This is a genomic window from Pseudomonas fuscovaginae SE-1 (assembly GCF_000364705.1).
Taxonomy (GTDB): domain Bacteria; phylum Pseudomonadota; class Gammaproteobacteria; order Pseudomonadales; family Pseudomonadaceae; genus Aquipseudomonas; species Aquipseudomonas fuscovaginae_A.
Map to the genome: position 1 here is coordinate 1 of NZ_AQOH01000146.1, position 45568 is coordinate 45568.

At 63.2% G+C, this 45568-nt stretch carries 42 protein-coding genes, 1 tRNA gene and 1 pseudogene; 22 read left to right on the forward strand and 22 right to left on the reverse strand.

Going from position 1 to position 45568, the window contains the following annotated elements; genetic code table 11:
* Positions 1 to 122 precede the first annotated feature (122 nt).
* Both hemH and K675_RS0115040 read right to left on the reverse strand, forming a co-directional pair.
* Positions 123 to 1154, reverse strand: a complete 1032-nt coding sequence (gene hemH / locus K675_RS0115035; RefSeq protein ID WP_017904331.1) for a ferrochelatase — start codon at positions 1152 to 1154, stop codon at positions 123 to 125.
* 13 nt (positions 1155 to 1167) lie between these two features.
* Positions 1168 to 2070: a TIGR01777 family oxidoreductase gene (locus K675_RS0115040; RefSeq protein WP_026145214.1), complete on the reverse strand. Its 903-nt coding sequence runs from the start codon at positions 2068 to 2070 to the stop codon at positions 1168 to 1170.
* Between the two features lie 189 nt (positions 2071 to 2259).
* Here K675_RS0115040 and K675_RS0115045 point away from each other — a divergent pair, with 189 nt between their 5' ends.
* The 10 genes from K675_RS0115045 (at position 2260) to K675_RS0115090 (ending at position 11439) form a co-directional block, all read left to right on the forward strand.
* On the forward strand, positions 2260 to 3246 hold the full coding sequence (locus tag K675_RS0115045; RefSeq protein ID WP_017904333.1) for an NAD(P)/FAD-dependent oxidoreductase: 987 nt from the start codon (positions 2260 to 2262) through the stop codon (positions 3244 to 3246).
* Positions 3243 to 3461, forward strand: coding sequence for a TIGR02450 family Trp-rich protein (locus K675_RS0115050; RefSeq protein WP_017904334.1), 219 nt, complete (start codon positions 3243 to 3245; stop codon positions 3459 to 3461). Before K675_RS0115045 ends, K675_RS0115050 begins: the two co-directional genes overlap by 4 nt.
* Before the next feature lie 113 nt (positions 3462 to 3574).
* A complete protein-coding gene (locus K675_RS0115055) occupies positions 3575 to 4543 on the forward strand; it encodes a YbgA family protein (protein WP_026145215.1) in 969 nt (322 codons plus the stop codon).
* 2 nt (positions 4544 to 4545) lie between these two features.
* Positions 4546 to 5481 (forward strand): MerR family transcriptional regulator, encoded by a 936-nt coding sequence (locus K675_RS0115060; protein WP_017904336.1) that lies wholly within the window; start codon positions 4546 to 4548, stop codon positions 5479 to 5481.
* Between the two features lie 25 nt (positions 5482 to 5506).
* Positions 5507 to 6952, forward strand: coding sequence for a deoxyribodipyrimidine photo-lyase (gene phrB / locus K675_RS0115065; protein WP_017904337.1), 1446 nt, complete (start codon positions 5507 to 5509; stop codon positions 6950 to 6952).
* The gene (locus K675_RS0115070; protein ID WP_017904338.1) at positions 6945 to 7367 is read left to right on the forward strand and encodes a nuclear transport factor 2 family protein; all 423 of its coding nucleotides are present in this window, start codon (positions 6945 to 6947) and stop codon (positions 7365 to 7367) included. The genes phrB and K675_RS0115070 overlap by 8 nt, the downstream gene beginning before the upstream one ends.
* Positions 7364 to 8146: an SDR family NAD(P)-dependent oxidoreductase gene (locus K675_RS0115075; RefSeq protein WP_017904339.1), complete on the forward strand. Its 783-nt coding sequence runs from the start codon at positions 7364 to 7366 to the stop codon at positions 8144 to 8146. The genes K675_RS0115070 and K675_RS0115075 overlap by 4 nt, the downstream gene beginning before the upstream one ends.
* Positions 8143 to 9384, forward strand: coding sequence for an NAD(P)/FAD-dependent oxidoreductase (locus K675_RS0115080; RefSeq protein WP_017904340.1), 1242 nt, complete (start codon positions 8143 to 8145; stop codon positions 9382 to 9384). The genes K675_RS0115075 and K675_RS0115080 overlap by 4 nt, the downstream gene beginning before the upstream one ends.
* Complete coding sequence (locus K675_RS0115085; protein WP_017904341.1) at positions 9381 to 10181, forward strand: DUF1365 domain-containing protein; 801 nt, start codon at positions 9381 to 9383, stop codon at positions 10179 to 10181. The genes K675_RS0115080 and K675_RS0115085 overlap by 4 nt, the downstream gene beginning before the upstream one ends.
* Positions 10168 to 11439: an SAM-dependent methyltransferase gene (locus K675_RS0115090; RefSeq protein ID WP_026145216.1), complete on the forward strand. Its 1272-nt coding sequence runs from the start codon at positions 10168 to 10170 to the stop codon at positions 11437 to 11439. Before K675_RS0115085 ends, K675_RS0115090 begins: the two co-directional genes overlap by 14 nt.
* An 11-nt stretch (positions 11440 to 11450) precedes the next feature.
* On the opposite strand, the gene K675_RS0115095 is transcribed toward K675_RS0115090, so the two are convergent.
* From K675_RS0115095 to hemA, 6 genes are all read right to left on the reverse strand, one after another.
* On the reverse strand, positions 11451 to 11969 hold the full coding sequence (locus K675_RS0115095) for an acyloxyacyl hydrolase (RefSeq protein WP_017904343.1): 519 nt from the start codon (positions 11967 to 11969) through the stop codon (positions 11451 to 11453).
* Between the two features lie 108 nt (positions 11970 to 12077).
* Positions 12078 to 12869 carry a glutamate racemase gene (murI, locus tag K675_RS0115100; protein WP_017904344.1) on the reverse strand — a complete coding sequence of 264 codons (792 nt, stop codon included), beginning with the start codon at positions 12867 to 12869 and terminating at the stop codon, positions 12078 to 12080.
* The gene (locus K675_RS0115105; RefSeq protein WP_017904345.1) at positions 12862 to 13617 is read right to left on the reverse strand and encodes a molybdopterin-synthase adenylyltransferase MoeB; all 756 of its coding nucleotides are present in this window, start codon (positions 13615 to 13617) and stop codon (positions 12862 to 12864) included. The genes murI and K675_RS0115105 overlap by 8 nt, the downstream gene beginning before the upstream one ends.
* Entirely contained in the window at positions 13611 to 14441 is an 831-nt protein-coding gene (gene prmC / locus K675_RS0115110; RefSeq protein ID WP_017904346.1) for a peptide chain release factor N(5)-glutamine methyltransferase, read from the reverse strand. Before prmC ends, K675_RS0115105 begins: the two co-directional genes overlap by 7 nt.
* Complete coding sequence (gene prfA / locus K675_RS0115115) at positions 14442 to 15524, reverse strand: peptide chain release factor 1 (protein ID WP_017904347.1); 1083 nt, start codon at positions 15522 to 15524, stop codon at positions 14442 to 14444.
* A complete protein-coding gene (gene hemA, locus K675_RS0115120) occupies positions 15521 to 16810 on the reverse strand; it encodes a glutamyl-tRNA reductase (RefSeq protein ID WP_017904348.1) in 1290 nt (429 codons plus the stop codon). Before hemA ends, prfA begins: the two co-directional genes overlap by 4 nt.
* A 187-nt stretch (positions 16811 to 16997) precedes the next feature.
* On the opposite strand from hemA, the gene K675_RS0115125 reads away from it, so the two are divergent.
* The 8 genes from K675_RS0115125 (at position 16998) to ychF (ending at position 23905) form a co-directional block, all read left to right on the forward strand.
* Positions 16998 to 18722, forward strand: coding sequence for a tetratricopeptide repeat protein (locus tag K675_RS0115125; protein WP_026145217.1), 1725 nt, complete (start codon positions 16998 to 17000; stop codon positions 18720 to 18722).
* A 4-nt stretch (positions 18723 to 18726) separates the two neighbouring features.
* Complete coding sequence (lolB, locus tag K675_RS0115130) at positions 18727 to 19344, forward strand: lipoprotein insertase outer membrane protein LolB (protein WP_017904350.1); 618 nt, start codon at positions 18727 to 18729, stop codon at positions 19342 to 19344.
* 1 nt (position 19345) lies between these two features.
* On the forward strand, positions 19346 to 20209 hold the full coding sequence (gene ispE, locus K675_RS0115135; protein ID WP_017904351.1) for a 4-(cytidine 5'-diphospho)-2-C-methyl-D-erythritol kinase: 864 nt from the start codon (positions 19346 to 19348) through the stop codon (positions 20207 to 20209).
* A gap of 23 nt (positions 20210 to 20232) precedes the next feature.
* A tRNA-Gln gene (locus K675_RS0115140) sits at positions 20233 to 20307 on the forward strand.
* 46 nt (positions 20308 to 20353) lie between these two features.
* Positions 20354 to 21295, forward strand: coding sequence for a ribose-phosphate pyrophosphokinase (locus K675_RS0115145; RefSeq protein WP_003171603.1), 942 nt, complete (start codon positions 20354 to 20356; stop codon positions 21293 to 21295).
* A 136-nt stretch (positions 21296 to 21431) separates the two neighbouring features.
* Complete coding sequence (locus K675_RS0115150; protein WP_017904352.1) at positions 21432 to 22031, forward strand: 50S ribosomal protein L25/general stress protein Ctc; 600 nt, start codon at positions 21432 to 21434, stop codon at positions 22029 to 22031.
* A gap of 165 nt (positions 22032 to 22196) precedes the next feature.
* The gene (gene pth, locus K675_RS0115155) at positions 22197 to 22781 is read left to right on the forward strand and encodes an aminoacyl-tRNA hydrolase (RefSeq protein ID WP_017904353.1); all 585 of its coding nucleotides are present in this window, start codon (positions 22197 to 22199) and stop codon (positions 22779 to 22781) included.
* Positions 22782 to 22804: 23 nt separating this feature from the next.
* A complete protein-coding gene (ychF, locus tag K675_RS0115160) occupies positions 22805 to 23905 on the forward strand; it encodes a redox-regulated ATPase YchF (RefSeq protein WP_017904354.1) in 1101 nt (366 codons plus the stop codon).
* Between the two features lie 135 nt (positions 23906 to 24040).
* Here ychF and K675_RS0115165 read toward each other — a convergent pair whose 3' ends face one another.
* Positions 24041 to 24823 (reverse strand): SDR family NAD(P)-dependent oxidoreductase, encoded by a 783-nt coding sequence (locus K675_RS0115165; RefSeq protein WP_026145218.1) that lies wholly within the window; start codon positions 24821 to 24823, stop codon positions 24041 to 24043.
* Positions 24824 to 25033: 210 nt separating this feature from the next.
* Between K675_RS0115165 and K675_RS0115170 the strand changes: the two genes are divergently transcribed.
* Positions 25034 to 26182 (forward strand): aldose epimerase family protein, encoded by a 1149-nt coding sequence (locus K675_RS0115170; protein WP_026145219.1) that lies wholly within the window; start codon positions 25034 to 25036, stop codon positions 26180 to 26182.
* A gap of 170 nt (positions 26183 to 26352) precedes the next feature.
* Here the strand turns inward: K675_RS0115170 and araH are convergent, their stop codons facing one another.
* From araH to araD1, 5 genes are all read right to left on the reverse strand, one after another.
* The gene (gene araH / locus K675_RS0115175) at positions 26353 to 27321 is read right to left on the reverse strand and encodes an L-arabinose ABC transporter permease AraH (protein ID WP_017904357.1); all 969 of its coding nucleotides are present in this window, start codon (positions 27319 to 27321) and stop codon (positions 26353 to 26355) included.
* 9 nt (positions 27322 to 27330) lie between these two features.
* Entirely contained in the window at positions 27331 to 28875 is a 1545-nt protein-coding gene (gene araG, locus K675_RS0115180; RefSeq protein WP_017904358.1) for an L-arabinose ABC transporter ATP-binding protein AraG, read from the reverse strand.
* Positions 28876 to 28936: 61 nt separating this feature from the next.
* Entirely contained in the window at positions 28937 to 29941 is a 1005-nt protein-coding gene (locus K675_RS0115185) for a substrate-binding domain-containing protein (RefSeq protein ID WP_017904359.1), read from the reverse strand.
* 58 nt (positions 29942 to 29999) lie between these two features.
* Positions 30000 to 30875, reverse strand: a complete 876-nt coding sequence (locus tag K675_RS0115190; RefSeq protein ID WP_017904360.1) for an SMP-30/gluconolactonase/LRE family protein — start codon at positions 30873 to 30875, stop codon at positions 30000 to 30002.
* A 174-nt stretch (positions 30876 to 31049) separates the two neighbouring features.
* Positions 31050 to 32042: an AraD1 family protein gene (araD1, locus tag K675_RS0115195; RefSeq protein ID WP_017904361.1), complete on the reverse strand. Its 993-nt coding sequence runs from the start codon at positions 32040 to 32042 to the stop codon at positions 31050 to 31052.
* 193 nt (positions 32043 to 32235) lie between these two features.
* Between araD1 and K675_RS0115205 the strand changes: the two genes are divergently transcribed.
* Entirely contained in the window at positions 32236 to 33972 is a 1737-nt protein-coding gene (locus K675_RS0115205; protein ID WP_017904362.1) for an IlvD/Edd family dehydratase, read from the forward strand.
* A gap of 110 nt (positions 33973 to 34082) precedes the next feature.
* On the forward strand, positions 34083 to 34820 hold the full coding sequence (locus K675_RS0115210) for a FadR/GntR family transcriptional regulator (protein ID WP_017904363.1): 738 nt from the start codon (positions 34083 to 34085) through the stop codon (positions 34818 to 34820).
* Positions 34821 to 34823: 3 nt separating this feature from the next.
* Here the strand turns inward: K675_RS0115210 and K675_RS0115215 are convergent, their stop codons facing one another.
* The 8 genes and pseudogenes from K675_RS0115215 to K675_RS0115245 form a co-directional block, all read right to left on the reverse strand.
* A complete protein-coding gene (locus K675_RS0115215; RefSeq protein WP_017904364.1) occupies positions 34824 to 35627 on the reverse strand; it encodes an IclR family transcriptional regulator in 804 nt (267 codons plus the stop codon).
* Between the two features lie 62 nt (positions 35628 to 35689).
* Positions 35690 to 37000 carry an MFS transporter gene (locus tag K675_RS0115220; protein WP_017904365.1) on the reverse strand — a complete coding sequence of 437 codons (1311 nt, stop codon included), beginning with the start codon at positions 36998 to 37000 and terminating at the stop codon, positions 35690 to 35692.
* 91 nt (positions 37001 to 37091) lie between these two features.
* Entirely contained in the window at positions 37092 to 38240 is a 1149-nt protein-coding gene (gene dgoD / locus K675_RS0115225; RefSeq protein WP_017904366.1) for a galactonate dehydratase, read from the reverse strand.
* A 48-nt stretch (positions 38241 to 38288) separates the two neighbouring features.
* Entirely contained in the window at positions 38289 to 38909 is a 621-nt protein-coding gene (locus K675_RS0115230) for a 2-dehydro-3-deoxy-6-phosphogalactonate aldolase (RefSeq protein ID WP_017904367.1), read from the reverse strand.
* A gap of 14 nt (positions 38910 to 38923) precedes the next feature.
* On the reverse strand, positions 38924 to 39919 hold the full coding sequence (locus tag K675_RS0115235) for a 2-dehydro-3-deoxygalactonokinase (protein WP_017904368.1): 996 nt from the start codon (positions 39917 to 39919) through the stop codon (positions 38924 to 38926).
* Positions 39920 to 40232: 313 nt separating this feature from the next.
* Positions 40233 to 41000 carry a methyl-accepting chemotaxis protein gene (locus tag K675_RS34180; RefSeq protein WP_416773561.1) on the reverse strand — a complete coding sequence of 256 codons (768 nt, stop codon included), beginning with the start codon at positions 40998 to 41000 and terminating at the stop codon, positions 40233 to 40235.
* An 87-nt stretch (positions 41001 to 41087) separates the two neighbouring features.
* Positions 41088 to 42188 (reverse strand): annotated as a pseudogene (locus tag K675_RS34185) (cache domain-containing protein); the annotation flags it as partial.
* 204 nt (positions 42189 to 42392) lie between these two features.
* The gene (locus K675_RS0115245; protein WP_017904370.1) at positions 42393 to 43610 is read right to left on the reverse strand and encodes an MFS transporter; all 1218 of its coding nucleotides are present in this window, start codon (positions 43608 to 43610) and stop codon (positions 42393 to 42395) included.
* 1182 nt (positions 43611 to 44792) lie between these two features.
* Here K675_RS0115245 and K675_RS34190 point away from each other — a divergent pair.
* Positions 44793 to 45568, forward strand: a 776-nt coding sequence (locus K675_RS34190; RefSeq protein WP_420066341.1) for a methyl-accepting chemotaxis protein, incomplete at its 3' end; no start/stop codon positions are given.

Consider the following 45568-nt stretch of genomic DNA (forward strand, 5'->3'; position numbering starts at 1 on the left):
AAAATCAGACATCTCGTTCTACCTGACACAGCGCGCTTGCTGGTTTTAGGGGCGCTTCGCGCCCCAGCGCGGGCAAGCCCGCTCGCCACAAAAGCCCGTCTACCAAAAAGATGCGCCAGTCGTTAAGCCTTTACGGCCAATGGCGCCCGCTCACAGAGCGTGTTCAGCGCCACCGCCCACCGCGGGTCGTCGTTCAGGCACGGCACCAGTACCAACTCCTCGCCTCCCGCCTCGATGAACTGCTCGCGCCCACGATCCCCGATCTCCTCCAGAGTCTCGATGCAGTCGGCGACGAATGCCGGGCACATCACCAGCAGTTTCTTCACACCGGCCTTGGCCAACTCATCCAGGCGCGCCTCGGTGTAGGGCTCGATCCACTTCGCCCGCCCGAGCCGGGACTGGAACGATACCGACCACTGCCCCTGCGCCAAGCCCATGTGCTCGGCAAACGCCTGCGCCGTGCGCAGGCACTGGGCGCGGTAGCAGGTGGCGAGCACCGCTGGCGAAGCGTTACGGCAGCAGTCGGCGTCCTTGAGGCAGTGACTGCCCGTGGGGTCGAGCTTGGTCAGGTGGCGTTCCGGCAAGCCGTGGAAGCTCAGCAGCAAATGATCGAACCCCTGCTCCAAGTGCGGCCTGGCACTGGCGACCAACGCCTCGATGTATTCCGGCTGGTCGTAGAACGGTTGCAGGATGGAAAACTGCACGTCCAGCTTGCGCTCCCGGACCACCCGCCGCGCCTCTTCGATCACCGTGGTCACCGTACTGTCGGCAAACTGCGGATACAACGGCGCCAGCGTCACCTGGCGAATGCCCCGGGCAGCCAGCCGGGTCAGCGTCGATTCGAGTGACGGCTCGCCATAACGCATCGCCAGTTCCACCGGCCCATGCTGCCACTGCTCGGTCATGCGTTGTTGCAGACGTCGGCTCAACACCACCAGCGGCGAGCCCTCGTCCCACCAGATCGAGGCATAGGCATGAGCCGACTGCTCGGGCCGCTTGAGCAAAATCAGCGACACCAGCAGGCGCCGGATCGGCCAGGGCAGATCGATCACATACGGATCCATCAGAAACTGATTGAGATAGCGGCGCACGTCGGGCACCGAGGTGGAAGCCGGCGAGCCCAGGTTGACCAGTAGCAACGCGTGATCGGTCATGCAATGTCCTATATCAGAGGCGGCCCGACAGATCGTCGAGGGCCGCGGGCAGATCGGTAAACTGAAACTCGAATCCCGCCGCCAGCAAGCGCTTGGGCACAGCACGCTGGCCACCCAGCAACAACTGCGACAACTCGCCAAGGCCGAGCTTCAGGGCCGGCGCCGGCAACGGGATCAGGGCCGGGCGACGCAACACCCGGCCCAGGGCCCTGGCGAAGTCGCGATTGCGCACAGGCCTGGGCGCGCAGGCATTATAAGGACCGCTGGCATCGCTGCGGTGCAGAAGAAAATCAATCAGGGCGATTTGATCGCGCCAATGAATCCACGGCATCCACTGCCGACCGTTGCCGATCGGGCCGCCCAGGCATAGTTTGAACGGCAGCAGCAGGCGCGACAAAAAGCCGCCCTCGGCGGCCAGCACCAGGCCGGTTCGCAACAGCACCACGCGCATGCCCAGGGCCTGGGCGCGCTGCGCGGTCTCCTCCCAGGCGATGCACAACTGGCTGGCAAAATCCTCGCTGACCGGCGGCGAATCCTCCGTGAGCTCACGCTCACCACCATCGCCATACCAGCCCACCGCCGAACCGGACAGCAACACCGCCGGGCGTTGCTCGAGACCTTCGAGCCAGGCCAGCAGGGTTTCGGTCAACTGGATCCGGCTGTTCCACAGCAACGCCTTGCGTCGGTGCGTCCAGGGCCGCTCGGCAATCGGCGCACCAGCCAGGTTGACCACCGCGTCCAGCGGCTCGCCGGCCAGTTCCTCCAGGTGCCGCACACCCCGCACCTGCGCTCCGCACAAGCGGGCAACCTCCTCGGGACGGCGACTCCACACCGTCAGCCGATGCCCTTGCGCCGACCAGTGCTTGCACAACCGACGCCCGATCAAACCAGTACCGCCTGTCAGCAATATGTGCATGAGAGCGTCCTCGCGTAACGTTTCGCCAAGAGCGTTAGTCTACTTTTATAGGCAGGGCTCTTTTTCTTCTCGACTGTTTTAACAATAGGACAGCTTCAGACGACAGGGTGGTCGTGACTTATACCTAAAAATAAGATTGTACAGGTTTTACCGACGGCGTAGTCTGTGCAAACAGGTAACGAGGTCCCTATGACTGTACCTATCGCAATAATCGGTGCCGGTATCGCCGGCCTCTCGGCCGCCCGCGCGTTACACGATGCCGGGCATGCCATCGAGTTGTTCGACAAGAGCCGCGGCAGTGGCGGACGCATGTCGAGCAAGCGCAGCGACGCCGGTTCGCTGGACATGGGCGCCCAATACTTCACTGCCCGCGACCGGCGTTTCGTCAACGAAGTGCAGCGCTGGCAAGGCCATGGCTGGGTCGCCGAATGGGCGCCCAAGCTCTACACCTGGCAGAACGGCCAACTCAACCTGTCGCCGGACGAGCAGACCCGCTGGGTCGGCACCCCGCGCATGAGCGCCATCACCCGTGGCCTGCTCGGCGACCTGCACAGCCATTTCAGTTGCCGGATCACCGAAGTCTTCCGCGGCGAACGGCACTGGCACCTGCAGGATGCCGAAGGCGGTACCCACGGCCCGTTCAGCCATGTCGTGATCGCCACGCCGGCGCCCCAGGCCACCGCGCTGCTTGCTGCCGCACCAAAACTCGCCGGTGCCGCCGCCGGCGTGCAGATGGAGCCGACCTGGGCCGTCGCCCTGGCTTTCGAGAGCGCGCTGGAGACGCCGATGCAAGGCTGCTTCGTGCAGGACAGCCCACTCGACTGGCTGGCCCGCAACCGTAGCAAGCCGGGGCGCGACAACCGCCTCGACACCTGGGTGCTGCACGCCACCAGCAGTTGGAGCAAGCAACACCTGGACCTGTCCAAGGAGGCGGTGATCGAGCACCTGCACGGGGCCTTCGCCGAACTGCTGCACATCACCATGCCCGCCCCGGCCTTCACCCTCGCCCACCGCTGGCTCTATGCCCGACCGGCCGGCACCCGCGAATGGGGAGCACTCGCCGACGCCGACCTGGGCCTGTACGTATGCGGCGACTGGTGCATGTCCGGCCGGGTCGAAGGCGCCTGGCTCAGTGGCCAGGAAGCCGCTCGCCGACTGCTGGAACACCTGGCATGAACCGCATCAATCCGCGCAAGCTGCTGCTGTCGAAATGGACGGCAGCCCACCCGCAGAACCGGGAAAAACATTTTCTGGTTACCGAGTTGCTCCATGATGAAACCGGCACCCTGCTGCTGGAGCTCGAACTGCAGGCGGTACTGACTCGACGCAACCAGCGCATTCCCTGGCAGAACCTGCAGGACGCCGAACGATGGCGCATGGGTTGGCGATAAGCCGACCCGGGCAATCCTGTACAAATAATTTGACTTGTACAAGATAAAACCTATGATGAAATCTGGTTGTACAAGGATCAATCCTTGTACAAGTAAATCATCGAGGTTCCGCAATGTTCACGCCCAGCCCCTCTCGCCCCAAGCCAAGGATCGCCATCAGCGCCTGCCTGATGGGTGATGAAGTGCGCTACAACGGCGGACACAAGGAGTCGCGGTTGTGCAGCCGGATTCTCAGCGAACATTTCGATTTCGTTCCGGTCTGTCCGGAGATGGCGATCGGCCTCGGAACGCCCCGCGAACCGATCCGCCTGGTCGGTGACCCGGCGCAGCCCAGAGCGATAGGCACCGTTCACCCGGACAACGACGTCAGCCAGGCGCTGCGCGACTACGGCACACGCATGGCCGGCGAACTGACCGACATCTGCGGCTACATCTTCATGCAGAAATCTCCGTCCTGCGGGCTGGAACGGGTCAAGGTCTACCAGGATCGCGGACGTCCCGCCGAACACGCCGGTCGTGGCCTGTACGCCGCCGCCTTCTGCGCCCGCCACCCCGACCTGCCGGTCGAAGAAGAGGGGCGCCTGAACGACCCGGTCCTGCGCGAGAACTTCCTGACCAGAGTGCTGGCCTATGCCGACTGGCAGCAACTGCTCGCCGCCGGCCTGAACCGCCGTGCCCTGACCGACTTTCATTCACGGCACAAGTACCTGCTGATGGCCCACAACCCGGTGCAATACAAGGTGTTGGGACACCTGCTGGGCAGCATGGGCAAATCCGATGCGAACGAAATCGGCCCGCGCTACTTCAGCCAACTCATGGCGGCCCTGAAGAAATGCGCCACCCGCCGTACCCATACCAATGTCCTGCAACATCTGAGCGGCTATCTGAAACACTGCATCAGTGCCGAGGACAAGCAGGAAATGCAGCAGGTCATCAGCCAGTACCGCCTAGGCATCGTCCCGCTGGTGGTGCCGCTGACCCTGCTCAGGCATCACTTCCGCCAGTACCCCGATCCCTACGTGGGCTTGCAGGTCTACCTGCAACCCCATCCGGAAAACCTCAGCCTGCGCAACTCGATCTGATCATGTCAAATTCCATTCCCGAGGACGATGAGTCCTCTCCCGATTACGTCAGCGCCCTGGCCGCCGGCTGGCTGCCGATTCGCGAAGTTGCCCGGCAGACCGGCGTCAACGCCGTTACCCTGCGCGCCTGGGAGCGCCGCTATGGCCTGATCGTGCCCCATCGCACGGCCAAGGGGCATCGACTGTTCTCGGCCGAGCATGTGCAACGTATCCAGGCGATCCTGACCTGGTTGAACCGCGGCGTGGCGGTGCGCCAGGTCAAGCAGTTGCTCGACGCCCCGCAACCGCCCGTCGAAACACCGGAAAACGACTGGCACCGTCTGCACCAGGATCTGGTCCAGGCCATCGGCCGCCTGGACGAACGCCAGGTCGACGACCGCTTCAATCAGGCAATGTCGTTGTACCCACCGCGGACCGTCTGCGAACAACTGCTGATCCCGCTGCTGGCCGAACTCGAACAGCGTTGGCAGGGCCAGTTCGGTGGGCAGATGGAACGGGTGTTCTTTTATTCCTGGCTGCGCAGCAAGCTGGGCGCACGGATCTACCACAACAACCGCCAACTGAGGGGCAAGCCACTGTTACTGGTCAACCAGTCGGACCTGCCGCTCGAACCCCACCTGTGGCTGACCGCCTGGCTGGCGAGCAGCGCCGACTGCCCGGTGGAAGTCTTCGACTGGCCGGTGCCGCCCGGCGAGCTGGCATTGGCCGTCGAACAGCTCAAGGCCCGCGCGCTACTGCTGTACTCCAGCAAGGCCCTGAATCTGGCGGCACTGCCCAGGCTGATCAGCGGCATCGAACAACCCGTACTGATCGCCGGCACCTCGGTGTGCATCCACGTCAGCGAACTGTCCGCCTGCACCGACGAACATCCCGGTCTGAGCCTCGCCCAGGACCCACTGTCGGCCTGCCAGAACCTCACCCGACTCGGCCTGCTCTGATGCTCCGCGCCCCCAAGGAATGACCATGCAATTGTTCTGGCTGCGCACCGATCTGCGACTGCATGACAACACCGCTCTCAGCGCCGCCGCGAGCAGCGGACCAACGGTAGCGGTGTACCTGCTCACCCCCGGGCAATGGCTGGCCCATGACGACGCGCCGTGCAAGGTCGACTTCTGGCTGCGCAACCTGCGGGAGCTGGGCCAGGCGCTGGCGACGCTGAACATCCCGCTGCTGGTTCGCCACGCGGATACCTGGGATCAGGCCCCCGCCGTCCTGCTCGAACTGTGTCAGTCGCTGGGCGTCGATGCCATCCACGTAAACGAGGAGTACGGCGTACACGAAACCCGCCGCGACCGCGCCGTGGCCAAGGCCGTCGGAGCCTACGGCATTGCCTTCCACAGCCACCTCGACCAGTTGTTCTTCCGCCCGGGCAGCGTCCTGACCCGCACCGGCGGCTACTTCCAGGTCTTCAGCCAGTTCCGCAAGGTCTGCTACAGCCGCCTGCATGGCGCCCTGCCGGCGCTGGTCGCGACACCTGCACCGCAGGCGCCGCTGCCACTGGACAGCGATCCGATCCCCAGCGCGATCGACGGCTTCGCCTGCCCGCCCCAGACCCTGCGCGACCTCTGGCCGGCCGGAGAGAACGAAGCCCGGCGACGCCTGGACACCTTTGCCGACCAGCAGATCGACTACTACCAGAGCGAACGTGACTTCCCGGCCAAGCCCGGCACCAGCCAGCTCTCCGCCTACCTCGCCGCCGGCGTGGTGTCGCCGCGCCAATGCCTGCACGCCGCCCTGCTGAGCAACCAGGGGGAGTTCGACAGCGGCAATACCGGCGTTGTCACCTGGATCAGCGAACTGCTCTGGCGCGAGTTCTACAAACATATCCTGGCCGGCTATCCGCGGGTTTCACGCCATCGTGCGTTCCGTCCGGAGACCGAGGCCGTGGCCTGGCGCCATGCACCGCAGGACCTGGAGGCCTGGCAACAGGGCCGTACCGGCCTGCCGATCATCGATGCCGCCATGCGCCAACTGCTCGAAACCGGCTGGATGCACAACCGCCTGCGCATGGTGGTGGCGATGTTCCTGACCAAGAACCTGCTGATCGACTGGCGCGAAGGCGAGCGCTTCTTCATGCGCCACCTGATCGACGGTGATCTGGCGGCCAATAACGGCGGCTGGCAGTGGAGTGCCTCCACGGGCACCGACTCGGCCCCCTACTTCCGCATCTTCAACCCGATCAGCCAGTCGCAGAAGTTCGACAGCGAAGGCCTGTTCATCAAGCACTGGCTGCCGGAACTGGCCGGCCTGAACAAAAGAGATGTGCACAACCCGGCCGCCCTCGGCGGCCTGTTCGGCGTGGCCGGTTATCCACAGCCGATCGTCGACCTGGCGAGCAGCCGCGACCGCGCCCTGGCGGCCTTCAAGAACCTGCCATCGCGCCTTGAAGCGGGAGACGCGCATGAGTGAATTCCTGCATGACTTCGCCCGGCGCTTCTGCGCCCTGGACAAGCACAACCTGGTACTGCTCGATGAACTGTACAGCGAGGACGTGCAATTCACCGACCCGCTGCATCAGGTGAGCGGCCTACCGGCGCTGCGGAGTTACTTCGCCGATCTGTATAGCAACATCAGCGAGCTGGCGTTCGACTTCCACGCTTTCGACACGGTTCGTGAAGGCGAAGGCTATCTGCGCTGGAACATGGGCTATCGCCACCCCAGGCTGGCCAAGGGCCGGCTGATTCAGGTCGAGGGCTGTTCCCATCTGCTCTGGAGCGAAAAGGTCTACCGCCATCGGGACTATTTCGATGCCGGCGCCCTGCTCTACGACCACCTGCCGGTACTCGGCTGGGCCACCGCATGGCTGAAAAGGAGAATGACATGAGCACGAAGCTCCCCCGGCGCATCTGGCTGACGGGCGCCAGCAGCGGTATCGGTGCCGCCATGGCCGAGGTACTGCTGCGCGACGGCGCACGACTGGCCGTCAGCGCACGCAACGAGCAGGTCCTCGACGAGCTCGGCGCGCGTTATCCCGGGCAGGTGCTGACAGTGCCCGGCGATCTGACCGACAGCCAGCAGGTCCGCGAGATCGGTGAGCGCATCAGCCAGGCCTGGGGCGCCCTCGACAGCGTGATTCTCAATGCCGGCACCTGTGAGTACATCGATGCCCGGGAGTTCGACGCCTCGGTGATCGAGCGCGTGGTGCGTACCAACCTGCTTGCCAGCAGCTACTGCATCGAAACCGCCCTGCCATTGCTGCGCGCCGGAACCCGCCCCCACCTGGTCGGTATCGCCAGCGCGGTGACCTTCCTGCCGCTGCCCCGCGCCGAAGCCTACGGAGCCTCGAAAGCCGGGATGCGCTACCTGTTCGAATCGTTGCGCATCGACCTGGCCCACGAGGGAATCGACGTCACCATTGTCAGCCCCGGCTTCGTCGACACGCCACTGACCCGCAAGAACGACTTCCCCATGCCACTGAGCTGGCCGGCCGACAAGGCCGCCGAGCATATCTGCGAGAGGCTGCCCAGGCGGCCGCTGGAAATCGCCTTTCCGGCCCTGTTCATGGCCGGGCTCTGGCCGTTGTCGCGACTGCCCAAACGCCTGCAACTGGCAATCGGCAAGCGCATGGCGCGCAACGGCCAGAAGACTGGAGACCGTCCATGAAAATCGCCCTGATCGGCAGCGGCATCTCCGGCCTGACCTGCGCCTACCTGCTCAAGCGCAGGCACTCGATCACGCTGTTCGAGGCCGCCGACTGGATCGGCGGCCATACCCACACGGTCGACGTCACGGTCGACGGCCAACGCCACGCCATCGACACCGGCTTCATCGTCTTCAACGACTGGACCTACCCGAACTTCATCCGCCTGCTCGACCAGCTCGGCGTCAGCCACAAGCCCACCGAAATGAGCTTCTCGGTACATGACCCGGCGACCCGCCTGGAGTACAACGGCAACAACCTCAACAGCCTGTTCGCCCAGCGCGGCAACCTGCTGTCACCCAGGTTCTGGGGCATGTTGCGCGATATCCTGCGCTTCAACCGCCAGGCCCTGGCCGACCTCGAACAGCAGCGCATCGCCGCCGATACCACCCTCGGTGCCTACCTGCGCAACGGCCGCTACGGCGAACGCTTCATCCAGCACTACATCGTACCGATGGGCGCGGCGATCTGGTCGATGTCACTGGCGGACATGCTCGGTTTCCCGCTGCAGTTCTTCATTCGCTTCTTCAAGAACCATGGCCTGCTGTCGGTCAACGACCGTCCGCAGTGGCGGGTGATCGAAGGTGGTTCGAGCAGCTATGTCGCACCGCTGACGGCCAGCTTCCGCGAGAACATCCGCCTGAACTGTCCGGTAACCCGGGTCGAGCGCGACGAGCAGGGCGTCGTCATCCACAGCGCCGCCGGCAGCGAACGCTTCGACAAGGTGGTGTTCGCCTGCCATAGCGATCAGGCCCTCAGACTGCTGGCCGAGCCGAGCGCGGTCGAACGGCAGATCCTCGGTGCCCTGCCCTACGCCGACAACGAGGTGGTGCTGCACACCGACACCCGCCTGCTGCCGCAGCGCCCACTGGCCTGGGCCAGTTGGAACTATCGCCTCGGCGGCCAGCGCCAGGCGGCAGTGACCTACAACATGAACATTCTCCAGGGCATCGCCAGCGACACAACCTTCTGCGTCAGCCTCAACCAGAGCGCCGATATCGACCCTCGCAAAATCCTGGCCCGCTACACCTACGCCCACCCGCAATACAACCTGGCCGCCATCGCCGCGCAGCAGCGCTGGGAGGAATTACATGGCGATCGTCATACCTATTATTGCGGTGCCTACTGGGCCAACGGTTTCCACGAAGATGGGGTGAACAGCGCCCTGCGGGTCGCCGAAGCCTTCGGTGAGCGGCTATGAACAGCGCGCTGTACAGCGGCTGGATCAGCCATCGGCGCTTTGCCCCGCGACACCATGCCTTCCGTTACCGGATCGGCCTGCTGTACCTGGATCTCGCCGAACAGGACAGCGTCCTCGGTTTGTCGCCCCTGGCCGGCCGCAGTCGCTTCGCGCCCTTCGACTGGCGCGAGACCGACCACCTGTGCGCCTTCACCCGCCAGGGCATGCCGCTGATCGAAGCGGTGCGCCAACAGGTCGCCCTCGCCCTGGGACAGGCTCCGCAAGGCGCCGTGCGCCTGCTGACCCAACCGCGCAGTTGGGGCCTGTCGTTCAACCCGGTGAGCTTCTTCTATTGCTTCGACCGTGATGATCGCCTGGCGGCGATTCTCTGCGAAGTCACCAATACCCCCTGGGGCGAACGCTACCACTACGTACTCGCGGCCAGCGGCGAGGGCCACCAGCATGTCACGGCGACGAAATCCTTCCATGTCTCGCCGTTCCTGCCCCGCGACCTGCAATACCGCATGAGTTTCAGCCAGCCCGCCGAACGACTCGGGGTGCACATGTCCGACTGGCAGGGCGACCTGAAACTGTTCGACGCCACGCTCGACCTGCAACGCGAGCCCCTGAACCGTGCCAGCCTGCATCGTCACCTCTGGCGTTTCCCCTGGATGAGCGCCAAGACCTGCCTGTCGATCTACTGGCAGGCGCTGCGCCTGCTGCTCAAGCGTACGCCCATTTTCTCCCACCAGGCTGCCGAGGGCACCTTCGGCATCGCCACCGCGCCAAACAAGGAACAACCCCATGAAAAGTTCTAGCCTGGTGACCAGGAGCAATCTATTGAGCGCCAACCGCCTGAGCACCGGCCTGTTGCGCCGCGGCGTGCTGCGCCTGTTGAACTCGTTGCGTCACGGCCAACTGCTGCTGGTCGAGAACGGCGAACGCCAGTTGTTCGGCACACCCGGCCACGGCCTGCTGGGAGAGATCCACATCCAGGACCCGGCGGTCTGGGGCCTGGTCGCCGGCAACGGCTCGATCGGGGCCGGCGAGGCCTTCATCCATGGCTACTGGACCAGCCCGGACCTGACCGCGGTGATCCGTGTGTTCGTCAGCAACCTCGATGTGCTCGACGCCATGGAAGGCGGCCTGGCTCGCCTCGGGCGGCCTTTCATCCAGGCGCTGCACTGGTTCAATCGCAACACCCGCAAAGGTTCGCGCAAGAACATCGCGGCCCACTACGACCTGGGCAACGACCTGTTCGAACAGTTTCTCGATCCGACCATGATGTATTCGGCGGCGCAGTTCGCAAGCCCCGAAGACAGCCTGGAACAGGCCCAGCTGAACAAGCTGGAGCGCATCTGCCAGAAACTGGCACTGAAGCCGGACGACCACCTGCTGGAAATCGGCACCGGCTGGGGCAGCATGGCCATCCATGCCGCCCAACACTATGGCTGCAAGGTCACCACGACCACACTGTCGCGTGAACAACTGGCCTACACCCGGCAACGTGTCGAGGCCCTGGGCCTGCAAGATCGGATCACCCTGCTGCTGGAAGACTACCGGGATCTCACCGGCCAGTACGACAAGCTGGTTTCCATCGAAATGATCGAAGCCGTCGGCCACCGTTTCCTGCCCGGCTACTTCCGCCAATGCGCGCGCCTGCTCAAGAAAGACGGGCTGATGCTGCTGCAAAGCATCACCATCCGCGAACAGCGCTATGAACAGGCCAGGAACAGCGTCGACTTCATCCAGCGCTACATCTTTCCCGGCGGAGCACTGCCCAGCGTACAGAAGCTGCTCGAAGGCGTCGGCCAGCACACCGACATGAACCTGCTGCACATGGAGGACTTCGGCCTGCACTACGCGCGCACGCTGCGCCTGTGGCACGAGAACTTCCAGCGGGCCCATCCGCGCCTGGCCGAACTGGGCTACGACGAATACTTCCTGCGCCTGTGGGAATTCTATCTGTGCTACTGCGAAGGGGGATTCCTCGAACGTACCCTGGGCACCGCGCAACTGCTGCTGGCCAAACCGGCGGCACGGCCACAGCCGTTGCTCGGGCGCTTCGAGGACTGAACGGCGAACCGCTACAGCGGCAGGGTGTAATGCAGGGCGTAGCTCTCGATACCGTCGTTCGGCTGACGGATACTGGCGTTGGAATAATGGGTGGCACGAATCCCCACCTCATGCCCGCCAGCAAAACGCAGGCCGACACCGATCCGGTCCTCGAACTGGAACGCCGTGCCCAGCCGGTTGCCTTCGACTTGCGTATGGTCGAACACCGCCACGCCGATGCCCGCCTCGATGTAGGGTTTGACCGATGCCCCGGAAAACTCGTACACGAATACAGGCGAGAACGACAGGCTGTGGTTACTCGACGCGGTGTAGCCATCCCAGTAGGTGTAGGCGCCATTCCAGTAGCCGGTCAGACGCCCGACATCGCTTTGCCACCAGCTTTTATCCCAGTCCCATTGCAGACCCAGCCGGTAGGTCTGGGTCGACTTGCCGGTCTGACCGACCGAAAACTCGACACCGGCCGCGTGAGCCGTCACACCGTACAACAGGGTGGTGGCCGTCAATGCGGCCACGCAGAGCAAGCTCTTCATCAGAAATATCCTATTTCAAATGGATGTTTAACAGCGAGAAGGACCTTCAGTAGAAATCTGGCGTGAGCCAGAAGTTCAGCGAATTCTGGCGATTTTCGCTGGGCGTTCCTAGCACCGAAAGCTATCTACACTGCTAGGCTTATTCCATAGCAGGGGCAGGATGTTTCCAAGATGATACGGATCAGCACTGGTCCAGAACCGCGCTTCGCGGGCCGGGCCCGCGGACAGCAGGTCGCGGGCCTGCAACAGGCGCTGGAGTTGGCGGGCTACTGCTGCACCGGTGTCGATCAGGCTGATGGAGGCCGGAATCATTTCCAGCAGCAACGGTTTGAGGAAGGGATAGTGGGTGCAACCCAAGATGATCGTGTCGCAACCCGCCGCCAGCAACGGCTCGACATAGCTGGCCAGCAACTGACGCAATGCCTGGCTGTGCAGGTCGCCGGCCTCAATCATCTCCACCAGGCCGGGACAGGGCTGGGTGACCACTCGCACATCACTGGCGAAGCGGTCGAGCAAGGCAGCGAACTTGGCGCTCTGCAAGGTACCGGTGGTGGCCAGCACCCCGACCACGCCACTGCGGGTGGCCGCCGCAGCCGGCTTGACGGCGGGTTCCATGCCCACCAGCGGCCAGTCCGGATAACGCTGGCGCAGGTCGGCCACGCCGGCGACGGTGGCGGTATTGCAGGCGATCACCAGCGCCTTGGCGCCCTGCTCACGCAGGAAGGCGGCAATCACCTCGCAACGCTGGCGAATGTATTCCGGGCTTTTTTCGCCATAGGGGATATGCCCGCAGTCGGCGACGTACAGCAGCGACTCGTTGGGCAGCAAGGCGTGGATTTCATTGAGCACCGACAGGCCGCCGACACCCGAGTCGAACACCCCGACTGGCGCCTCACGCATGACGGCCACCACAGACGGCGCACTGCGGGTCGCGCTTGACCCGCAGCTCGCGGAACTTGCTGCTCAAGGCATCGACCAGCAGCAGACGCCCCACCAGCGGTTCGCCAAAACCGGCGAGCAGCTTCAGTGCCTCCAGGGCTTGCAGGCTACCGACCAGCCCCACCAACGGGCCGACCACCCCGGCCTCACTGCAGGTCAGTTCGGCTTCGCTGCCGTGACCGTACAGGCAGTGGTAGCAGGGGCTGTCGGCGCGACGCGGGTCGAAGACCGACAACTGGCCTTCAAGGCGAATCGCCGCGCCACTGACCAGCGGCTTGGCGGCGGCCACGCAGGCGGCGTTGACCGCTTCGCGGGTGGCAAAGTTGTCGCAGCAATCGAGTACCAGGTCGACGCCAGCGATGACCGCGCCCAGGCTGTCTTCATCCAGGGCCTGGCGATGAGCGACCAGGCCTATCTCGGGGTTGAGCGCGGCCAGCCGGCGCAGCGCCGAGTCGACCTTGCTCGAACCGACGCTGTCGGTGTCGTGGATGATCTGGCGCTGCAGGTTGGTCAGGTCGACACTGTCGAAATCCGCCAAGTGCAACTCGCCCACGCCGGCGGCGGCCAGGTACAGGGCGACCGGGGCACCGAGACCTCCGAGACCGACGATCAGCACCCGGCTATGTTTGAGGCGCAACTGGCCATCGATATCGACCTGTCGCAGCAGGATCTGCCGGCTATAGCGCAACAGTTCCTGGTCGTTCAGCACGACAGTTGCCCCAGGCTGAGGCGCTGGTGACCGCCCAGGTCAGTGCGGCTGTGCACCTCACTGAAACCTTGCGCCGCCAGCAGCTCGCGCACGGCCTCGGCCTGGTCGTAACCGTGTTCGAGCAGCAACCAGCCACCGGCTTCCAGATGAGCGGGAGCCTGGGCAATGATCGTGCGCAGGTCATCCAGACCGTCGGCGCCGGCGACCAGGGCACTGGCCGGTTCGAAGCGCACATCACCCTCGACCAGATGCGGGTCGGCTGCGGCGATGTAGGGCGGGTTGCTGATGATCAGTTGAAAACGCAGGCCTTGCAGGGCGCTGAACCAGTGGCTGTGCAGTACCGTGGCGTTACCCAGGCCCAGACGCTCGCGGTTGCGTTCGGCCAGGGCCACCGCCTCCGGCACTCGGTCCACCGCGGTGACCTGCCAACCCGGACGCTCGTTGGCCAGGGCCAGGGCGATCGCCCCGGTACCGGTGCCGAGGTCGAGCACCTGCGCCGGGGTCGCCGGCAACAGTTCGAGCGCAGCTTCCACCAGCAGCTCGGTATCCGGTCGTGGAATCAGGGTATGGGGCGCGACTTCCAGATCGAGCTTCCAGAAGCCCTGCTGGCCAAGAATGTAGGCAACCGGCTCGCCACCCCGGCGGCGCTGGAGGAACTCGCCGAAGGTCTGCGCGTCTTCGCTGCTGACGATCTTCTCCGGCCAGGTGTGCAGGTAACTGCGGGACTTGCCCAAGGCCGCCGCCAGCAGCAACTCGGCGTCCAGGCGCGCGGTTGGAGAGTCGGGCAGTTCGGCGGCGCGCAGCAGGCTGGCGATAATCGTCATTCAATCACCCAGTGCCGCCAGTTGATCAGCCTGGTATTCGGCCAAAAGCGGTTCGATCACCGCCTCGACACCACCGGCCATGATTTCATCCAGGGAGTACAGGGTCAGGTTGACACGATGGTCGGTGACCCGCCCCTGCGGGAAGTTGTAGGTACGGATGCGTTCGGAACGGTCGCCAGAACCCACCAGCAGCTTGCGCTCGCTGGCGATCGCATTGGCGGCGGCGCTGGCCTGCTGGTCGTTGAGCTTGGCCGACAGCCAGGCCATGGCCCGCGCGCGGTTCTTGTGCTGGGAACGCTCTTCCTGGCACTCGACCACGATCCCCGACGGGATATGGGTGATGCGGATCGCCGAATCGGTCTTGTTCACATGCTGGCCGCCCGCCCCCGAGGAACGGTAGGTGTCGATGCGCAGGTCCGCCGGGTTGATCTCGATGGCTTCCTGTTCGTCCGGCTCGGGCAGCACCGCCACGGTGCAGGCCGAGGTGTGGATACGGCCCTGGGATTCGGTGGCCGGTACCCGCTGCACCCGGTGGGCGCCGGATTCGAATTTCAGCTTGCCATAGACGTTCTCGCCTTCGACCCGGGCGATGACCTCTTTATAGCCGCCATGCTCGCCCTCGCTCTCCGAGAGGATTTCCACTCGCCAGCCACGCTTCTCGGCGTAGCGCGAGTACATACGGAACAGGTCGCCGGAGAAGATCGCCGCCTCGTCGCCGCCGGTACCGGCACGGATTTCGAGGAACACGTTACGCCCGTCGTTGGGGTCCTTGGGCAGCAGCATGCGTTGCAGGGTCGATTCCAGCTCGACCAGTTGTTCCCTGGCCTCGCGGGCTTCCTCGACCGCCATCTCGCGCAGGTCCGGGTCGCTGTCCTTGAGCAGCGCCTGGGCCCCCTCGAGATCCGCCTGCACCTTCAGCACCTGCTGGTAGGCCGCGACGATCGGCTCGACCTCGGCGTACTCCTTGGAATAGGCGCGGAACTTGGCCTGGTCGGCAATGACTTCGCCATCGCCGAGCAAGGCGGTCAGTTCCTCGAAACGGTCCTGGAGGACGTCCAGTTTTTTGAGCAGTGACGCTTTCATTGCGGTTTCTTATCCGAAAAGCTATCCGATGGGCCCTCTCGGAGGGCAAAGAGTTCCTGCGCCATGGCCAGCGCATCGAGACGGCCTTCGGCGGACAACTTCTTCAGTTGCACACTGGGCGCATGCATCAACTTGTTGGTCAGGCCGCGGGCCAATTGCATCAGCACCTCTTCGGCGCTGTTGCCGTTGGCCAGCAGACGCTGGGCCTTTTGCAATTCTTCGTCACGCAGACGTTCACTCTGCTGGCGGTAGGCACGCAGCACATCCACCGCGGCCAGCTCGCGCAGGCGCGCCATGAAATCCTCGACACCGCTGCTCACCAGCTCTTCGGCCGCCTGCGCGGCACCTTGCCGGCTCTTGAGGTTTTCGGCGACCACTTCGTGGAGATCGTCGACGGTATACAGGTAAACGTCGTCCAACTCGCCGACTTCCGGCTCGATATCCCGAGGAACCGCGATATCGACCATGAAGATCGGCTTGTGCTTGCGCAGCTTCAGCGCGCTTTCCACCGCGCCCTTGCCGAGAATCGGCAACTGGCTGGCGGTGGAGCTGATCACGATGTCGCTGTGCACCAGCTCCTGAGGAATATCCGCCAGCAGCACGGCATGGGCACCGAACTCTTCGGCGAGGGTCTTGGCCCGCTCCAGGGTCCGGTTGGCGACCACAATCCGCTTGACGCCCTGCTCATGCAGGTGACGGGCGACCAGGGTGATGGTCTCACCGGCGCCGATCAGCAACGCGGTACTGCGCTGCAGGTCGCTGAAAATCTGTTTCGCCAGGCTGACAGCGGCAAACGCCACCGACACCGGGTTCTCGCCGATGGCGGTATCGGTGCGCACCTGCTTGGCGGCACTGAAAGTAGCCTGGAACAACCGCCCGAGCAGCGGGCCGACGGTACCCGCTTCCCGCGCCACGGCGTAGGCCGACTTCATCTGGCCGAGAATCTGCGGCTCGCCGAGCACCAGCGAATCCAGCCCGGAGGCCACACGCATCATGTGACGAACGGCCGCATCATCTTCGTGCACATAGGCACTGGCGCGCAGCTCTTCCAGACTCAGGTGGTGATAATCGGCCAGCCAGCGCAGGACCGTTTCCGCCGCCAGGTGATCCTGCTCTATATACAGTTCACTGCGATTGCAGGTGGAGAGGATCGCGGCCTCCCGGCTGTCGGTCAGACGGCAGAGCTGCTGCAGCGCCTCCACCAACTGTTCGGGAGTGAACGCCACGCGCTCGCGCACGTCTACGGAGGCCGTCTTGTGGTTGATGCCAAGTGCGAGGAAGGCCATTCAAGGTCGCTGATGATGTCGAGAAGCCGACAATTGTCCTACTTCACCCGGTTCAGAACAACCACCGCCGACTATTGTCATAATCAAACGTTGCTATTAATGCCCCCCGGTGAGCGGTCTCGGGTATGGTTCTGCCCACCGCTTGTGTCATGATGGCCCGACCGCAGGTTAGTTGCCCTTCTCCCCTATGAATAGATCGTCCGCGTTGCTTCTCGCTTTTGTCGTCCTCAGCGGCTGCCAGTCCCTGGCCCCCGTATCGCCGGGCCACACGCCACCGGCCGAGGAAACCACGACGGCCCCGGAAAAGCCCAAGGTCTACGGCTCCTTCAGTGAAGACACGGTCTTCAGCCTGCTGAGCGCGGAACTGGCCGGGCAACGAAATCGCTTCGATATCGCCCTGGACAATTATGTCACCCAGGCGATCAACACCCAGGACCCGGGCATTTCCGAGCGGGCCTTCCGCATCGCCGAGTACCTGGGCGCGGACCAGGCGGCCCTCGATACCTCGCTGATCTGGGCGAAAAACGCCCCGGACGACCTCGAGGCGCAGCGCGCGGCCGCCATCCAGCTGGCCCGCGGCGGGCGCTATGACGACTCCATGATCTATATGGAGAAGGTCCTGCAGGGCAAGGGCGATACCCATTTCGACTTCCTCGCGCTGTCGGCCGCCGACACCGACCAGGACACCCGCAACGGCCTGATGAAGAGCTTCGACCGCCTGCTGGTCAAGCACCCGAAGAACAGCCAGCTGATTTTCGGCAAGGCCCTGCTGCTGCAACAGGATGGCGACAATCAGGGCGCCCTGACGCTGCTGGAGAACAATCCGCCGGAAGACGGCGAGATCGCCCCGCTGCTGTTGCGTGCCCGCCTGCTGCAGAACCTCAATCGCGGCAAGGAAGCGATTCCGCTGCTGGAAAAAAGCATCAGGAAATACCCTGAAGACAAGCGCCTGCGTCTGACCTACGCACGCATGCTGGTCGAACAGGACCGCATGGCCGATGCCAAGGTGCAGTTCTCCAACCTGGTCCAGCAGTATCCGGAAGATGACGAGCTGCGCTTCTCCCTGGCGCTGGTCTGCCTGGAAGCCAAGGCCTGGGATGAGGCCAAGGGTTACCTTGAGGAACTGATCGCCCGTGACAGCCACGTCGACTCCGCCCACCTGAACCTGGGCCGCATCGCCGAGGAGAAGAACGACCCGCAAGGCGCCCTGGAGGAGTACGAGCAGGTCGGCGCGGGCAACGACTATCTGCCAGCCCAACTGCGTCAGACCGACATCCTGGTCACCAGCGGCCGGGGCGCCGAAGCCTCGAAGCAACTCGCCGCCGCCCGCGACGAGCAACCGGACTACGCGATCCAGCTGTACCTGATCGAAGCCGAGATCTTCTCCGCCAACAATCAGGGCGAGCAGGCCTGGAAAGTCCTGCAACAGGCGCTGCTGCAGTATCCTGACGACCTGAACCTGCTTTATACCCGCGCCATGCAGGCGGAAAAACGCAACGACCTGGCCCAGATGGAAAAGGACCTGCGGGCGATTCTCAAACGCGAGCCGGACAACGCCATGGCGCTCAACGCCCTGGGCTACACCCTCTCCGATCGCACCACCCGCTACGCCGAAGCCAAGGAACTGATCGAAAAGGCGCACCAGTTGAACCCGGAAGATCCCGCCGTGCTCGACAGCCTTGGCTGGGTCAATTTCCGCCTGGGCAACCTCGACGAAGCCGAACGTCTGCTGCGCCAGGCCCTGGAGCGCTTCCCCGACCAGGAGGTCGCGGCGCACCTGGGCGAAGTCCTGTGGGCCAATGGCAAGCAGGGCGAAGCCCGGAAAATCTGGGGCAAGTTCCTCAAGGACCAGCCCGACAGCCCCATCCTGCGTGGCACCATCAAACGCCTGACCGGTTCCGAGACTCTTTAAACTTATGTTCCTGCGCCACCTCGTTGTTTTCAGCCTGATCGCCCTGCTCGCCGGTTGTGCGGGCTTCGGCGCCCGTGAGTCCGTCGAGGGCCACGGCGACCCGGCCCGCTGGGCCAGCCACAAGCAGCAGTTGAGCAGCCTCGATGGCTGGCAGATCAACGGCAAGGTCGGCATCCGCGCGCCGAAGGATTCCGGCAGCGGCACACTGTTCTGGCTGCAGCGCCAGGACTACTACGACATCCGTCTGTCCGGCCCGCTCGGTCGGGGGGCGGCGCGCCTGACCGGCCGCCCCGGCCAGGTCTCGCTGGAGGTGGCCAACCAGGGCCGCTACGAGGCACAAAGCCCCGAGGCCCTGTTGGAAGAACAACTGGGCTGGAAACTGCCGGTGTCCCATCTGGTCTGGTGGGTCCGCGGCCTGCCTGCGCCCGACAGCAAGAGCCGTCTGAGCCTGGACAATGACAGCCGGCTCGCCACCCTGGAGCAGGATGGTTGGCAGGTCGAATACCAGAGCTACTCCGAACAGAACGGCTACTGGCTACCCGAACGTCTGAAACTGCACGGCCAGGACCTCGACGTCACGCTGGTGGTCAAGGACTGGCAGCCACGCAAGCTGGGGCAATGACATGAGCGCCAGCCAACTGACCCTGCCCTCGCCGGCCAAGCTGAACCTGATGCTGCACATCATCGGCCGCCGGGCCGATGGTTATCACGAGTTGCAGACGCTGTTCCAATTCCTCGACTACGGTGACGAACTGCGCTTCGCCCTGCGCAGTGACGGCGTGATCCACCTGCATACCGGCTTCGACGGCGTGCCCCACGACAGCAACCTGATCGTGCGCGCGGCGAAAAAGCTCCAGGAACAATCCGCCTCGACCCTGGGTGCGGATATCTGGATCGACAAGATCCTGCCCATGGGCGGCGGCATCGGCGGTGGTAGCTCGAATGCCGCGACCACGCTGCTCGGCCTCAACCACCTGTGGCAACTGAACTGGGACGAAGACCGCCTGGCAACCCTGGGCCTGACCCTGGGTGCCGACGTGCCGGTTTTCATTCGCGGACACGCGGCTTTCGCCGAAGGCGTCGGGGAGAAGCTCACCCCGGTGGACCCAGAGGAACCCTGGTACGTCGTGCTGGTCCCGCAAGTCTCTGTAAGTACAGCAGAAATTTTTTCGGATCCACTGTTGACACGTGACTCCGCGCCCATTAAAGTGCGCCCCGTTCCCGAGGGAAACAGTCGAAATGACTGCTTGCCGGTTGTTTCAAGGCGTTATCCGGAAGTACGTAATGCCTTGAGTTCGCTGGGTAGATTTACCGAAGCGAAGCTGACCGGAACTGGAAGTTGTGTGTTTGGGGCCTTCCCAAACAAAGCTGAAGCTGATAAAGTCTCGGCCCTTCTTGCAGAGACCCATACAGGGTTTGTAGCCAAAGGCAGCAACATCTCGATGTTGCACCGGAAGTTGCAAAGTCTGCTCCAGGAATGCGAGTAGCAGCTACTTGCAGCAACAGATACAGGGGCGTCGCCAAGCGGTAAGGCAGCAGGTTTTGATCCTGCCATGCGTTGGTTCGAATCCAGCCGCCCCTGCCATTTTCTAATACTCATCCAGGTTACCCTCAGCCTTCAGGTACTGCGCGTGTCCAAGATGATGGTCTTTACGGGGAATGCCAACCCCGATCTGGCTCGGCGTGTCGTACGTCAGCTGCATATTCCTCTCGGTGACATCTCTGTCGGAAAATTCTCCGACGGTGAAATTACCGCTGAGATCAATGAAAACGTCCGCGGTAAGGACGTCTTCATCATTCAGCCGACTTGCGCCCCGACCAACGATAACCTGATGGAACTCGTCGTGATGGCCGATGCCTTCCGCCGTTCCTCAGCCACCCGAATCACTGCGGTGATCCCCTACTTTGGTTACGCCCGTCAGGATCGCCGTCCGCGCTCCGCACGTGTGGCTATCAGCGCGAAAGTCGTCGCTGACATGCTCACCGTGGTAGGCATCGACCGTGTGCTCACGGTTGACCTGCACGCTGACCAGATCCAGGGTTTCTTCGATATTCCGGTAGATAACATCTACGGCTCCCCCGTCCTGGTGGATGACATTGAAGACCAGCGTTTCGAAAACCTGATGATCGTGTCTCCGGACATTGGTGGCGTCGTGCGTGCACGTGCCGTTGCCAAGTCGCTGGGCGTGGATCTGGGCATCATCGACAAGCGTCGTGAGAAGGCCAACCACTCCGAAGTGATGCACATCATCGGTGATGTCGAAGGCCGCACCTGCATTCTCGTCGACGACATGGTCGACACCGCCGGCACCCTGTGCCACGCGGCGAAAGCCCTCAAGGAACATGGCGCTGCCAAGGTCTTTGCCTACTGCACACACCCTGTGCTGTCGGGTCGGGCGATCGAGAACATTGAAAATTCCGTGCTGGACGAGCTGGTGGTGACCAACACCATCCCGCTGTCCGCCGCCGCACAAGCCTGTGCACGTATCCGCCAACTGGATATCGCACCGGTCGTCGCCGAAGCGGTTCGCCGCATCAGCAACGAAGAATCGATCAGCGCGATGTTCCGCTAAGGGCCCAGCCCCGGCAGACCACTCGTTGACGTAAAGTGCCCCGCCCCAACCCTCATGTTGGGGCGGGGCTTTTTTGCCCATACCGCTCACGTCGGTCGCAGACGTGATCCGGAAATGGCTATTTTGGAGATACAAAATGACTGATTTCATCCTGAACGCCGAAGCGCGTAACGACCTGGGGAAAGGTGCGAGCCGCCGCCTGCGTCGTCTCGCCAGCCAGGTTCCTGCCGTTGTCTACGGTGGCGACAAGGCTCCTGAGTCCATCACCATCCTGGCGAAAGAAATCGCCAAGCTGTTCGAAGACGAGGCTGCCTTCAGCCACGTGATCGAGCTGAACGTGGGTGGCACCAAGCAGAACGTTATCGTTAAGGCTCTGCAGCGTCACCCAGCCAAGCAGTTCATCATGCACGCCGACTTCGTTCGCGTTGTCGCCGGCAAGAAACTGACCGCTACCGTTCCTGTGCACTTCATCAACGAAGCGGCTCCAGTGAAGAAAGGCGGCGAGATCTCCCACGTCGTGAACGAGATCGAAGTTTCCTGCGAAGCCAAGGACCTGCCTGAATTCATCGAAGTCGACCTGGGCAACGCCGAAGTCGGTTCGATCATTCACCTGTCCGACCTGAAAGCGCCGAAAGGCGTTGAGTTCGTAGCCCTGGCACACGGTGACGACAAGGCAGTAGCCAACGTTCACGCTCCACGTGTTGCTCCAGAAGCTGAAGAAGGCGCTGCAGAGTAATTTCACTCTGACGCCGGAGTGATTGGAAACATCGCGGACTGGAACGTAGCGAGAAAGCGGGCGAGAATGCGGAGTTTACATCATGGTAAATGAGCACTTTTCGTCCACTTTCGCCGCAACCTCCAACGGCGTTGTCATCCACCATTCCATAGAAGGGCCCCTGTCGTGACTGCCATCAAACTGATCGTTGGCCTGGGTAATCCAGGCACCGAATACGAACAGACCCGGCATAACGCGGGGGCCCTTTTTGTTGAGCGCATCGCCTCGGCACAAGGCATCAACCTCGTCGCCGATCGCAAGTATTTCGGCCTGACCGGGCGCTTCAGTCACCAGGGTCAGGATGTTCGTCTGCTGATCCCCACCACCTACATGAACCGTAGCGGCCAGGCCGTGTCGGCATTGGCTGGATTCTTCCGCATCAAGCCCGAAGAAATCCTCGTGGCGCATGACGAACTCGACCTGCCACCCGGCGTTGCCAAGCTCAAGCAGGGCGGCGGGCATGGCGGTCACAACGGCCTGCGCGACATTATCGCGCAGCTCGGCAACCAGAACACCTTTCACCGCCTGCGGCTCGGCATTGGCCACCCTGGCGTTGCGAGCATGGTTTCAAACTTTGTCCTGGGTCGTGCGCCACGCGCCGAACAGGAAAAACTCGATGCCAGCATCGATTTTGCCCTCGGCGTGCTGCCGGATATCCTCGCCGGTGAATGGAACCGCGCGATGAAAAACCTGCACACCCAGAAGGCCTGACTCTTTACCCGAGGGGAAACACCATGGGATTCAACTGCGGTATCGTCGGCTTGCCCAACGTTGGCAAATCCACCCTGTTCAACGCACTGACCAAGTCCGGCATCGCGGCGGAAAACTTCCCCTTCTGCACCATCGAGCCGAACAGCGGCATCGTGCCGATGCCGGATTCGCGTCTGGCGGCCCTGGCCGAGATCGTCAATCCCAAGCGCATCCTGCCGACCACCATGGAATTCGTCGACATCGCAGGCCTGGTGGCCGGTGCATCGAAGGGCGAAGGCCTGGGCAACAAGTTCCTGGCCAACATCCGTGAAACCGATGCGATCGCCCACGTGGTCCGCTGCTTCGAAGACGAGAACGTGATTCACGTCGCCAACAGCGTCGACCCGAAACGCGATATCGAAATCATCGACCTGGAACTGATCTTCGCCGACCTGGAAAGCTGCGAGAAGCAACTGCAGAAGGTCGCACGCAACGCCAAGGGCGGTGACAAGGACGCGGTGGTCCAGAAGGGCCTGCTGGAGCAGTTGATCGCCCACTTCACCGAAGGCAAGCCGGCGCGCAGCCTGATGAAGAACATGAGCGCGGAAGAGAAGGCAGTGATCCGCGGCTTCCACCTGCTGACCACCAAGCCGGTGATGTACATCGCCAACGTCGCCGAAGACGGTTTCGAGAACAACCCGCTGCTGGACGTGGTCAAGGCCATCGCCGACGAAGAAGGCGCCGTGGTCGTACCGGTGTGCAACAAGATCGAAGCGGAAATCGCCGAGCTGGAAGACGGTGAAGAGAAGGATATGTTCCTCGAAGCCCTGGGCCTCGAAGAACCCGGCCTGAACCGCGTGATCCGCGCCGGTTACGAAATGCTCAACCTGCAGACCTACTTCACCGCCGGTGTCGAGGAAGTCCGCGCCTGGACCGTGCGTGTCGGCGCCACCGCCCCGCAAGCCGCCGGCGTGATCCACACCGACTTCGAAAAAGGCTTCATCCGCGCCGAAGTGATCGCCTACAACGACTTCATCCAGTACAAGGGCGAAGCGGGCACCAAGGAAGCCGGCAAGTGGCGCCTGGAAGGCAAGGACTACATCGTCAAGGACGGTGACGTGATGCACTTCCGCTTCAACGTGTAAGCGGGACCGTGAATCTGCACGGACCTCCATAGACAAAAATCCCCGTGATCACTCGCTGACACGGGGATTTTTGCATTCCGGCCGACGCAGTCGGCAGTCGTTGTGCTCGGCGATAACGACACAGAGCCTGCACCCCTACACCCACCCCCCATCGACGATGAAGTTCTGCGCCGAACACATGGACGACACCCCGGAAGCGAGGAACAGCGCCATGTTCGCGATATGCACAGGCTCCACGCTACCCGGCAGGCATTGGCTACGCTTGATCAACTCCCTGGCGGCATCGTCCACCCACAGCGCGAGTTGCTTTTCGGTCATCACCCAGCCGGGCACCAGGGTATTGACCCGGATACCCCAGGGCCCCAGCTCCCGCGCCAGGGCGCGGGTCATGCCATGGGTCGCGGCCTTGCTGGCGGCGTAGACCGGGTACCCGCTGGAGGCCATCATCCAGCCGATGGAGCCCAGGTTGATGATCGCCCCCTCCCCCGCAGCCTTCATCATCGGCACCACCGCCCGGCTGGCGAAAAAAGCATGCTTCAGATTGACCGAAACCAGCTTATCGAAGGTTTCCGAATCCACTTCATCCAGGGTATGGCGTACATCATTGGCGGCATTGTTCACCAGGACCGTCACCGGCCCCAGCGTTTGCGCAAAGCCCTGGATCGCCACCTTGTAGGCGATCTCATCAGTGATATCGCAGTGAGCGAACTCGACCCTGTGCCCCTCGGCCAGCAGTCGAGCCTCCAACCGTTCACCCTGGCTTTTGGCCATATCCACGAACGCCACCCTGGCCCCCTGCCGTGCAAAGGCGCAGACCATGGCCTCGCCAATCCCGGACGCCCCACCGGAAATCAGCACGGTCTTGTTTTTCAGATCCGCGTACACGGCCTGCAAACCAACGCCTGCTTCCTGACTCATATGACGGTTACTCCACAGTAGGCACTTGAATCCAGGCGGTTATACGCCGGGCGTGCTCGGGCACCCAGGCCAATTTTCGCCTTTCACTTCAATTAGTCTTATTTTATATTGAAAAATCGGCAACAAAGGCTATAAATCTACTGCCTCAACGACAAAATATCGCAAATTAGTAGAACTATTCAACTTAAAACAATAAATGGAGGTTCGACCATGTTGCACTCACGACACCCGCTTTGCGGCCTTGGACTGTCCCTGATGATTGCCAGCCAGGGCATCCAGGCCAGTGGCCTGTCCAGCGAACACAAGGCCTTCGGCAAGACCGATGATGGAACCGCCATCGAGCAGTATGTGTTGCGCAACAGCCATGGACTGCAGGCGACGGTCATTACCTATGGTGGCGTCCTGCAGTCGTTGAAAGTGCCGGATAAAAACGGCAAGGTCGAAGACGTGGTCCTGGGCTTCGACGATGTCAAGGGCTACCAGGGCGGCACCGCGTTCTTCGGCGCCACCATCGGCCGCTACGGTAATCGCTTGGCCAAGGGTGCGTTCGAGCTGGACGGCAAGCGCTATCAGGTACCGCTCAACGATGGCCCCAACGCCCTGCACGGCGGTCCGCAGGGTTTTGACAAGCGGGTCTGGAAAGCGCAGCCGGTCAGCGGCAAGGACTCGGTCGGGGTGAAGTTGAGCTACCTGTCGAAGGCAGGGGAAATGGGCTTTCCCGGCAACCTGAACGTCGAGGTCACCTACAGCCTCAACGACAACAACGAGCTGCGCATCGACTACCAGGCAACCACGGACCAGCCAACGGTGTTGAATCTCACCAACCACAGCTACTTCAATCTCGCCGGTGCCGGCAACGGCGATGTGCTCAAGCAGCTCGCCACCTTGCACGCCAGCCATTACACACCCGTCAACAGCACTCTGATTCCAACCGGTGAACTGGCCCCGGTGGCCGGCACGCCGATGGATTTTCGTCAGCCGACCGCCATCGGTCAGCACATCAGAGATGATCATCCGCAGCTCAAGTTCGCCGAGCCGAAACAGGGCGGCTTCGACTTCAACTGGGTCCTGGATGCCAAGGGTGACGTCAGCCGGATCGCCGCCGAGGTGCACGACCCGCAGTCTGGTCGCCGCCTGCAGCTCTACACCAGCGAGCCCGGGGTACAGTTCTACACCAGCAACTTCCTCGACGGCTCGGTCAAGGGCAAGGCGGGCAAGGTCTATGCCCATTGGGGGGCGTTCACCCTGGAGACCCAGCACTATCCGGACTCGCCGAACCAGCCGGACTTCCCGACCACCCGACTGGATCCAGGCCAGACCTATACCCAGAACACCATCCTGAAGTTCTCGGCCAACTGAAGTCGCCCCCCATGACCTGTAGGAGCTGCCGAGCCTTGGCGAGGTGGCGAAAGCGCTGAACCAGACAACATCGATGTCGACTGGGCTACCGCTTTCGCCGCCTCGCCAAGGCTCGGCAGCTCCTACGGTGAACGCGGCAAGCGAATATCGGGCGCCCGGCTCGGGCGGGATCAGCGCTGCTTCAGGCGGTCGATCACCACCGCCAACAGCAGAATGGAACCCCGAATCACGTACTGGTAGAACGTGTCGATGTTTTTCAGGTTCATCGCGTTCTCGATGATCGCCAGAATCAGCACCCCGGCGATCACGTGCCGGATCATGCCCACCCCACCGCTGAGCGACACCCCACCCAGCACGCAGGCGGAAATCACCGTCAATTCGAAGCCCTGGCCGATCATCGGCTGGCCCGAGGTCATGCGCGACGCCAGGATCACCCCGGCCAGGGCACCCACGACTCCGTGCACGGCAAAGATGACGATCTTGGTCCGGTCGACATTCACCCCCGCCAGCAATGCCGCTTCCTGGTTGCCACCGATGGCCATGGTATTGCGCCCGTAGGTGGTGTAGTTGAGCAACCAGCCAAAGAACAGGAAGCAGGCGATGGTGATCAGGATCGGCACCGGCACACCGAACAACTGGCCATTGCCGTAGACGAAAAACGAGTCCTGGGATACCCCCACCGCCTTGCCGTCGGCAAAGATGTAGGCCAGGCCCCGTACGATCTGCATGGTCGCCAGTGTGGTAATCAGTGCGTTGACCCGCAGCTTGGCGATCACGATGCCGTTGATCAGCCCGACCAGCAGCCCCATCAGCAGCGCCGCGGCGATACCGAAAAACACGCTGTCGGTGTCGCGCATCACCACCGCGGCCACCACCCCGGCACAGGCGATCACCGAACCCACCGACAAGTCGAAATGCCCGGACGCCAGGCAATACAACATGGTGCACGCGGCGATGCCGGTGGTGGAGATCGCCAGGCCCAGGCCACGCATGTTCAGCGGCGACAGGAAGTTGTCGATCAGCAGGGTGCAGAGGACGAAGATCCCCAGCGCCGCCAGCAGCATCGCCCAATTGTCCAGCAGGGTGCGCAGGTCCAGGGGTTTGCGTGCGACTGGCAACGTATTGTTTTGGCTTGTCATGGTCACCTCTCAGTTCTCCAGGCCATCGGCGCGCTGGCGCGGCAGGGCCAATTGCAGCAGGTTGGATTCGTTGGCCTGTTCACGGCTCTTTTCGCCTCGCATCGCCCCCTCGCACAGCACCAGGATACGGTCGGAAATGCCCATCACTTCCATCAGGTCGCTGGACACCACGATCACCGCAATCCCGCTGGCGGCCAGCTCATGAATGATCTGGTAGATCTCGGCCTTCGCGCCGACATCGATGCCGCGCGTCGGCTCGTCGAGCAGCAGGACCTTCATCGGCATGGACAGCCAACGACCCAGAATGGCCTTCTGCTGGTTACCCCCGGACAGATACAGGATTTTCTGCGCCGGACTGGGCGTTTTCACTTTCAGCGCCTTGATCTGCTTGTCGGCGTTGCTCTTCTCCCAACCGTCCCGCAACAGCCAGCCAAAGGTGGAATGGGCACGACGGGCGCTGATGTTGATGTTCTCGGCCACGCTGGAGAGCGGCATGATGCCCTCCTTCTTGCGGTCCTCGGGGCACAGCAGGACACCGGCGGCGATGGCATCGCGCGGCGAACGCAGTTGCAGCGGCTCGTCGCACAGTTGCAGGTTCCCGGCAGTGATCCGCTCAAGCCCGCCCAGCAGGCGCAGCAATTCGGTACGCCCCGCGCCCACCAGGCCGAACAGGCCAAGGATCTCGCCCTTGTGCGCCGCGAAACTGACCGGCTCACGCAAGCCCGGCCCCAACAGGCCGTCGACCTTGAGTGCCACCGCCCCCCGTGGACGAGGACGGTAATCGTAGATGTCCTGGATGTCGCGCCCCACCATGCAGGTGACCAACTGATCATGGGTCAGCGTGCTCATGTCCTCGAAGGTACGCACGTAGCGGCCGTCCTTGAACACGGTCACCGCATTGCAGATCCGGAACACCTCCTCCATGCGGTGAGACACGTAGAGCACCACCTTGCCCTCGTCCCGCAGCCGCTCGATGATCGCCATCAGACGCTCGATTTCCCGGGCCGACAGGCTGCTGGTGGGCTCGTCGAAGGCAATCACCTGTGCACCACGGGACAGGGCCTTGGCGATTTCCACCAGCTGCCGTTGCCCCAGGGACAGGCGGCCCACCTTCTGCTGGGGATCGATCTCGTCGGCCAGCCCCTTGAGACATGCCAGTGCATGCTCGCGCAACTCACGGCGATTGATCACACCGTAACGGGCCGGCAAATGTCCGAGGAACAGGTTCTCCGCCACGGTCATTTCCGGCACCAGGTGCAGTTCCTGGTGGATGACGGCCACGCCGCTGGCAATGCTGTCGGCCGCACACTTGAAGGCCATCGCCTGCTCGCCGATCTGCAAATGGCCACTGCTGGGGCTGTAGGCGCCGCCGAGGATCTTGAGCAGGGTCGACTTGCCCGCACCGTTTTCCCCCATCAGGGCATGGACCTGTCCTGGGTGGGCAGTGAAGCTGATACCGTCCAGCGCCTTGACCCCGGGGAAGGTCTTGCCGATCCCGTTGAAACACAAACTGGCGCCGACACTGTGCTGCTGTCTGTTCAATTGCGCGTGCATAACCACCTCGTCACCCCAACCAGGCAACCCCGTCGCCAGGGCTGCCGAGCAAAACCGCCCGTCACTTCCACAGGCCGATCTTTTCCAGTTCCTGCTTGAAGTTGTCACGCGTGATCAGCGTGACCTCATCCATCGCGGTGTACTTGGGCGGCTCCTTGCCGGTGGTGATCCAGTCGAACATCATGCTCGCGGTGTTGTAGCCCTCAAGGTGCGGGCTGGGCAGCATCGAGCCGAAAAAGCCGCTGCTGGGCTTCTTCAGTTCGCCGATGGCGTCGGTGCCATTGATGCCGACCCCGATCACGTTGGCCGCGGCGAAACCGGCGCTTTCGGTGGCGCGCACACCGCCCAGCACGGTGTTGTCGTTCATGCCGCCGATGATCAGGTTTTTCGCCGAACCCGGCAGCTTCACCAACGCCGAGCTGGTGGAGTCCATGCTGCCCGGCACGTCGAGGGTCTTGAGCGGGGTGAAGAGGATGTGGTCTTTCGGCAGGCCGGCGGCCTCCAGGGATTTCACCGAACCGTCGGTGCGCTTCTTGCCGGTGTCGAGCTCGTTGTAGGTGTTGATCACCGCGTAGGTATCTTTCCAGTCCCAGCCGCGCTTCTTCGCCTCGGCGGCCATCGCGGCCCCCTGCTTCTGGCCGACTTCGAACGCGGCCATGCCCAGATAGGGGACGTCCTCCATGAACTTGCCGCTGGCGTCGACAAAACGGTCATCCACGGCGATCACTTTCAGGTCATTGGCCTTGGCCTTCGCCACGATCGCCGGCCCCAGGGACACGTCCGGCGGGCAGATCACGAAGCCCTTGGCACCGTTGGCGGCCAGGCTGTCGATGGCCGAGAGGGTTTTCTCCCCGTCCGGCACGGCAATCTTGATCAGGGTAAAGCCCTTGTCCTTGCTGGCTTTCTCGGCGAAAGCCCATTCGGTCTGGAACCAGGGCTCCTCCGCCTGCTTGACCAGGAAGCCGATCTTCACCGGCTCGGCGGCCTGCAGCAGGCTGCTCAAGCCAAAGGCCGATACCGCCAGAGCGGCGCAACACAGGGAACGGATACCGCGATGACGATTCATAAGGTGACTCCTTGTTTTTGTTGTGAGTACTGAACCGGTGCAACTTGATGCCTGAAAACTATCCTGCGAATCGATGACAGCGTGTGCCTGGGACATCCACCTCGATGGCCAGGACCGCACCGTCCAGCGGGTGATTGAACGGGCTGGCAGCGCTGGTGACATACAAGGTACGAAGCTGCGGGCCACCGAACACGCAACTGGTGGGCCGGCTGACGGGCAGTTCGATCACCCGGTCGACTTCGCCATTGGGCGCCAGCCGGAGCAGGCAGCCACCGTCCCAGCGGGCGTTCCAGAGGTAGCCCTCGGTGTCCATCGCCGAACCGTCCGGCACGCCACGCGGGTGTGGTCCGAACCACTCCCGTGGCGCTTCGAGCTGCCCGTCGCGACCGATCGAATAGCGATACAACGTGCCATCGAGACTGTCGCCAAAATACAGCTGCGTCCCGTCCTCGTTCCAAAGCAGGGTATTGGGAATGCCCAGGTCACGTGCCAGCGGCGTTACCCGCGCATCGGCATCGATCCGGAACAGGCCGCCACTGCGCTGTCGAACGGGAAGGTCCTCACCCTGCTCGCCGATGTTGTTCTGCATGGTACCTAGCCAGAGTCGGCCCCGGGCATCGCAGCGGGCCTCGTTGGCCCGGTTGCCCGCTTGTGGATCGGCGACGCACAGCAGCGTCAGGCTCGGCGCCTGTGGCTCGCTGTCGAGGTCCAGCCGATATACCCCGCTGCTCAAGGTCACCAGCGCATCACCGCGTTCACAGGGGATGAACGCCGACACCGGCTCCGGCAATTGCCAGGCCTGCAGGCCCGAGCCCGTCAGGCGCAGCGCCTGCCGGCCAGCGATATCGGCCCAATACAGGGCCTGCCCGGGCACATCCCAGAACGGCCCTTCGCCCAGTTGCGCACGGTGTTCAGTCACAGCGATCCACGACATGAGGCCTCCTGGCTGACTATTGTTTTCAGATGCCGCTGAGGTTGCCGGCCCTGACACAAGGACATTGGCGGGATGCGATCCCTGTAGGAGCCGGGCTTGCCCGCGAAGGGGCCCTCAAGATCGCCAATAGGCTTCGCGGACAAGCCCGGCTCCCACGGTCATGTGCATCTTCCCCTAAAGCATCCCTATGGCTCCGGGCACCAGCACCGCATCAACGACGCCGATACCATTGATCAATGGCGCACCGAACTCCGCCTGGCTGATCTCGAACACATCACCCGGTTGCGTACGCACGCCCTCGGCGAAAGACAGGGTCGCGGTGCCGAAGAAGTGAATGTGCACATCCCCAGGACGCAGGAACTGACTGTACTTGAAATGGTGGTACTCAAGATTTTCCAGGCTGTGGCACATATTGGCCTCGCCACTGAGGAACTCGCTCTGCCACACCACCTCGCCCCGACGCAGAATCCGGCTGCTGCCCGCCAGGTGGCGGGGCAACTCGCCGACCCGCAGTTCAGGGCCGTAACTGCAGTTACGCAACTTGGAGTGGGCGAGGTACAGGTAGTTCTTGCGCTCCATCACGTGATCGGAAAATTCGTTGCCTATGGCAAAACCCACGCGATAGGGCTTGCCATCATGGCCGATGACATACAGGCCGCCGATTTCCGGTTCTTCACCGGCGTCCTCGGCGAAGGGCGGTAACGCAAAGGTCTGGCCCGGGCGCACGACGATGCTGCCGTCGCCCTTGTAGAACCACTCCGGCTGCACGCCAGCCTGACCTGAGACGGGCTTGCCGCCTTCCACGCCCCATTTGAAGATCCGCAGGCTGTCGGTCATCGCGCTGTCGTCGCCGGCATGCTGGTGCATCTTGTCCCGCGCAGCCGCACTGCCCAGGTGGGTCAGGCCGGTGCCGCTGACCAGCATATGCGCCGGGTCCGGGTGATCCAGCGGTGGCAACACTCTCAGCTCGGCCAGCAATGCCGCGTAGTCGTGGCTGATACCCAGCCCGAGACGCTCCACCTGCCGCTGCAGATCGGTACCGGCCTCGATGGCGGCCAGTGCCAGTTCACGCACCGTGCGTGCCGACCGCACCTCGCGCACCTGGCCATCCTCGACCACTCCCACCCGACGCTCGCCATTGCTCAATTCGAACTGAACCAAACGCATGAAGCTTCTCCTGATTGCCGATCACAAGCACGAGTGGTACCGCGGACACCGGCACCAGATCGCAGAGCCCTACCTCAGTTGAAATCGACTATATAGTATTACTATTTACTCAACAACACTTCCAAACACGAGATTTTGCGCTTACCTTAACCGCCAGGAAGAACAATATAGTCTTACAATAAGAGAGCTGACCATGTCTGATAAAAAACTCGACCTGCGTTCCGCCCACTGGTTCGGTACCGCTGACAAGAACGGCTTCATGTACCGCAGCTGGATGAAGAACCAGGGCATCGCCGACCATCAGTTCCATGGCAAGCCCATTATCGGGATCTGCAACACCTGGTCGGAGCTGACCCCGTGCAACGCGCACTTCCGCCAGATCGCCGAGCATGTCAAACGCGGGGTGATCGAGGCCGGTGGCTTTCCCGTGGAGTTTCCGGTGTTCTCCAACGGTGAATCGAATCTGCGCCCGACCGCCATGCTCACCCGCAACCTGGCCAGCATGGACGTCGAGGAAGCCATTCGCGGCAACCCGATCGACGGGGTGGTGCTGCTGACCGGGTGCGACAAGACCACCCCGGCGCTGCTGATGGGTGCCGCCAGTTGCGACGTGCCGGCGATCGTCGTCACCGGCGGGCCGATGCTCAACGGCAAACACAAGGGCCAGGACATCGGCTCGGGTACCGTGGTCTGGCAGCTCAGCGAACAGGTCAAGGCAGGCACCATCAGCCTCGACGACTTCCTCGCGGCCGAGGGCGGCATGTCGCGTTCGGCCGGCACCTGCAACACCATGGGCACCGCCTCGACGATGGCCTGCATGGCCGAGGCACTGGGCACCTCGCTGCCGCACAACGCGGCGATTCCGGCGGTCGATGCGCGGCGCTACGTGCTGGCGCACATGTCCGGCATGCGTGCGGTGGAGATGGTCCGTGAAGACCTGAAGCTGTCGAAGATCCTCACCCGACAGGCTTTCGAAAACGCCATCCGCGTCAACGCCGCCATCGGCGGCTCGACCAACGCGGTGATCCACCTGAAAGCCATTGCCGGGCGCATCGGCGTCGAGCTGGAGCTGGATGACTGGACCCGCATCGGCCGGGGCATGCCGACCATCGTCGACCTGCAACCGTCCGGGCGCTTCCTGATGGAGGAATTCTACTATGCCGGTGGCCTGCCGGCGGTACTGCGCCGCCTCGGCGAAGCCAACCTGATACCCCACCCCGACGCCCTCACCGTGAATGGCAGGTCGATCGGCGACAACACCCGGGACGCGCCGATCTATGGCCAGGACGAAGTGATTCGGCCGCTCTCCAACCCATTGCGGGCGGACGGCGGCATCTGCGTCCTGCGTGGCAACCTGGCGCCCCTCGGTGCCGTGCTCAAGCCGTCGGCCGCGACCCCCGGGCTGATGCAGCATCGCGGCCGGGCGGTGGTGTTCGAGAACTTCGACCAGTACAAGGCGCGGATCAACGACCCGGAACTGGAGGTCGACGCCAGCTCGGTGCTGGTAATGAAAAATTGCGGACCCAAGGGTTATCCCGGCATGGCGGAAGTGGGCAACATGGGCCTGCCGGCCAAGTTGCTGGCCCAGGGTGTCACCGACATGGTGCGGATCTCCGATGCGCGCATGAGCGGCACGGCCTACGGCACGGTGGTGCTGCACGTCGCGCCGGAGGCGGCGGCCGGCGGTCCCCTGGCCTGTGTGCAGGAAGGCGACTGGATCGAGCTCGACTGTGCCAACGGGCGCCTGCACCTGGATATCCCGGAGGCCGAACTGGCGGCGCGCATGGCCGACCTGCAGGCACCGAAGCCACCGATCGCGGGCGGCTATCGCCAGTTGTACATCGACCATGTGCTCCAGGCCGACCAGGGCTGCGACTTCGATTTCCTGGTGGGTTGCCGTGGCGCCGAGATCCCGCGGCACTCCCACTGATCGACAGGCCATGACGTCGTCACCCGGCAGCTCAGGCGCGCGGCAGCACCTGATGAAGCCGGGAGCGATGTTATGATGCAAGGCATTTTCATCAGAGCAACGTCCCGTTTATGGATCAGCAGCCCTCCAAGCCACGCAAGAACACTCCGCGCAAGAGCATGCATAACAGGATCGTTCAGGAACTGGGCATGCAGATTGTCTCCGGGCGCTTCAAGCCGGAGGACCGGCTGCCCATGGAGTCGACGCTGTGCGAGGAGTACCAGGTCAGCCGCTCGGTGCTGCGCGAAGCCACCCGGGTGCTGAGCGCCAAGGGCCTGGTGTACTCCAAGCCACGGGTCGGCGCGGTGGTACGCCCGCGCCTGAAATGGCACCTGCTCGATCCCGACGTGCTGACCTGGCTGATGCAGTCGACGCCCCACAGCGAATTTTTCAACACCCTGGCCGGCGTGCGCCGGATCCTGGAACCGGAAATCGCCGCCATGGCCGCCGCCACGGCGACCGACGAAGACATCGCAGTGATCGAAAAGGCCTACCTGGCCATGGAGAAGGCGCAGACCCACGAACAGCTGCTGCAGGCGGACCTGGACTTTCACCGGGCGATCGCCGATGCCACCCGCAACGATCTGCTCGCCTATATGTGCAACATGCTGTCGTTGCCCCTGCGCGAATCCATCAGCATCACCAACCGCCGTCCCGATATCCAGGGGCTCAGCCTGCCCCGGCACAAGGCGATACTGACCGCCATCCAGAATCGCGATGCCCTCGGTGCCCGGCATGCCTCGCTGGTACAACTCGACGATACCCGGGTCGCCCTGGATACCGTGATGAATATCCTCACCCCGTTATAGCACTCAGGCCTTCGCCCCCAACTCCGCGGAAAGCCGGGCGGCGACCTGTTTGACCAACGGGACCAGCTCGGTCATTTTTTCCAGCGGCATGTAGGGCACGGTACTGGCGATGCTGATCCCGGCGACGATCCTCTGGCTGGCATCGCGTACCGGTGCCGCCACGCAACGGATCGACGGTTCATTGTCTTCCAGATCGAAGGCGTAACCACCCGCCACATATTCCAGCATGCGCTGCTCGAACTGCTCCCAGGATGACTCCGGGTGCGACGGCCATGACAGGCTCTTGCCGCCCACCGGCAAACTGATCCGGTACAGGCGCTGCCACTCCTCTGGCGAGTCATCGAGCAGCAGCGCCTTGCCGATCCCGGTACGCGCCAGCGGCATGCGGTGGCCGACCCGTGAACGCATTTCCGGGCCATTGCGGCCGGGGTTCTTGTGCAGGTACAGCACGTCATCGTCTTCACGGATCGCCAGGTGGATGGTATCGCCGGTCAGCGCCGACAACTCATCCAGGTACGACCCGGCCAGGGTCACCAGCGGCACGGCTTCACGCGCCTGGAAGCCCAGCTCGATCAGCTTGGGGCCGAGCAGATAACCGATTTGCGGCATGACGCGCAGATAGCGCTCCTCGACCAGACAACTGGCCAGACGATGGGTGGTGCTGCGGGTGGTGCCGATCAGCCGGGCGATTTCCTTGAGATCGCGGGCCCCACCAGCCACGGCCTGGACCACGGCCAGACCGCGCAACAGCGTCTGGGTACCCGTCGGTGCGGCGTCCTTGGCATTCTTTGCGGCGTCTTCCTGCATATCCGGCCTTCAACAATGAACGAGAGAACGGGCGGCATTATGGTCGCCCGTTCTGGCGCAGGCTAGAGTTCGATCCGCACCACCTTGCCCACCAGCACCACATAGGACAGCGCGCCGAGCAGCGCCAGCACGGCGATGTAGGTGATCGCCGGGGCGAAGGAGTCGCCACTGACGAGAAAGCCGATCACGATCGGCGTGGCGATCGCCGCCAGGTTGCCGATGCAGTTGAACACTCCGCCCGTCAGCCCCAGCAGGCGGGCCGGCGCCAGGGTCGAGACCAGCGACCAACTGATCGAGGCCATGCCGTTGCCGAAAAACGCCAGTGCCAGGCAGGCGATCACCCAGGGGGTCGACTCGACGAAGTTGGCCCCGATGATCACGGTGGAAATCAGCAGGCCGCCGATGATTGGCAACTTGCGGGCCAGGCCGATCGTCGCGCCACGGCGGATCAGCCAGTCGGAAAACAGCCCCGAGCAGAGCACGCCGACGAAAGCCGCGAGGAAGGGTACCGATGCCAGCAGGCCGGACTTGATGAAGTCCATGCCGCGATATTTCACCAGGTAGGTCGGAAACCAGGTCAGGAAGAACCACAACGTCGAGTTGAGGCAGAACTGCCCGAGGTAGATGCCCCACAACTTGCGCTGGCTCAACACGATCCCCAGGTCCGTCCAGTTGAACGGTGCCTTGCGCCTGGCGGTCTCGGCCTGGATATCCACCAGCCCGCCACCTTCACGGATCAGGTCGATTTCAGCCTGGTTGGTGCCCTTGAACTCCCGCGGCTCGCGATACACCGCGTACCAGATTAATGCCCAGAGAATGCCCACCAGACCGGTACTGATGAACACCATGTGCCAGCCGTACTGATGTTGCAGCCAGGCCAGCAGCGGCGTCAGAAAGGCCAGGCCGACGAATTGCCCGGAGGTGTAGAAACCAATGGCGGTCGCACGTTCGCGCTCGGGAAACCAGGTGGTCACCACCCGGCTGTTGATTGGATAGGCAGGGGCTTCCAGCGCGCCCACGGCCATGCGCAGGACGAACAGCGCGATAAAGCTGGCGGCGAAACCCAGCAGCAGCGTGGCCGCTGACCACAGCAGCAACGCGAGGCTGTAGAGAAGGCGCGGTGGCACCCGGTCCACCAGCCAGCCCCCGGGGATCTGCATGGCCGCGTAAGTCCAGCCGAACGCCGAGAAGATCAGCCCGACATGAACCGGATCGATCCCCAGCTCGCTGGTCAGCGCGGGGGCGGCGATCGACAGGTTGCTGCGGTCCAGGTAGTTGATCACCACGGTGATGAACAGCAGGACCATGATGAAAAAACGCTTGCGGCTCGGCGTCAGCAAGGACGCCTGCCCGGTCAGGACTTCCGGTTGCATGAGGATGCCTCTTCTTATGGTTATTGAGGGCGTTCGTTCACCGCGATGTCACGGTCCGCTCGCGGACCTTCCCTGGTGGATCACTCCGGCCTCACCATTCGGCAAAACTGCCGTCGGCATGGCGCCAGATCGGGTTGCGCCAGCGGTGACCGATGGCGGCGCGTTCCCTTACATATTCCTCGTTGATCTCGATGCCCAGGCCCGGGCCATTCGGGATCTTCACGAAGCCCTGGTCATAGTCGAACACCCGTGGATCCCTGACGTAGTCCAGCAGGTCATTGCTCTCGTTGTAATGGATGCCCAGGCTCTGCTCCTGGATGAAGGCGTTGTAGCAGGCCGCATCCAGTTGCAGGCACGCCGCCAGGGCAATCGGGCCCAACGGACAATGCAACGCCAGCCCCACGTCGTAGGCTTCGGCCATGTTGGCGATCTTGCGGGTTTCGGTGATGCCGCCGGCATGGGAGGCATCCGGCTGGATGATGTCGACGTAACCTTCGCTGAGCACCCGCTTGAAATCCCAGCGCGAGAACAGACGCTCCCCCAATGCGATCGGCGTACCGGTCAGCGGTGCCAGCTCCTTCAGGGCCTCGTAGTTTTCGCTGAGCACCGGTTCCTCGATGAACATCAGTTTGTAGGCGTCGAGTTCCTTCATCAGCACCTTGGCCATGGGCTTGTGCACCCGACCATGGAAGTCCACGCCGATGCCGACGTTCGGCCCCACCGCATCACGCACGGCGGCGACGTTGGCCAGGGCCAGGTCGACCTTTTCGAAACTGTCGACGAATTGCAGCTCTTCGGTACCATTCATCTTCACCGCGGTGAAACCCCGACCGACGGCTTCCCTGGCAGCCCGGGCGGTGTCGGCCGGACGGTCGCCGCCGATCCACGAGTACACGCGGATCCGCTCGCGCACCTGGCCGCCGAGCAGATCGCTGACCGACACGCCCAAGGCCTTGCCCTTGATGTCCCACAGCGCCTGGTCGATCCCGGCCAGGGCGCTCATGTGCACGGCGCCACCACGATAGAAGCCACCGCGATAGAGCACGGTCCAGATATCCTCGATGTTGCGCGGGTCCCTGCCGATCAGATAGTCCGACAACTCATCGACCGCCGCCGCGACCGTGTGGGCCCGGCCTTCGACCACCGGCTCGCCCCAGCCGGTCACGCCTTCATCGGTTTCGACCTTGAGGAACAGCCAGCGTGGCGGAACGATAAAGGTCGTCAGCTTGGTGATTTTCATCGTGTCGTCTCTCTTGTCGGGATGCAGCGCACAAGGCGCCGGGAAGTCTTAACGCAATGCGTTCCATGCCTGCACGTAAGCCTTGGCCCGCAGCGCCGTTTCGTCGGCACTCAGCCCCGGCTTGAACAGCCCGGAGCCCAGGCCGAAACCACTGACGCCCGCCTCGACGAACGCTTGCATGTTGTCCGGAGTGATTCCGCCGACCGGGATCAGCAGCGTCCCCGCCGGCAGCACCGCCAGCCAGGCCTTGACCACTGCCGGGCCCATCTGCTCGGCGGGGAACATCTTCAGCACATCGGCGCCTTCGGCCAGCGCGGCGAAGGCCTCGGTCGGCGTGGCGACACCGGGCGACAAGTACAGCCCCGCCGCCTTGGCCGCACGCAGGACCCGGGGATCACTGTGGGGCATGACGATCACCTGCCCCCCCGCGGCCTTCACCTGCCCGACCTGTTCCGGGGTCAGTACCGTGCCGGCACCGATCAGGCAATCGGCAGGCAGCAGGCTACGCAGAATGCGGATACTTTCGTACGGTTCGGGAGAGTTGAGCGGCACCTCGATGACACGGAAACCGGCCTGGTACAACACCTCGCCGATGGCCGCCGCCTCTTGCGGACGCAGACCGCGAAGAATTGCGATCAGGCCGTTTTTCGCCAGTGCTTGCTTGAGCATGTCAGACCTCTTGTCTAATTGAACGCAGGCGTCCGGTCCAGCAGCCCGGCGGCTTCGGCCAGGTACCACAGACCACGTTCGGTGGCGTGTTCGGCCAGGCTTACCCGGGCAAAACCGCAACGCTCGAGCGCCCGGCTGTAGCGGGCACAAAGTTGGGCATTGCCGATCAGCATGATCGACGGCAGGTCGGTGCTGTCGCGTCGACGGCGCTGGGCATTGGCAAGGGCGGCGAGTTCATGGCCAATCAACAGGCCCGACAGGTAGTCGGTCTGTCCGGCCGGGCCCAGTTCGCCCGTCAGCCCCAGCGTGCGGGCGCTGAACAAGGTCGAGAGGGGGCCGTTTTCACCCTCGCAGGAGAGCGCCACCCGGACGCCGCGATCGAACGCCTCGCTGTCGAAGGGCGCACCGCGCTGCTGGGTACGCCCCAGGATGCTGTGTTCACTGAGTACGGCGAACAGCTCGCCAGTCATGAAGGTGTCGAAATGGACGATGCAGCCGTCGGCCACCTCGACCCATTTCGAATGGCTGCCCGGCAAGCCGATCAGCAGGTTGTCACCGACATGCGCCGGCAGGCCCCGCAGCACACCGAGGACCTGGGTCTCTTCACCGCGCATCACATTCGGCAGACGGGAACGCTCGATCACGCCGGGCACGATATGCACATCGACGCCACGCAGGCTGCGCACGGTGTTGAGAGCGGTGCCCAGGCTGGCGACATTCGCCGGGGTGTCGCGATAGGAGGTCTCGGACCAGCCCTGGGCGCTGCCGACCATGCCGCAGGCGATCACCGCCAGCCCGGGTTGGGCATCGAGCCAGTCGCCACAGGCCTCGTCGAAGGCCAGTTCAAAACCATCGGCACACCGTTGGCCGGCGATCATCCGCGGCACACTGGGCAACTGCATGATGCCCGACGACAGCGAACGCTGTTCGAGCACCTGGCCACCCGCCGCCAGTTTGTAGGCCCGCAGGGAGGTCGTCCCCCAATCGAGCGCGATCAATTGCGCCTGCATCGCTTCACCTGAAAGTTGTTTTTGGACAGTGAGTGCGTGGAGCTGATGGAGGCGACTATAGACTTGAGATGAATAAAATCTCAATATGTAAATTTGCATCCCATATATTGGGATAACAGTGAAAATACGACCGACTCTACCCCCCTGCTCGTGATGCAGAGTGGGTGAGCCGAGGTTGATTGGATTCCGCTATCAGCTCGAGCGAGCTATTGCGCCTCTGGACGGGGAGGCTGGAAGTGTTCGGTTGCGTGCGTGACCGGCGACAATGCGCACGTGGCGGCGGATGATCGGTCGGCCGCCGCCGCGCGGAACTTCAGGACTTGAACCGTCCCACCAACCCGTTCAATTCCTCCGACAGATGCGACAGCCGACCGGAGTCCTCCTGCGCCGAGTTGGCCAGGCTCTCGACCAGCCGTGCCTCATCGTAGATCTGCTGGATGTGCCGGTTGATCTCCTCGGCGACACTGTGCTGCTCTTCCGCCGCCGCCGAGATCTGCAGGTTCTGGTCGCGGATCTCGTTGACCGACAGCTCGATACCCTCGAAGCTGCCCCGCGCGCTCTCGATCGACGAGACGCTGGCTCGCGACAGGTCCAGGCAGCTCTCCATCTTCTGCGAAACCTCCTGGGTCTTGCTGCCCAATGCGTTGAGCAACTGGTCGATTTCCCCGGTGGAATCCGATGTGCGCTTGGCCAGCGCCCGGACCTCATCGGCGACCACCGCAAAACCACGACCCTGGTCGCCAGCCCGAGCCGCCTCGATCGCGGCGTTCAACGCCAGCAGGTTGGTCTGCTCGGCGATGGCGCGGATGGTGCCGAGGATCTGGTTGATGCTGCGACTGCCTTCCTCCAGCTCGACCATGGCCTGGGACGACTCGGTCAGGCGGCGCCCCAGGCGATTGACGTTCTCGGTGGTCTGCTCGATCTGCTGCTTGCCTTCAGCCACACGCTGATGCCCGCTTTCGGCGGAGGTGGCCGCGGTGCTGCACGAGCGGGCCACTTCGTTGGCGGTGGCGACCATCTCGTTGAAGGCCGTGGACACCAGTTCCACCGCCTCGCGTTGGCGACCGGCAGCTTCGTTCATATTGCTGGCCACCTCGCTGTTGACCCGCGAGGCATCCTGCAGGTTGGTAGAAGCCGCACCGATGCGCTGGATCAACTGGCGAATGGCGGCGAGAAACTTGTTGAACCAGCCGGCCAGTTCCGCGGTTTCATCCTTGCCCTGCACATCCAGGTCGCGACGCAGGTCGCCCTCGCCTTCGGCAATCGACTGCAGGCCACTGCTGACCTGGCCGATCGGCTTGACGATGACCTTGGAGAACGCGGCGGCCAACAAGGCGAAAATCACCGCCAGCACCACCACGATCAGCGCCGTCACGTAGGTCATGCGGGTCGCACCGCCCATGACCTCGTCGTACTTGATCAGGCCGACATAGCGCCAGCCCAGGCCCGGCGAAGTCCAGATGTTGGCCATGTAGTTGACCCCATCGATCTGCACTTCGGTGGAACCTTCTCCGGTTGCCGCCAGCTTGGCATAGGGCTCGCCGAGGTCCTTGAGCTGCTTGAAGTTGTGCGCGGCGTCACGGGGGTCGACGAGGACGATGCCATCCTCGATCAGCATCACGTAGCCGCTCTGGCCGAGCTTGATGCTCTTGACCAGTTCGGTGAGATTCTTCAGCGACACACTGACGACAAACACGCCCTTGGGCTTGCCGTTGGCATCGAGCATCGCCCTGGCGCTGCCGACCAGTGCCACGGCGTCCTTGTCATAGTAATAGGCGGGAGTCCGAACGGTTTTCCCGGGGTTGGCCATGGCCGCCTTGTACCAGGGACGCACGCGGGGGTCGTAGTTGGCCAGTTGCGGATCGTCCGGCCATTTCGCGTAGGTACCGTCTTCCAGGCCAATGGAGAGGATCGCCGCCGCCGGGTGCGTCGCACCGTAGCGGGCAAAGGCATCGATGACCTGCCTGGCGGCCGGCGGCAGCGGCCGGCTGGCCGCGTCGGCGGTCTCGTAGTGCTTGAGGCTTTCGACAGAGGTGTATACAGGATCGGTCGCCATTTGGTCGACGTTCTGCTGTGTGCCATCGAAGAATTGCCGGATATTGCCATCGATCTGGCGTATCTCCCGGGTACTGCCATCAATGAACTGATCGACCGCCTCAGTCCGGATATTCATCACCGAGATCACCGCCACCAGGCTCACGGGGATGAAGGCGACCAGCACAAAGGCCAGGACGAGTTTGTTCTTTATCTTCATTGCGACGACCACCATCCGGGGAAGTGAGAGGCAAGCAGCCGGACCAGACAGATCTGTGGCCCTTTGCTATTAAGCCTGTTTCGGCTGGCGAGTCAAAAGCTTTATCGCACCATCGTGCACAAAAAGACCGATAATTGTTCCGGATAGTTGATCGCTCGGTCCATTACCTGCAAGCGAACCGGCCGCCACCGATCACGGCAAGCCGGCCCGCTGCGTGGTTCAGGCCTTTCTCGTCCGTGGCAGCAGCACCGCCAACACCCCGAGCAATGGCAGGAACGAACACAGGGTGTAGACGTACTCGATGCCATGGATGTCCGCCAGATGCCCCAGCAGTGCAGCACCGATCCCGCCGAAGCCGAACATCAGGCCGAAGAACACCCCGGCGATCATGCCGACGTTCCCCGGCACCAGTTCCTGAGCGAACACTACGATCGCCGAGAACGCCGAGGCCAGGATGAAACCGATCACCACGCTGAGTACGGTGGTCCAGAACAGGTCGACATACGGCAGCGCCAGAGTGAACGGCGCGACACCGAGGATCGAGAACCAGATCACCGCCTTGCGCCCGATCCGGTCGCCGATGGGGCCACCGGCAAAGGTTCCCGCCGCCACCGCGCCAAGGAACAGGAACAGATGCAACTGCGAACTGGCCACCGACAGTTGGAACTTCTCGATCAGGTAGAAGGTGAAGTAGCTGGTGAAACTGGCCATGTAAAAGTACTTGGAAAACACCAGCAGGCCGAGTACCACCAGTGCCCCCAGCACCCGCGCCTTCGACAGCCCGTGGCTAGCCTTCTGGCCCTGCTTGAGCTTGAACAGGTTCAGGCGCGCACGATACCAGCGGCTGATGCCGTAGAGCACGCCGAGGGCGAACAGGGCGAACAACCCGAACCAGGCGACATGGCCCTGGCCGAACGGAATGATGATCGCCGCGGCCAGCAGCGGGCCGAAGGCCGAACCGGCATTACCCCCGACCTGGAAGGTCGACTGCGCCAGCCCGTAGCGTCCGCCCGAAGCCAGTCGCGCCACGCGCGAGGCTTCCGGGTGAAAGGTCGAGGAGCCCACGCCAATCAATGCCGAAGCCAACAGGATCAGCGGGAAACTGCCGACCTGGGACAACATCAGGATCCCGATCAGCGTACAGATCATTCCCGCCGGTAACAGCAGCGGCTTCGGATGCCGGTCGGTGTAGAAACCGACCCAGGGTTGCAGCAGCGACGCCGTCACCTGGAAGGTCAGGGTGATCAGCCCGACCTGGGTGAAGGTCAGCCCGTAGCTGTCCTTGAGCATCGGGTAGATCGACGGCAGGACCGACTGGATCAGGTCGTTGATCAGGTGGGCCAGCGCCACGGCGCCGATGATGCGCATCACCAGGGGGCTGGATTGCACGGGGGGCGACGCCAGCATCGGGCCGGAGGAGGTTTCAGTGAGTGCCATGAGGAAGTCCGTGACGCGGATGGATGCACAAGTGCAGGTGCGTCAATGTGCCATTTTTTAGTGCGGCAAGACCAGATACTTGTTGAGCTAACGATCAATGCGATCCGACGAAACGCCGTTGATAGCTCTTTGCTACTGGTCTGAATCTTGCCTGCCCTGATTCCTACAGCGCGGCTCCTTACAAAGGGCCACGAGAATGGGAAGATTCGCTACAGCGGCCGGCCGATAACGCCCTCACTGGCGAAACTTCCGAGGTCTTTAACGACGGCATCCGTCATGACCAACCCGTCATGATCGCACTGAAATGGTGCTGGATGCCTTGAGGAGTGGTCGGCAATGCACGCTTTTTTATCACCGGGAATGCGACTGCTCGGACGATTCGGTTTTGCCCGCAAGTTTCAGGTGCTGTTCCTGCTGTTCATCGTCCCGCTGATGGGCAGCCTGTACCTGATCGGCCAGGATTACCGCGGCAAACTGGCGCTGATCGGCGAAGAACGTGCCGGCGTCCGCCAGTTGCTGGCACTGGACAGCCTGGACAACCTGCTCACCGCCCAGCGCGACCGCGCAGCCCGCTGGAAGGCCACGGAAACCAACCGTCAGCCGACCCCCGCCACCCTCGCCGCCATGGCCCTGCTGGACAAGGCCCAGCCCGAGATCAACCAGGCCCTCGAACAACTGGGCCAGGCACTGCAGAACGAAGGTGCCGATGCCACTACCCTCAAGCGTTACCAGGTCCTGCAAGCCACCGTCTCCGGCCTCGACTCGGCCAGCCTGAGCAAGGTCGGCTGGTGGCCGGACGGCTACGACCGCTTCACCTCCGCCCTGAGTGCCCTGCAAGGCCTGCGCGAGCAGATTGCCATGGACAGCCGGCTGATCCTCGCCTCCTGGATGGAAACCTACCTGCTGACGCAGATTTCCACCCAATACGCTCCCGACCTGATCGAACGGGTCGGGCGCCTGGCCAGCGTCGGCCAGGCCTCGGTGGTGTCGGGCCAGTTCAGCCTGCAGAGCCGCCTGCAACTCAAGGACCTGCGCAGCCGTATCGGCGACGCCCGCGACCAGTTGGCCAAGACCGGCGCCCAACTGGAAACCCGCCTGCCGCCAGCCCTGCAGGACTGGGCCGGACGTTACCAGGAAAACCTCAGGCACCTGGACGAAGGCCTCAAGGCGCTGGATGACGGCATGTTCGGGGGCAGCATCACCCTCAAGCCCGAGGGCTTCGAAAAGACCCTCGACACCCTGCTCGGCCAGTTGGCCGACCTGCGCCAGGACTCGCTGAACACCCTCGACAGCCGCCTGGACCACTACCATGATTCCGCCATCCGCCAGTTCAGCCTGGTGGCAGCGATCTTCGGCTGCCTGCTGCTGGCCGCGCTGTACCTGTTCATCTGCCTGCAGGCCTCGATCCGCCGTAGCGCCAGCGGCATCACCCTGCTGGCCGAATCCCTGCGTGACGGCAACCTGTGCCTGCAAGTGCCCGTCGAGGGGCGAGACGAACTGGCCGCCATCAGCACCGCGCTGAACGTGGCGGTGGTGCAACTGCGTACCAGCCTGCAGGGCGTCGACCATGAAACCCTGCAACTGAGCGACGCCGTGCGTAGCCTCAACAGCCATTCCAGCGGGGCACTCAACGAGGTCGAGGCGCAGCAGCAACAGATCAGCCAGATCGCCGCGGCGGCCACGCAACTGGCGGCCACCTCCCAGGGCGTCGCCCAGAGTTGCGAACAGGCTTCCGACAGCGCCCAGAACACCCGGCGCATTGCCTCGGACAGCAGCCGCGACAGCCAGCGCACCACCGCCAGCATCCAGCAGCTCAATCAACGCCTGAACGAAACCGCCACGGCGCTGGGCCGGGTCAGCGAACAGGGCCAGCAGATCCAGCTGGTGGTCGACACCATCCGTGGGGTGGCTGAACAGACCAACCTGCTCGCCCTCAACGCCGCCATCGAGGCGGCCCG

Coding starts and splice junctions, on each gene's coding strand:
- K675_RS0115055 (WP_026145215.1), top strand. CDS start 3,575: ATGTTCACGCCCAGCCCCTCTCGCCCCAAGCCAAGGATCGCCATCAGC.
- ychF (WP_017904354.1), top strand. CDS start 22,805: ATGGGATTCAACTGCGGTATCGTCGGCTTGCCCAACGTTGGCAAATCC.
- prmC (WP_017904346.1), bottom strand. CDS start 14,441: ATGACGATTATCGCCAGCCTGCTGCGCGCCGCCGAACTGCCCGACTCT.
- K675_RS0115185 (WP_017904359.1), bottom strand. CDS start 29,941: ATGAATCGTCATCGCGGTATCCGTTCCCTGTGTTGCGCCGCTCTGGCG.
- K675_RS0115125 (WP_026145217.1), top strand. CDS start 16,998: ATGAATAGATCGTCCGCGTTGCTTCTCGCTTTTGTCGTCCTCAGCGGC.
- K675_RS0115095 (WP_017904343.1), bottom strand. CDS start 11,969: ATGAAGAGCTTGCTCTGCGTGGCCGCATTGACGGCCACCACCCTGTTG.
- phrB (WP_017904337.1), top strand. CDS start 5,507: ATGCAATTGTTCTGGCTGCGCACCGATCTGCGACTGCATGACAACACC.
- K675_RS0115150 (WP_017904352.1), top strand. CDS start 21,432: ATGACTGATTTCATCCTGAACGCCGAAGCGCGTAACGACCTGGGGAAA.
- araH (WP_017904357.1), bottom strand. CDS start 27,321: ATGACAAGCCAAAACAATACGTTGCCAGTCGCACGCAAACCCCTGGAC.
- K675_RS0115170 (WP_026145219.1), top strand. CDS start 25,034: ATGTTGCACTCACGACACCCGCTTTGCGGCCTTGGACTGTCCCTGATG.
- dgoD (WP_017904366.1), bottom strand. CDS start 38,240: ATGAAAATCACCAAGCTGACGACCTTTATCGTTCCGCCACGCTGGCTG.
- K675_RS0115245 (WP_017904370.1), bottom strand. CDS start 43,610: ATGGCACTCACTGAAACCTCCTCCGGCCCGATGCTGGCGTCGCCCCCC.
- K675_RS0115080 (WP_017904340.1), top strand. CDS start 8,143: ATGAAAATCGCCCTGATCGGCAGCGGCATCTCCGGCCTGACCTGCGCC.
- araD1 (WP_017904361.1), bottom strand. CDS start 32,042: ATGCGTTTGGTTCAGTTCGAATTGAGCAATGGCGAGCGTCGGGTGGGA.
- murI (WP_017904344.1), bottom strand. CDS start 12,869: ATGCGTGAGGCGCCAGTCGGGGTGTTCGACTCGGGTGTCGGCGGCCTG.
- K675_RS0115040 (WP_026145214.1), bottom strand. CDS start 2,070: ATGCACATATTGCTGACAGGCGGTACTGGTTTGATCGGGCGTCGGTTG.
- K675_RS0115085 (WP_017904341.1), top strand. CDS start 9,381: ATGAACAGCGCGCTGTACAGCGGCTGGATCAGCCATCGGCGCTTTGCC.
- K675_RS0115210 (WP_017904363.1), top strand. CDS start 34,083: ATGGATCAGCAGCCCTCCAAGCCACGCAAGAACACTCCGCGCAAGAGC.
- K675_RS0115090 (WP_026145216.1), top strand. CDS start 10,168: ATGAAAAGTTCTAGCCTGGTGACCAGGAGCAATCTATTGAGCGCCAAC.
- K675_RS0115060 (WP_017904336.1), top strand. CDS start 4,546: ATGTCAAATTCCATTCCCGAGGACGATGAGTCCTCTCCCGATTACGTC.
- lolB (WP_017904350.1), top strand. CDS start 18,727: ATGTTCCTGCGCCACCTCGTTGTTTTCAGCCTGATCGCCCTGCTCGCC.
- K675_RS0115050 (WP_017904334.1), top strand. CDS start 3,243: ATGAACCGCATCAATCCGCGCAAGCTGCTGCTGTCGAAATGGACGGCA.
- prfA (WP_017904347.1), bottom strand. CDS start 15,524: ATGAAAGCGTCACTGCTCAAAAAACTGGACGTCCTCCAGGACCGTTTC.
- araG (WP_017904358.1), bottom strand. CDS start 28,875: ATGCACGCGCAATTGAACAGACAGCAGCACAGTGTCGGCGCCAGTTTG.
- K675_RS0115190 (WP_017904360.1), bottom strand. CDS start 30,875: ATGTCGTGGATCGCTGTGACTGAACACCGTGCGCAACTGGGCGAAGGG.
- K675_RS0115070 (WP_017904338.1), top strand. CDS start 6,945: ATGAGTGAATTCCTGCATGACTTCGCCCGGCGCTTCTGCGCCCTGGAC.
- ispE (WP_017904351.1), top strand. CDS start 19,346: ATGAGCGCCAGCCAACTGACCCTGCCCTCGCCGGCCAAGCTGAACCTG.
- K675_RS34180 (WP_416773561.1), bottom strand. CDS start 41,000: ATGAACGAAGCTGCCGGTCGCCAACGCGAGGCGGTGGAACTGGTGTCC.
- K675_RS0115215 (WP_017904364.1), bottom strand. CDS start 35,627: ATGCAGGAAGACGCCGCAAAGAATGCCAAGGACGCCGCACCGACGGGT.
- K675_RS0115230 (WP_017904367.1), bottom strand. CDS start 38,909: ATGCTCAAGCAAGCACTGGCGAAAAACGGCCTGATCGCAATTCTTCGC.
- K675_RS0115220 (WP_017904365.1), bottom strand. CDS start 37,000: ATGCAACCGGAAGTCCTGACCGGGCAGGCGTCCTTGCTGACGCCGAGC.
- K675_RS0115075 (WP_017904339.1), top strand. CDS start 7,364: ATGAGCACGAAGCTCCCCCGGCGCATCTGGCTGACGGGCGCCAGCAGC.
- K675_RS0115205 (WP_017904362.1), top strand. CDS start 32,236: ATGTCTGATAAAAAACTCGACCTGCGTTCCGCCCACTGGTTCGGTACC.
- K675_RS0115045 (WP_017904333.1), top strand. CDS start 2,260: ATGACTGTACCTATCGCAATAATCGGTGCCGGTATCGCCGGCCTCTCG.
- K675_RS0115165 (WP_026145218.1), bottom strand. CDS start 24,823: ATGAGTCAGGAAGCAGGCGTTGGTTTGCAGGCCGTGTACGCGGATCTG.
- hemA (WP_017904348.1), bottom strand. CDS start 16,810: ATGGCCTTCCTCGCACTTGGCATCAACCACAAGACGGCCTCCGTAGAC.
- hemH (WP_017904331.1), bottom strand. CDS start 1,154: ATGACCGATCACGCGTTGCTACTGGTCAACCTGGGCTCGCCGGCTTCC.
- K675_RS0115235 (WP_017904368.1), bottom strand. CDS start 39,919: ATGCAGGCGCAATTGATCGCGCTCGATTGGGGGACGACCTCCCTGCGG.